This window comes from Thermoplasmata archaeon, from assembly GCA_038851035.1.
GTDB lineage: Archaea > Thermoplasmatota > DTKX01 > VGTL01 > VGTL01 > JAWCLH01.
Genome location: JAWCLH010000003.1, coordinates 1 through 57,671, shown reverse-complemented (window position 1 = coordinate 57,671; position 57,671 = coordinate 1). Strand labels below are relative to the sequence as shown.

Sequence of the window (57,671 nt, the reverse complement as noted above, 5' to 3'; positions counted from 1 at the left end):
AAAATCAATAATCGACACGATATTGTGACTTATGTAGAAGCCACATGTAGAACTTCACCTAAGTATGGTGTTATGACTTATGGAGACTTCGGTCATGTGATAGTATATAAAAAAAACGGACTCTCTGATACTCCAGTTATTCATCGCGCGATCGCATGGGTTGAGTACAATAGAACCGCTTCATGCATGACTACTCACGATATCAGAGGAGATATACCAGATATTAATGTGTATAATGTTAAATTTTATACTATAAAAAATCAAGGATATAGAAAAGAGGATTTGACGATATCGTTTAATGTTATTTTTTCGCAAAAACAAGACAGTGGTTTTCTTACAAAGGGAGACCATAATATTCAAAAAGTTGACCAAGAATCTTTAAGAGTGAACGGAGCTTTAGTAGCTCCTGTTAAACTCGAATGGATTGTGGGTAGAGCAGAAGGAGAACTGCCTTGGTTCGGTCTTTTCAAACTTTGGGTCACGGGTCATCGCTCTGAGACTTTTCCAGAAACTAGTGTTAGAGGATTAATTATAACAATTGTTATTCTTGTAGTTATTCCTATCAGTATTGATTTTATTATTTCAATTTTGAAAAAAAGAAAAACAAAAAGAAAAGATCTACGAGCAAAACTAAAAAAGAAATACTAAATAATTTTCTGTTGTGAAGAAGTGAAATCCATTATCTCTCGAATTATTTCGTCTTCATATAGTACTCTTTTTGTATCTGGAACATTCACACTCAAAGTTATCTCTCTTGTTCTTCCTCCCCTGCCGAAGGAACGAACTCGAGCGCTAATTAATCCAAGCATATCTAGCTCAGAAATGAGATCCGTAATTCTTCTTTGGCTGACAGGCTGAATATTTGCCCTATAACATAATTCTCTGTATATATCGTATACTTCTCCAGTTGTTTGAATTGTTATGCTCTCTTCAGATTTTAGGATTATTCCATAAAGGAGAAGCTTCGATTGAGTTGGAAGTGTTCTTATGAGTTCCATTTGTACATCAAGCTCGATTTTGTCTTTTGCCTTCCATACATGCCTTTCAGTAACTTTAGAACACCTCTCTCTTTCTGCAAGCTCTCCAGCTACTCTGAGAAAATCAAGTGCCCTTCTTGCATCTCCGTGTTCTTGAGCAGCGAGAGCTGCGCATAGAGAAATAACAGAATCATCGACTGCACCATCTTCAAATGCTAATTGTGCTCTCTGCTTTAGTATATCAAAAAGTTCATGGGCGTTATATGGAGGAAAGACAAGGCGTTCTTCACCTAATCTTGTTTGGACCCGAGGGTCTAAGAATTCTGTGAATTTAGATTCGTTAGATATTCCTATAATACTCATTTTTGAATTTTTTAAATCTTCATTTAAAGTAGTTAGATGATATAAAACATCATCTCCGCTCTTAAATATAAGTTTATCTATTTCATCCAATACTATTAATATAATGCCTCTGGCATTATCTATTTTTTCTCTTAGATGATTATAAACTTTCTCAGTTGGCCATCCTGTGAATGGAATTCTCTCATCCCAGTCCTTAATAAACATATTTCCTATATTAGCCAAAATGCCATATTCCGTATCAACTATCTGACAATTTATATAAGTACAATGAATTTGCTGGAGCTGTGAATAAGCTTTTTTTTCTATCTCTTTTTGAATAAATTTTATGACTGCAGTTTTTCCTGTGCCAGTTTTCCCATAAATAAGAACGTTCGATGGTCTGCCACCTTTAAGAGCTGTAACGAGAATTGAAGCGAGCTGATCAATTTCTCTATCTCTATGAGGAAGACGATTTGGTACGTACTCAGGTCTTAGAACGTATCTATCTTTTTTAAATATTGGGCGAATATTCTCATCAAGATAGAGATCAAAGACCGTAACGTGGTCATCCATTATGTTTTCCTTTCCAGTCTCTCCATCTCTCATTTGGGTTTCTCCTCCTAGCCTTCTTCCTCCCCTTTCTTTATTGTGGGATAAGCGGAATGGATACCATTTTCAAATACTTTTCTGTTTGTAACAAGAAATTGTTTTCATGTAGACGATAATAACAATTCTTTACAAAATCGTTAGAATCTCCTATCTTAAAACTAATCAATCAAGTTTCTTTAGATTTCCACAGGAAATGAAGGGGTCCCTCTGCCCTTCTCTTTTGAACCACCCAAAAGTTCATTTAAATACGACTCATTATTCAAATCATGAAATCCACCATCAATAGGCAAGAACGTATAGAGAAGCCTTCAATGGTAAAAAAAAGAAAAAAGAAATCCAAATGTGAAATACTTCACTGGTCATCCGCGATATCATTTAATGCTCAATCAACAGCTTCTGTCCTAAGAAAGCTTCTTAATGAAATGGGTCTTAGCTTTAGAAGAGAACGCTCAGAAAAACCCTACTCACAACTCTATGCTATTGTCCCCATTCCAAAATTTGCATATGTTTTCAGATTCATTATCACGGCTCAACCTCCGCTTGTTATAGACCTCTATGACATTCATCCTTCCACCTCTGGAGCTCTATCTTTCATTGAAATTCCAGAACTTAATGATGAAAACATCGACCTAGCTAGAAATATACTCAGACAGTTAGCAAAAAGTCTCCCAAGGTCTCCATGGGAATTCACGTGGTTACAGAGAATTCAGCACGGACTTTTGAATCCAGATATCCTCAAAGCAAGAAATAATTGGCGAGCGCTAGGAATTTCGCTATGATTTCTCAGGGCTGTTTGGCCTTTTATATATATAAATCAAATTCGTTGGTGTGCCAAAAATCGGATAGCCTGCGGTAACGACGGCCAGCTCACCAGGAGCCAGAAGCCCTCGCATTTTTGCCTCCTCTCCTGCCAACCTAAACACTTCACTAAGTTCGCCCGGCATTTTAACGCATATCGGTATAACACCCCAAATCAAAGCAAATCTCCTCGCGATGCGCCTATTTTCAGTCAGCATCAGAATGGGAACTCGAGGCCTCAAGCGCGAAACCCTCATTGGTGTCGTACCACGAGCGGATGGCGTGACAATGACCGAAGCCTCGGGGTGTGTGGCTGCATCCATAACGGCCCTTGCTATCGCGTTCTGAAGGTCTCTCCTTCCTTCAGAGAGCTCAGGCCTCATCTCCCAATCCTCGTCCATCGAGGCTTCAGTTTCAACAGCGATCAAAGCCATGGTTTTTACAGCCTCAACGGGATATCTGCCGACGGCTGTTTCTTCAGAGAGCATCACAGCGTCCGTGCCGTCCAGAATGGCGTTGGCGACGTCCGTGGTCTCGGCTCTAGTCGGTCTAGGGGATTCAACCATTGATTTCAGCATCTGTGTAGCGGTGATAACCGGTTTCCCCGCTCCCCTAGCTCTTTTCATAACCTCCTTCTGCACAATCGGTATCTTCTCAAAAGGTATCTCTACTCCCAGGTCCCCCCGGGCTATCATAACGCCATCGGAAGCGGTCAGTATGTTCTCAAGGTCGGAGAGGGCTTCGGCCTTCTCTATCTTCGCTATCAAGGGTATCTGGGTGGCATGGGTCTCCAGAACGGCTTTAGCCTCCTTGACATCCCTCACCGTTCGAACGAAAGAGATTGCGAGATAGTCCAGCTCCTCTTTAACAGAAAAAGCGATATCCTCTTTATCCTTCTCGGTTACTGCAGGCGTCTTCAACCGGCTTGAGGGAAGATTCACTCCCTTGCGTGATGTAATTACCCCGCCACTCACTACTTCGCAAATGACATCTGTTGAATTTCGGTCGACAACCCTCAGCTCTACCGCGCCATCGGCCAGCAGTATGGTCTCATCGACCTTGACTTCGACCGGAAGGCGAGGATAGTTTACGGAGACCTCTGTCTCGTCCCCGGGTACGTCGCGTGTCGTGAGTCTGAATCTCTTCCCGGTCACGAGTTCAGCCCTGCCGTTGGCGAATTCTCCAATCCGAATTTTCGGCCCCCCGAGGTCCCCGAGCACGGCCACAATTCTCCCTTCCTTTTCGGCGGCCTCCCTGACCGCCCGGATGCGGGTCCGATGCTCCTCGTGGCTTCCGTGGGAGAAGTTCACCCTCGCAACGTCCATGCCAGCAGATATCATTTCCCGAAGAACGCTAGTATCTTCGGTCGCGGGGCCCAGAGTGGCGACGATTTTTGTCTTTTTTATTCTGGCTTTCCCCACGCAATCACCCCGAGAGGATTTTGGCGAGTTTTAGGAGGGAGAGATCCGGCTCTTTTCTTGAGTTGCATACCTGCTCGAACGGCGTTAGAACCACCTCGTTGCTTATCAACCCCGCCATCATGTTCTTTTTTCCATCGAGCAGAGCATCAACCGCCGCCGCACCGAGGCGCGTTGCCAAGAGTCTGTCGAATGCGGTGGGGGTTCCTCCTCGCTGAATGTGGCCGAGGATCGTCACGCGGTAGTCGAGCCCTGTCAATGTCTTGACCATGTTGGCGATTGCGAACGCGCCACCGGATTCTTCGCCCTCGGCCACAACAACGATATTCGAGAGCTTTCCCCTCTTCCGGTTCTCCTTGAGCATGCTAGCGAGTTCCTGAAGATTTTCCTTTACCTCAGGGACAAGAATCGCCTCGGCACCGCCAACGAGGCCAGCATGGAGCGCTATGAAGCCGCTCGAGCGCCCCATCACCTCTACAAAAAAAACCCTGTCGTGCGATATTGCCGTGTCCCTTATTCTGTCTATCGCTTCGAGGGCGATGTTGACCGCCGTATCGAACCCAATCGTGTAGTCAGTCCCGATCTGGTCGTTGTCGATTGAGCCTGGAATTCCCAAGACTGGGAAGCTATGCTCGGTTGAAAACTTGTGGGCTCCTCTGAAAGACCCATCGCCTCCGATGACCACAAGGCCCTCAATCCCGGCAGCGCTCAGAGCCTCAGCAGCCTTCAGTCTGCCCGAGGGCTTCATGAAATCCTTGGATCTCGCGGTCTTGAGAATTGTCCCGCCGCGGTTTATGATGCCCGCAACAGCCCTTGAGTCAAGGGGTACAAAATCGCCCTCTATCATGCCCTGATAACCCCGCATGATGCCGACGACCTCAACGCCTCTTGACAAGGCAGTCCTAGTGGCGGCCCTGATGGCGGCGTTCATGCCTGGAGAATCCCCACCCGAGGTGAGAATACCAATTCTCTTCATTTAGAACCACCTTTTAATATGCCATATCGCCAGTTTGACTTAATAATTTTTCATGGCGTATGCCGGCTCCGCGTGAAATCAACAGCCTCCGGACCTTCTCCTCAAATGTAATTTCAGTGGTGGCTATGCCGTAAGCTTCGCCTCTTCTCGGACGCGGAAATCGAGCGAACGTACAAATATCTCAGGCCGCTCCCGCCGGAGTTCCGGACATTGTGTGGGATACCCTCGGGGATGAATAGGGCGCGGCCGGGACCCATCGCGATTCTCCTCACCCGCGACCTGCCAAGCTCAACCGTGGCGGTGCCTTCGAGGACGATCAGCACCTCCTCCCTACCCTCCGTCACATGGGTTGCGGTCTCCTCGCCCGGTCTCTTTGTCTCGACCCGGCCCCTAAGATACCTCGAGTCCGGCGAGGTGAGGAGTTGTCCGCTCCTTGCCCTATAAATGTCCGTCTGTTTCGTTCTCATCGCCCCTCCACTGGCACGAAGCCCTCAATATCCATTATCGAGCCGCGCCGCTCCACCTTCTCCTTCAACCTGAGTCGGACTCGTATACCAGAACGAATTCCGGAGGGCTCCGAGAGCAATCTGTGGAGTAACACCGTGGACGCTCCCTTGAGTCGGACAAGGCCATATACCTCCGGCCTATCCAGAACCTCCCCTTCCGGTCCTCTACGGGCGACTGTGAAGGCGATCAGCTCCCCTTCGCTGGGGAGAGTGGTCTCTTTGCTCACCCTAACAAAGCACCTTTCGCAGAACCAGACCGGCGGAACATAAACGGTTCCGCAGCGCTCGCATACCGCCCCAGTGAGCTCCCCGTTCTCCCTGAGGTTTTGAAAGAACCGTTCTAGATGGGGTGGCATCGTATAGATGTATTTAACCGGAAAGCTGCCCCTTACTATTTTCACCTTATCCGCTCTCTCCACTTTTTTCGCAACCCCCATCACTCATCCCTCCTCCGGAGCGGCTCCGTGATTGCCTTGCCTGGGCCCGAATCTGCGCCTTCCTCAAACGGTTTGAAGTAGAGAATGTCCGTTATGTCCCCCTTCCTCTCCTCAGGGGGCCTCCAGACCGCCCGGACCCTCATGCCCACCCTCACCGCCTCGGGCGCGACCTCACCGAGGAGGTGGAGGATGCCCATGCCAGGGGACGCGCCGTCAAGTTCTATCACAGCGGGTATCTGGGGAGTCTTTTGCCTGGACGCGTCCGTTCTTATATAGCATATTGCGAAAGTATTTACGGTGCCGTGGTCCCGGACTGATACAAACTCGGTGAGAGGTATGAAGCACTGCTCGCAGAACATGCGCGGGGGCACCATTATACGCCCGCACGAGCTGCATCGGACACCCAGAATTCTTCCCTCCTTGAGGCCATTTAGATAGGTCCCGATCGCAACACCCGCGCTCCACGAGTAGCTAAGGCCTGGGTCCGAGGTCTCCTCCACTAATACTCTCCTCTCTCTCAGGTCCTCCTCGCTCAATGCCGTTCCCGCTAGCTCCTTTCCGGGTCTGCCCTCTGGCCCCGCCGTCGCTCTCTGGAGAAGCCGCTCCGGTCCTTTGGCTCCAGGCGAGGGCTTCGAGCTGCTCTGGCGGCCTAGGCCACACGCCGGAGCACGTTGTTTAGTGCTGGTCTTCGCCATTGCCTCAATCCCCCCTTCTCATAACCACTACGGTGCCCACCTGCATCAGGTCCCCCCACGCCTGAGCAACGCCGGTTCTAGCCTCCTTTTTTATCTGTCTCTTCCCCGCCTCGCCTCTTAGCTGCCAGAAGAGCTCGCAGAGCTTCATTACGCCGGTCGCCGCGATCGGATTTCCGACGCCGAGCGCGCCCCCCGAAGGGCAGGTGGGGAGATCCCCGTCGCGCTGAGTCACCCCCTCTCTGGTTAATATTGGCGCCTCTCCCTTACCGCAGAGCATGAGGCCCTCCATGTGATGGAGTTCCTTATAATCGAAGGGATCGTAGGGTTCGGCGAAGTCGATCTCCCTCCTCGGATTATCTATACGAGCCATCTTGTATGCCATTCTCGCTGCCATTTCTACATAGAGCGGATAGTAAAGGTCCCTGTCGGTCCAGTATGCGGTGTCTAAGCACCACCCGACGCCGTCAATAAAAACCGGCGTGTCGGTGTACTTCCGGGCGATTTCCTCCGAGGCGAGCACGAGAGCCGCGGCGCCGTCGCTGGTTGGGCTGATATCCAGCCTCTGGACTGGGTAGGCAAGTACCTCCGAGTTAAGTACGTCCTCCACCGTAATTTTCATGCCGAGCTGGGCAGAGGGGTGGTCGAGAGCATTTCTGTGATTCTTCACCGACACGAGCGCAATGTCCTCCTTTTTGATGCGGTGCCGTGTCATGTATCTGTTCATCTCGAGCGCGAAAATCCAGATCAGGTTGGGTCCCAGTTGCCTTTCTGTAAAGCTGTCGAAGATGGTCAGGAACGCGCCTTGGGGGTGCGGGTGGCAGGACGACATCTTCTCTTCACCCACCACAAGGCAGGTATCGAACATGCCCGAGGCAATGTGCCACCAGCCGTGAATTCCGCAGAAGACCCCTGTCCCACCGCCGACGTAGGACCTTGTGTAGGGCCTGCCAACCCCTCCGCTCCCGTTGGAGAGGTACTCCCCCTTCATGTGCACGCCGTCAAACGCGTCTGGGGCGGTGCCCTCGGCGACTGCTTGAATGTCTTTGAACTCCATCCCACAGGAATCGAGAGCCATCCGCGCCGCCTCAAATGACAGCTCCTTTCCAGTTTCCTTCGCCCTCCGCACAAACCTGGTCATTCCAGCCCCAATAACAGCCACCCGTCTCATCTCACCACCTCCTCCGTGCTCTCGCTCTCGCATCCCCTGCGCCCTTACCCCGGTGGCCGCCACCGCTCTTTTCCACCCGCGCTACGGTCTTCCTACCACTTACTCTCATCCTCCTTTCCACCTCCCCTCTTCCCTCATCGTTGGACAGCAGAACCACGGCGCCCGAGGTCGTCGGGACGCCCCTCCAGGACTGGACCAGAGCCCTCCTTGCGTCCTTCACCTGCCGGCTACCCGCCGTGCCTCTTAGCTGTTCCACTGCCTCGGCGAGTTTAAAGAGGCCGGTGGCATCGAGCAGGTGCCCGCACCCTAGGCTCCCTCCTGATGGATTAATATCGATTCGCCCCCGGGAAATATAGTTGGTGTACCTCTCCGGCTCGCAGATACCCAGCGCCTCCGCGTGCTGGACCTCTTTGTAAGCATAGGTGTCGTCTATCTCGCAGAGGTCAATATCCGCGGAGGAGTAGCCAGCCATTCTGGAGGCTTGCTCTAGGGCCAGCCGGGCATACCCAGCCTTCCCCCACTCCCTAGACTCTAGTGAGGGAGTCTCGTTGGCCCAGCCGATGCCATCTATCCATATCGGCCTCTCGCTCAGCTTCCTCGCCCTCTCCTCTGAGGCAATGACCACCACGACCGCCCCGTCCGCTGGAGCGCTGAACTCGAGCTCCCGAAGGGGAGAGAACAGCTCTTCAGAATTAAGGACATCATCCGGGCTAAGCCGAGATGGGTAGGCGGCCCAGGGATTCGATATCGCGTTCCTCCTGTTTTTTGTAACCACTTCCGCGCAGGCGCGGCGTCGAGCGAGCGATTCACCAATGAAAGCGGCCATCTCCAAACCCGCTATTGCGTGCGGGTTAATGCCCAGGGGCCTAGTGAGGATCGGGTCGAGGGCCATGGTCATGACCCTAAAAGGCCTTTCGACCTCAGAGAACTTGCTGTGGCTCTCCACCGCCACCACATCAACAAGGCCCGTCATTATCTGCATCGCTGCTGTGGCGACGCCGTGCAGACCCTCGTTCCCAATTGTGCACACCGGCCTTAGGGCTCCCCCGAGCTGGTCGGGGATGTACTCATCGAATATGCTCGTTCCCTCCCAGAAGTCCTCTGAGACGCCTATGAAAGAGTCGACTTCTTTCCGTGGGTCAAGGCCAGCGTCCTCGTAGGCCCTAACAGCGGCCTCGTACATGAGCTCCTTGTAGGACACCTCTGGAGAGAAGGGTCTCGGAACTGTTCTGCCGATTCCCACGACCGCAACCTTCCTCACCCATGACCCCCCTGGGCCTGAATTAGGAATCAGATATTTAATATGCTCGCGGTAAATGCTTATATTGCCGGTGCGAATGGGGGCAGGGGTGATTCGATGCCAAAGACACTAGAGGCGATCTTCCGCCCCCAGTCAATTGCGGTGATTGGGGCATCGAGGGAGAGAGGGGGGGTGGGGAGGGAGATTCTCCACAACATAATCAGCTATGAGTTCAGGGGTGCTGTCTTCCCTGTGAACCCTAGGGCCCACACAATATACAGCATGAAGTGCTACCCCAGCGTCTCGGCGATACCGGATCCGGTAGACCTCGCAATCATTGTAGTTCCCGCGCGGGTTGTCCCTCAAGTTATGGAAGAATGTGGCAGAAAGGGAGTGAAGGGTGCGGTCATCATCTCGGCGGGCTTCAAAGAGGTCGGAGGAAAGGGCGCTGAGCTTGAGAACGAAGTCGCCCAGATTGCGAAGAAATATGGAATTCGAGTTGTGGGCCCCAACTGCATGGGCGTGATAAACACAGACCCCGATGTGAGAATGAATGCCACATTCGCCATCACGATGCCCTTGGAGGGATCGATAGGTCTCATGTCCCAGAGCGGGGCTCTCTGTGCCACCCTCCTCGACTACGCTAGGGAGGAGCATATCGGCTTCTCCAAGTTCGTCAGCATGGGGAACAAAATGGACGTGAGCGCCAACGACCTTCTCGAGGCCTGGGGCGAGGACCCAACGGTTAAAATGATTCTGATGTACATCGAGAGCTTCGGCAACCCGAGAAAGTTCACGAGGATAGCTAGGAGGGTGACACGCATGAAGCCCGTTATAGCGGTTAAATCAGGCCGGACGCTGGCGGGGGCGAGGGCAATATCTTCCCATACGGGGTCTCTTGCTGAGGGCGACATCACCACTGATGCTGTCTTTCATCAATGTGGAATTCTGAGGGTGACATCAATAGAGGACCTCCTCGACTACGCAAAGGCCTTCTCAACTCAGCCCCTGCCCGCCGGGCCGAGGGTGGCGGTCGTGACGAACGCGGGCGGGCCCGGAATAATGGCGACCGACGCGGCGATCAGCTTCGGCCTCGAGATGGCCTCACTAGAAGAGAGGACGAAGAAGAACCTGAGGGAACACCTCTCGCCTGCGGCATCGGTCGAGAACCCTGTGGACATGCTGGCCGAAGGCACACCGGCAATGTACGAGACAGTACTCGACCTCGTTCTCCAGGACAGGAATGTGGACTCGGCCATCGTTATATTCGTCCACCCTCTAATGACTGACGCGACAGGTGTCTCCGAGGCCATAGACCGAGCCTGCGCGAGGCACGACAAGCCAGTTCTTGGGGTGTTCATGAATATCGAGAAGCAGCGCGAGGCCAGCCCCGGGCTCTCCCGTTGTAGAATTCCACTTTATATGTTTCCAGAGTCGGCCGCCAAGGCCTTGGCAGCCATGTATCAATACAAAAAAATTCAGACAAGACCGGAGGGTAAGATAAGGCGCTTCGAGGTGGATGAGAGAAGGGCGCGGGCGGTGATCGAGAGAGCGCGGAACGAGGGGAGGAAGTGGTTGCTGAGTTCCGAAGTCGAAGAACTTCTCCACGCCTACGGCTTCAGTACCCCCAGGAGTGTAGTCTGCAAGAGCGAAGAAGAGCTCATTAGGGCCGCTTCGGAGATGGGCTATCCCCTGGTGATGAAGCTCCTCTCACCAGACGTTATCCACAAGTCAGACGTGGGTGGTGTTCGCCCAGACCTGCGGAGGGATAACGAGCTGCGAGAGGCCTACAGGATGATTCTGGCGTCTTTTGAGAAATTCAGAGAGAGCCACCCCCGCGCGAAAATGGAAGGCGTGATACTTCAAGAGATGGTGAAGGATGGGAAGGAGGTCTTTATGGGCGTATCCTCAGACCCCAATTTCGGCCCGCTCATCGCATTTGGGCTTGGTGGGGTCTATGTCGAGGTCCTCCGGGACATCACCCTTCGCGTGGCTCCCCTGACCGACCAGGACGCTATTGAGATGATAAAGGGGATAAAGGGCTTCCCGATACTCAATGGAGCGAGGGGTGAGAAGCCCGTGGACATTGACAAGCTCTCGGAATGCCTGATGCTCCTCTCCCAGATGGTTTCAGATATTCCAGAGATAGTCGAGATGGATATTAATCCTCTGATGGCCTTCGAGAAAGGAAGGGAGTTCAAGGTCGTGGATGCGCGAGTGGGGATTGCCTGACCCATTTGAACCTTTGCACAAATCCAGCGAGCGGGTAGGAGGCGAGCCCTTGAGCCCCCCTGGCTTTTTGATGACCCTCGCCACGACAGCCTCCGTGCGGTCGCCACCCCGGGTGCGGCCCTACTCAGGTTCAACATGAGTTTAACCCACACGCAGGTCAACAGCGATATGGAGCTCAGAGGGGGAATAGCCTCTGACCCACCTGTGTGATATTTCCCGAACAACCCTTCCATTTCGCTCGACTGCCTTCCTGACCCCATCGAGAGCGGCCTGAATTCTTTCCCTCTCGACTATTATGTACAGATGAATCGCCCCTCCCGGCCTCAGGAGGGCCAGCCCAGTCTCCAGAAAATCGAAGGCGCTGTGGGGCAGGTTCATTATTACCCTGTCCGCCGGCGGTACGAGACCCGGTACCCTGCGTGCGTCGAGGAGGAGAGGCCTGACAGTCGAGACCCTGTTGAGTCGTATGTTCTTCTTCAAATAGTCTATGGCGATAGGGTTGATATCGACCGCAAGGACCTCCGACGGCTTCGAGAGCCTAGCGATCTGGATCGAGAAGGGGCCCACCCCGGCGAAGAGATCGATGACGCTATCTCCCTCCGCCACCAGACCCGCAACGCGAGCCCTTTCTGTCGCCAGCCTCGGAGAGAAATAGACCCTGGAAGGGTCGACAAGAAACCTCGCGCCGTGCTCGATATGCACTGTCTCCAGATTGCTCTCGCCCGCAATGACTTCTAACCTCCTTACACGCTCCTCTCCCCCAACTCCTTTGTCGAGAGCCACGGAGACGCACCCGGGCCGCGCTGCGAGAAGAGCCCTCCCGATCTCCTTTTCGAAACCGGTGAGTTCACCAGGAATTTTTACAACAATGACCCGGCCAATAACGTCGAACGCCCTTGGCAAAAATCGTCTTAGATGGCCAGGCACATCAACCAGCTCCCGGTAATCGCTAGGTCTCCGCCGGGCGATTTCAAAATCAGCTTCAATGAGCTCCCAGTGGGGTGAGGCTTCTACTCCAACCCCTCCTCCCCCCTCCAAAATCGGGAGGAGAACATGATTCCCCTCCCTCTTTATCACCAGGTCCGTACGGAGCACGCCTGCAGAGGCTAGGCTCCGCCTTGCCGCTTCGGCCATATTCTTCGGAACCCGCAGGCACAAAGACCTCACGGGGGCCATCGGCGCAGTGTATGAGAGAGAGGCGATATATCCTTTCCGAAGAATATCGCCAGAATCGAAAGAATTGATAACCAGAGAGGGCATCCGAGGGAGGGGAGAGCATGGGACTGAGTTTCATCGGCCTCGGACTCTTCGACGAGAAAGACATAAGCTTGAAAGGTCTGGAGGCAGCGCGCGCATGCGAATATCTCTTCGCCGAATTTTACACTGCGACCCTTTCTGGGACCACGGTCGAATCTCTTGAAAGGCTTCTTGGAAAACCGATAAATGTTCTGGTGAGGGAAGAGGTGGAGAGAGGGGACAGAATTCTTGAGCTGGCAAGGAGGGCCGAAGTCGGTTTCCTTGTTGTAGGTGACCCCTTCACGGCTACCACCCACATAGAGCTGAGAATTCGGGCGCACAGGGCCGGAATACCGGTCAGTGTTGTCCACGGCTCCTCCGTCTACACTTCGGTCCCGGGTCTCCTCGGCCTCCAGCACTATAAATTCGGTAGAACCACATCGCTTCCATTCCCGGAGAAGGGCTTCTTTCCGAAAAGCCCATACGAAGTTATAAGAGAGAACACCGCCCGGGGTCTCCACACCCTTGTTCTCCTAGATATTCAGGCGGAAAAAGGGCGGCTGATGACGGCCAACGAGGCTCTCGAAATCATGTTGGCGCTCGAGGCCGGAGAGGGTGGAGGCGTTCTAAAGGGTGAGAGGCTGGTCTGCGTGGTGGCGAGGGCGGGGTCGATGACTCCTGTGGTCAGGGCAGGGTCCATCGAGCGGCTCAGGCACGAGGGCTTTGGTCCCCCGCATCACACCATTGTGGTGCCAGGAAGGCTGCATTTCATGGAGGCGGAGGCGCTGGTCGAGCTGGCCGGAGCACCCAAAGAAATTCTTGAGGACCGGGGGCCGGGGCCATAGACTCCCGAATAATGTATGAGCCTGTATGAGCCTCTGGGAATTCCCTCTTGCTTCAAACGAATTGGCGCCTTCAATAGCTTGCCGCTCTCGGCCATCGAAAGTACTATTTCTTCAGGGCCTTGGCGTTGTCATAGGCCTTCTGGGCGTATTGAAGGGCTTTGTCCAGTCTTTTACTCCTGAAGAAGGCGCGCGCGAGCTTGAGGTGAGAACTCGCCTGGTTCGCCTCTACATTGGCCGCCGCGAGTTCCTTTATCAGCGCTTCCGCAGAGGTTATCAGAGCTTTCACGGTCTCCTCATCGGAGCCCTTCGCGACAGCTTCGAGTGTGGGTGAGGGAGGCATCAGAACCACCTGGGCGGTTGGAGGAACTGGGGGCGTGGCGACCTGTGTGGGGAGTTCGGTGGTGGCTCCGGCGCTCATTGTGAGCGGGGCCTCTGGAGCTTCGCGTGCCGCCACTGGCTCTGCGGACACTGCTGATGCAGCACTGACGAGAGCGGTCTCCTTTTCCAGTCTCTCCCTCTCGAGCCGTTCTTTTTCTAGTCTCTCCCTTTCCAGCCGCTCCTTCTCCATCTCCTCTCGGCTACGTTTCTCAGCCTCCTCCCTCTCCCTTCTGATTCTCTCCTCCGTCTCGCGTAGCTTCTCGGCCTTCACCCTCTCCTCCAGCTCCGCCAGCGCCCTCTCGACTTCCTTACGCGCGGCTGGGCTTCTGAATTTGGCCCTTAGAACGGAAAGCTCTTCCGGGTGCCTTCCCTCGGCTTCGAGAGCCACTAGTCGCGGGAGGAGCTCTTTGAGTCGGGCAAGCTCAGCTTCGTACTCTGCGAAAGCGTTCGAGATTGTTTCGAGGTCTCCGCTCATCGCCTCCTCAAGTGGGGAGGTGTCATAACCTTCGGCCCGGAGTGTGTCGATTCTTATCCTGAAATCGGCCCTCCTGCGCTCCGTTTCCTCCTCAATGGCCTGAATTTTGGCCTCAATATCGGCAATACGGGCAGGGTTACGGAGGTTGTCCGTTATAGCAGTTATCTGGGGGGTGAAGAAGCGGTCCAGTTTAAAGGTTCTCTCGGCGAGAACCGCGAGTTTCTTCATATCCTCCTCGAACTGCATGAAGGCCTTTTCTATGGTCGCAATGTCCGAAGTCATCACAGCGTCTAAAGCATCCGTCACCCAGCCCTCCGCCTTGTATCCGGCCAGCTTGTTCACGAACTCCTGCTTCTTCATATTCATCTTCTGCTCCACTTGTAGAAGCTGGGCCTCGATGTCCGGTATCCTGTCCGGGTCGTTGAGCATCGAGCGAATATTATTGATCTCCTCTACGAACACAGGATCGATAGAGGCAAGCCTCTCGCCGAACATTCTGAGCACCTCAATGTCTTCCTCATAGTGCATAACTGCCTGCTCCAGCGCAGCGAGGCTCTGGTCAGTAATCGTCTGGAAGCGGGCCACAGAGAAGCCCTGCTCCGCCCATTTCTTGATTCTGGCGAGCAGCTCATCTCGCTTCGCCGCCGCCCGAGCCTCTAACTCCACAATCCCAGCCTCGATTTCAGGGATTGCATCGGGGTCATTGCAGCGGGCCTTGAGGGCCTCGGCCTCGGCTGCAAACACCTTGTCCAGCTGGTCGCATCTCTGTGCGAGCGTGGCCAGATGCGCCAAATCATTTTCGTAGCACTCGAAAGCCATCTGAATGTCGTCGAGGCTCTCACCAATAACGGCCTCGAGCCTGTCCACAGAAAGCCCCCGGGCCCTGTAGCCCTCGATTCTTGCCCTGTACTCCGCCCTCTTCTCCTCCTGGGCGACCAGCTGCCTGTATTTCTCTCTGGCGCTCTCGAGCCTCTTCTCTATTCTGGCGATGAGCTCGGATTGGAGCGCGGGGTCGTCGAAGTCTGGGGGGAACTCCTGGGTCTGAGGAGGAGGGACGGGGGGAGCAGCGGGCGCCTTGGCAACCTTTGCTTGCTCGAGTTCCTTGGCCCGGGCCTCCAATTTCGCCTCGCGCCCCGCTAGCTCCTGGAGCTTCAGGGCAAGTTCCGCCTCCTTCTTGCTCAACTCCTCCTCTTTCTGCTTTAGGGCGGTTTCCCTCTCGCGGACTACGTCCTCGCGTGCCCTGAGCTCATCCTTCAGCTTTTTCCTAATCGCCTCTTCTAGCTCGCCTTCCTCCGTAGTGGGCGCCGCCTCTTTCTTTCGCTTGAAAAGCCCACAGGCCACAGGAATGAAGTATGCGCCGCGCATGAGTTCCAGCCTCCATCAATGTCCTATGCCCTCTCTCCTCAATTGTTGAGCATTGTATTTAAGTTTTGGAAGTCTGGAGCGGAGGCATGGGCCCAGGCCGAGCAACGTCCATTCATACGACCAGGCTCGATGGGGAGGGGAGCCTGTATAAACAATATCTTTATTATCACAATCGAGGTTGTTGAAGAAAATGATACTGGTGTGCGGGGGTGGCCGAGCCAGGTAATGGCGCAGGACTTAAGATCCTGTTCCGTAGGGAGCCGCCGGTTCGAATCCGGCCCCCCGCAGAGCGCTTTTTCAAGAATGGCTCCAATGCTCGCTCCACTTGTAGGTTTACCACCATCCAGTCTCTCCACTACTTATTCGTGTGAATTCTCAGCCATCGCCCCCGTCCAGATCAGCCTTCTTTTGGTCAGGCTCGTCCCCGCTCGCCAGCCCCTTCAATATTTTTCTCTGGAGCAGGACAATTACCGTTAGAATGACGAGGAGCGGAATCAGCACCATCAGGACAAGGAGAGCCACCGGTCTCCACTCGTTGTCCCCTCTCCCGTGTTGTATGGCCGGCAGAACCGCGACCACCACAGTAGCCTCTGCCCTGTTTCCTTCATTGTCGGTGATTGTCAATCTCACCGTGTATGTGCCGGCCTCTGTGTAGACATGGGCGAGCACGGGTCCATGACCCACCGTTCCGTCCCCAAGCTCCCAAGTGTAGTTTACTATCTCACCATCGTCCCGGCTTTCTCCCGCGAATAGGACCAATTCCTGACCCACCCGCGGAACTCGGGGCCTGAGCTCAATAACGGGAATCGGTGGCTGGAGGGGCCCGGTCCCGACCTCGACCACCCACTCATGAAAATCCTCGAGAGCCCCATCAGAGACAAATACGGAGAGTGTATGAAAGGCTGGCTCAAGCCCATCGCCTGCGAGCCTTATGGAGTTGCCCTTTGCGCCAGTGACGGGTGCCCCGTCAAGCTGCCAGCTCACCTCAAGCAGATCCCCGTCTGGATCCACTGACGTTATAAAGAACAGCCTCGCCTCCCCCCTCTTAAGAGCGACCATGTCCCCAACCGGTATCCAGCTCGATATCCGTGGGGGGTGGTTCACGCGCAGGGTCCAGTTCCTGAAGACGATGTTCTGCCCATCGCTCACGATGGCGCAAATGAGTTGTGTGCTGGGGGACTCATTCGATGTCAAGACCCTGTGGGAGAATGAGCCCCATCCAGCAGCCTCACCATCGACGAGCCAAGAGACTGTCAGCGAATTCCCATCCGGGTCAATGGCGGATATCCAGAAGTCCACAGCCTCCCCTGCGTTCACTTTTGGCTCCCCACGGGGAAGAGAGTCCACGACCACGGGCGGTGCGTTCACATCAATCACGCTCACGCTCCAGCAGCGGGTGGTCGTGGCCTCACCATCAGAGACTGCGGCCCTCACCTCCTTCGTCCCGGCAGACCTATAATCCGGCCGCAACGTAAAATCATAAGTGTTCACGGCTACCAGAGCCCCGCAATAATACCACATCAAGCTCAGGGCATCTCCGTCCGGATCCAAGCACTGAATCGAAAAAGCGAGTTCCTCGCCTTCATATACCGAAACGCTCTCCCCCGCGGGCAGAGCAAGCACGATTACGGGGGGCCGGTTAAGGTTGCGAACTGAAATATTCCAGATGTATGAGCTTAGATGGCCATGGCCGTCACTGACTGTGCAACTGGCCTGATGTTCTCCGGCGGAGGAGAAGTCGGGAGTGTAGTGATATAAAGGAAGGCCATGTGGAATATCCTCGCCGTCCAGCCGCCACCTGAACTCCAGCGAATCGTTGTCCACGTCGAAAGCGTTGGCAACGAGAGTGACCGTCTCTCCCTCGGCCATATCGAAATCGCCAGCGGGCCACCAGTTAACGATGGGGGGCGCGTTCACATCCAGCACATTGACGCGCCAATTGTGGGAAGTTGAGCGGAATCCGTCCCAGATTCTTACCATGACCTCGTGGATGCCGGCGGATGTGTGTGTGGAGGTGTAGTTGTATCGGTTCCCACGGACTTCATCAATGAGAGCACTGTCGAGGTACCACTGGGAGCGGATTCCCAGCTCACTCACGGGGTTGAGAACCCTGAACGAGAACTCCTGGGTCTCGCCCTCCAGAATGATGGGGTCCCTTGCAGGGAGGAAGGTCACTTCAAGAGCCTCACCGACAGTTCTCTCGTCGGGATTGGAGAAGAGATAAGCCTTCCCCTTCCCGCCCTCGCCGGGGGCCCCCACGAGCACTTCAGCACAGCCATGACTATCGATATCTGCCGCGAAAAGGGAGGAGCCAAAAAGGCCTTCCGGTCCACCCGCTTCGAGCCTTGCGTCGGCTTGGTCTGCCCTAGCGTCGTTCAGCTCCGGCGTACCGTTGAAGAGGTACACGCACCGGGCGCCGGGTGCCCCGATGAGGAGATCCCTCACTCCATCGAGAGAGACCATTCCCGAGGCGAGCGCCTCCCCGAAACGGCTGTTGGAGGCGGTGCCTGATATTATTGCGCGGGCACGTGTATGGTTTAGGAACGATTTCAGGCCAGGCCCCCCGCCGAATACATAGACCGCCCCGCAGCCCTCGCTAGCGTTCGGAGCCCCCAACGCAATCTCCCCGTAACCATCGCTGTCAAGATCCCCGAGAGGGGCTGCGCTCGCTCCGATATTGCTGAGTGCGGGTCCTGATATCGTTACGCTGGGCGACGCTGAGAAAGCGAGCACCACATACACCACATCGAACTCCACCCAATCGTCCCTGCTACCTCCATCGTTGTTGGTGAACTCAACCTGAAGCGAGCTCAAGTCGCTGATTTCGACCACACCCGCTCCGGTGAGATCGAGCGGGCCCAGGAGGGACTCGGTTGGGGTGTACCAGGGCTGGAGACTGGTGTTTGTAAGTGGTCGAGTGGGAAGGGCGAGTCGGATGGGATTGGCGCCACTGTAGTACTCATACCATGTGCCGGTTCTCGTGCGGAACGAGCAGAAGAGGAAAGCGGCGTTCAGGACGCCTTCGAGGCCAGAGGTTCTGAACCCGTTGAGCCACATCACCCTGCCCTGACCAACTCTGTAGTACTGATTGTCGTCGCTCTGGAGGCTCTCTATTGGCTCTCCAGTTGTGTCTCCGGCAGCTTTTGCCGTTGGTGTGATGCTGGCCCACTTCAGTCCATACACCTCGCCAAGCATAGGGTTTCCGTAGTACACGAAGACCCTGTCGTCATCCCCTACGACAATGAGGTCGCACAGGCCATCGCCGTTGAAGTCGCCGCCTCCTGATACCAGATTTCCGAAGCCGGGGGAGCAAGGGCTGTACAAAACAGCGTCCGGTGTGTGGAGGGGCGTGATGAAGAGCGTGATGTTGTCGAAAAGGACATGCAGGTACTCCGCGGGATGTGACCAGTCGCCCAGCTTCGCGCCGAAGTCTAGATAGTAGTAACCGGGGGCCGAGAAATATTTTGTCACTTCAGAAAAGAAGTGGCCCGAAACCCTCCGGTCCATCCCGTCCCCCCAGTCGTAGAAGTAAATCTCTGGAGTACTGTCGGATACAGAGTCGGGCCTGTCGTCATCCTGAGGCTGGCTGTCTGCGTCGAGGCTCGAGCCAAGATGATATCTTCCAGTTGCGTTGGAGATGCAGGCTTTCAGCCAAGCAACCTCTCCGTCCCAGGCCTCCAACCCCGCCTCGTCTAATATCTCCCAATCGAAGGCGAGTAGGGCGGTGGAGCCGTTCCGAATCTGCGAGCACATCTCCGCAGTGATGAAAAACTCGATGCCAAAGCCCCCACTCACGGGAACATTGTTGTTCCCAGCTCCACCGCCTGAAGACACCCCTCCGAGGCGCAAATGCAGCGCGGCCTCGTTTGCGCCGTCTGGTAAGAGGAATAGAACATTCGGGTCGGCTCCCCCGTAGATGTTCCGCTCCCAGTCCCAGCCGTCGTCGTCACCGGAGAGCGTGAAGGTATTGCCGGTGGAGTTAAGCCCGGAGGTGAAGTCGAGCGGCTGGGGCCAGTCCTGGGGAAGTTCCCAGAGGTCTGGGTAGAGAGTCCTCCCCGAAAGCCTCCCTCCAAAGTAGACCCTCGCCTCGCCCGACCAAGATGCACCTGGCACTCCAAGGGCAAAATCATCAAGGCCGTCACCGTTCAAATCTCCGGGAATCGAGACCGACTTGCCCACTCCCTCGCCAGGCTGCGAGCCAAGAATGGTCACATTGGCGAACTCAGCGGAACAATTGCTGAGAGACCCGCCAAAGAAAACGAACGCCGCTCCCCTCTCTCCCATGTGTCCCGGAGCGCCGATCACTATGTCGTCCACCGAGTCGCCGTTTATGTCCCCGCCTCCCGAGATAGAGCTCCCGAAGAGAGCGCCGGAAATGGTCCCGGTCAACACAACATCCGCCAAGCCCGCTGAGAGAGCGCTGGGCGAGGCCGACACAGGCCCATAGAAAATATAAACGGCGCCCGCGTCGTTTCCGCTGAGGTCGCTCCCCGGCGCCCCGACGCATATGTCCTCGGCGCCATCACCGTTGACGTCTGCGGCAGCCAAGGCGGCCCCGAAGTTATCACCGGCTCGGGCCCCGGAGCCCTGGGATAGCTCTACGAGTTCCACTGCTGCAAGTGGGGCACTCGATGTGGAGATGATGAGGAGAAGAGCAAAGGCCCCGGCCTTCAGGCGCATTCAATCATCCGGCCGCTGATGCGACGACATTAAAGAAGAGGCCCAGCATAAATATATTATGGTCGTGTTTATATTTTATTTCCGGCGAAAGGAGGATGAGGCGAGTATTATTATTCGGAAAAGGAAAGAAAGCGGCTGGGGGCCCACTCTACATTACCATCGCCTCCGTCGTGGCCCTGACTCTTCTCGAAGCGATTCCTGCAGGTGGCAGTGGCGGACCGGGTAGCGGGGTCGTTACCACATTCTCAACCGGGTCCGCTGAGGCCACGATCTATTTTCCTCAGTACCAAGAGGAGGCCCTCGCCTGCATCACTCTACCCAGAAGTGTCCATATCCTCTCAGCCTCCCTCTGGATTCGCGGCCTCCCTGGGAGGGGTGGGGAGTATCCCTCGCGCCCCACCCTCGACCTTGGGGCGGACGGGAACGTGGAGTGGGCCTACAGTGAGGAAGGAATTGGCGGTGAGATGGGGAGGCAGGTGGAGTTTATCGATGGAAAGGCCGAGGCTGTTTGTGCTTTTCCGTCCGAGACCGGCACGACCGGCCGCGTTTCCATCCTCCTTCCGAGAGGTGCGCGCATAACCTCTGCGTCCATGGAGCTTCTGGGGGAGGAGCGGTGGGTAAGGTCGTGGGAATACGATTTCGAGGTCCCTACGCCAAGGCTTCTTGGGTGGAGCCCGCGCCGGGGTGGTTTCATCGTTCTGACCGGCGATACGCCAGAGATGGCGATTTCGCTCGTTGAGCCGTCTACAGGCTCCGTGTCGCCTGTTGGGAAGGTTAGATTTAACGACTCCGGCCCCATCGAGGCACATTATGATTCACTCAGCGACATGGTCGCCTTCTTCCGACCGAAAGGGGGTGTTCTGCTATACAATCTTACCACCGGTGCCTCACGGGAAGTCTTCACCGGCCAGAGGGCGCTCGAGCTCACCATAATTTCCCTGAGGGGCGGCTGGTTGGTTGGAGCCGGCCCGGGATGGGTTGCGGCGGCGAACACGCTCACCGGAGAAATTGTGGAGCCCACGGGCCTTTCCCAGAGCATGCCGGGCTTTCCTGCGGCACTTGACTATGACCCCTCCACACGGACCGCTTTCGTGGCCTCCACTCTCCAAAGGGGATGGTGGGCCGTCTCGCTCGTCCAGCTGGACAGAGGAGATGTTCGCTCCCATAGCTACCAGTCTTCTAACTCAGACCAGCCGCTCTCGATGGTTCTCCTTCCCGAGACTAATAGGCTTTTGGTTGCCATGAGCTCGTCATATTCCGGCCGAACCCAGCCGGCCGCGCCAGTCCTCGAGATTGATTCCCTGAGCTGGGCCCAGTCGGAATTCAGCCCATTCCGCGACACCGGGGCCTCCCTAGGCCTCGTCTTGGAAGGAGGAAGAGTTGCCGGGCTTAGCCCCTCCAGCTCAGGTATTGCAGTGACTGAGTGCGACCTCGCCGAGGAGAGCTGGATACGCCACCTTATAGCGCTCCCCGAAGGGGATAAGCCCACCTCTTGGGCCATGGATGGAGGGGGCGGCAAGATGCTCATCTATGGCGAAAGCACCGGCCTGTGGCTCTTTGAGCTGAGGGCTGGGAAAGCCAGCCGCGTTTTTCTTAATGAAAGTTGGGCAGGAGCCGCAAGGCGATTGGAGTGCTTGGTTCCCTTGAACGACAGCCTTATCCTCGGGACCCCTCAGGGTTTGGTTGCCATCAATAGGACCACTGGGGAGCCGAAATGGCTCCTAGATTGCGGCTCAGTAAAGGTCATGCAGCTTGTCTCCGGCCGCCTTGCTGTGGGCTCTATGGACGGCTGGAAATTCGATAAGGATTACGGCCACTGGAGGTTCTTTAAACTCAGGGTAACGTTGCTCGAACTTGGTGCAGCCGGAGCTCCCCTGAGCAGTAGGAGTTACTTCATGGAACTCCTGCCCGAGTATTGGGACTGCCGGCCCACGGCAGTGGCGCTGGACCCCTTTAAAGAGAGAGTATTCATCGGTGTGGCCGGCGAGCACACAGCCTCCGGCCTCTTCGAGTTAGAGCTGGTGAAAGGCGAGTTCACAGGCATCGAGACCCCCACCCCTTTTCTGAGTTCCCTCCTCCTCAACCCCTCCTCGGGAACCCTTTTCGCAGGCTGCCGCAGGGAGGGAGGGGGTCTCTATGCAATCAACCTGTCCTCCGGGCGTACCCACCTCTACTCACCTGCCTCCGTCCCGGCCCTATTGAATACGGAAGTAACCTCAATGTGCCTCGACGAGCGGGGCAGGCTCATCATCGGCCATGGCGCTTACTCTCCGGGCTCCGGAGAGTGCATCGGAGGCCTGACCGTATTCTCACCCGGCATGGGCAGCGCAACCTATGTTCATGCGGGAGAGGGCTTCCCCCTCTCCAATCTGGACGTCGTTGCCGTTGTGCGCGATTGTTCTGCAGGAAGGACTTTTCTGGCGCTTGGTTACAGCAGCCAAATAATCGCCCTTGATGCGGCATTCAGACCGGAGCCCTTCAGCGAGCCCGCCTACTTCGGTAGCTCTTACATAACAGGCGGCCGGAACCTCATTTGGGAAGAAACCACCCGAACCCTTTTTGGCGCAGCGAAAGGGGTAGGCATCGCTTATCGATGGACGGGAGACTACCCGGAGGGCGTGACGGTCGACGTTGGGGGGGATGGAGAGCCCGAGTGGAGCTCTGCGGGTCCGCTGGGGCGTGTGATTCTTACGGGGCTCGAGAATGCTTTCCAAACCCGGCTTGACAGTGTCGGTGGGGGCGACGAGGCTGTCGAGGTGGAACTAGTGCTCCACTCCTCTCCCGGTATCGTCAGGCTCCGTGAGCTGTCCATCACATATGAGTTTGCAGTGAGGGTGGAGCTGACGGAGGCCCTCCGGTCTCTCTTGGCCACGCAACCCCTCCGGGGCGATTTCTGTGCGCCGGTTCGATTGGGTGCGAAGGGGGGAGGATTACTCCTTTTCAATCTTTCGATCCACTATCAGACAAACAATGCACCAGAATTCAGGAGACACCCAGAGCTGAAGGTCGACGCCGCTTCCCCCAGCCCCACCTTTTTAAACCTGACCCCTCTGTTTAAGGACGACCACACACCGGCTTCCAACCTGACCTACGAGCTCCTTACGCCCTCACCGGCCACCGGGGTGAGTGTCTCGGTCGTTTTTTCAAATTATCTGATGATAGAGGCGCACAACACCCCCTTCCGGGGAAGGATGAAGGTCGTAGTGGAGGCCCGGGATTCATCGGGGCTCTTGACCACCGGTGAGCTATGGGTTGTGGTTGTGAGGTCTGGGGAGTATATTCCCCCGCCCCCTGCATATGGTGTATTTGTTTGGGCTGCGGCGGCAGTTCTTTTAGTGATTGGGGTGTGGGCCATCCTGCTTTTCTGGAAAATCCAGAGGCGCAGGGATTAGGCCACCCCGGGGGTGGTCTCAGGAGGCCTCAGGGGGTTCCAAACCTGCCGGAGGGGCGTGGGACCGGGAACGACGACCGGCAACGAATTCTTTAAAAACCGTCCAGATGATAGGGTTTCGGGGGCGGGGCCGGTTTGTATGTCTACAGCTCCAAGGTGACATGGACCGAGGGACGAAAGGGGAAGGTCGCGTGTGGCAATGGCTTCAAAGGAGTTTTCTCTGCGTCTCCCGAGTTTCAGGGCGAGACCGGTGCGCTCACACCCGAGGACTCGTTTGTGGCCTCAGTCAACATGAGCTTCACGCTCGCCTTTCTCCGTTTCGCCGAGAAGGAGCAGGTCGGGCTCAGGGCCTTCGAATGCAATTGCAATGGAATCATGGACAGAACGCTGCCCCGGATTGCCTTTAAAAGGGTGGTGATTCACCCTCGCGTCGTGGTAGCCTCCGATGAGGACATCGCTAAAGCGGAGCGCTGCCTTGAGCTCGCGCAAAAGCACAGCGCGGTGGTTAACTCCGTTAAACCAAAGGTGGTTATGGAGTACAAAGTCGAGCTCGAGAAAGAGACAGAGAAGCGGGAGTAGAGGGGCCGAAACAGTGGGGGGCGCTGTGCAGTGCAGTCAAGTTTCTCTCGACCCCGCACCGCCTAGATGATTCCAATCTCGCTGAGCTTTTCGGGGAGGTAGTTGTCGGTGACGAAATTCAGGCCGTACTTGGCGAGTGCCTGCTGCTCGGACTTCTTGTTGAGCTCGAGCTGGAGCTTTATCTCGTCCTCCCACATGACCTCCCGGCCGTCCGCCTTGCGCGCAAGTACCTGCCCCTTGAACCGTGGGTCGGTCAGCTCGGCCTTGAGGGCCCTGATGTCCTGGTCGTTGAGCTTATCTGATGGGAGTTCGTAGTTCACGATGTCCGATGGGGTTACGCCGACGAATTGGGCCTCTGGGGTCGCCAGAAACTCGGAGATGTGTGCTGTTTTGATGGCGCCGTAGGCGACCGAGGCGAATATGCGGAAGGACCAGGGGTCGCCGTCTGTGAAGACCACAACAGGCAGACCGCACTCCTCGTTCAGCCTCTTGATCAGCCTCCGTGTGCAGCGCGCCGGCTGCCCTTTGAGGTGGACGAGGATGGCGCTCTCCTTCTCGTCGAAACCGTTTTCCGCGAGTCTGTCGAACATGCCGCCGCACTCTATCGCTATCACGAACTTTGCGTCCCAATCGAGAAACTTAAGCTTCTCCTTCTCGACATTGTATGGAATTCCATACCCTCCATCCCCGACGTCGTCCCGGCAATTGATTTTCTTTCTCTCGCCCTTGCGGTTGACCTCCTCTATTGTTATGTTCCCTATAATGGAGGCCCCGTTCTCCTCGGGCCTCAGCCTCATCGCCTCCCTCATCTGTCCCGTTTTTATTTCGAGGTCCTCAACAAGCCTGTCGCTCTCGTCCTGGTCGTGGAACTTCGCCAGCCCCCAGCCTTCGCTTATGTAGTACATCTCCCTAAGCGTCGAGGACTTGCCCTCACTGAGCATCCTCTTGATGAAGTCGACGGAGTACATTGTTCTCGCCAGCATATAGGCCCCGTCTAGTGTTTTAGCACTTCTCGTGGTCAAAAGGCTCCCGTACTTCCAGACCTGCTCCTTCTCTGAGAACCTTATATTTCCCTTGGTTCTGGTCGGCAAGGATATCGCTGGAATCTGGGCCGCTGCGAGTCTCTCATAGACCTCCCTCGCGAGCTCCTCCAGCGACGCTACGACGTCGGTCCCCTTTGCCATAAACCCGTCAATGCTATGCGCCCTCTTCGTCCTAGGCCTCATGGACGCTCACCCCAGCTTTTAATCCTCGTCACCCATCTCGTCGCTCTCCTGCTCAGCCCCGTTATCCTCCTGGGGCTCATCCTCGTTCCTAATCCCTTCCTCTCCCTCCTCCGCCTCCTCCTCCGTGAGCTCCTTCAGCTTTCTCTCGTAAGCCTCCGGGTCCCAGGGCTCGGCGCCATTGACGAGCTCAGGGTCGATGTCCTTGACATAGAGTTCGCACTCCTCGAAGTCCTCTTTGTCGAGACCCATTAAGTCAAAGCGAAGCTCCAGCTTCTCCATCGTGCCAAGGCCTCTCAGCTCCCAGGTGATGACATGATTGTTCACAGACTCCGGCTTCGGGCTGAAGTTCTGAACCAGGGCATCCGAGGGAACCACGCTAAGGAGCCTGAACCTCTTCCTTGATGGCGTGAAGTTAACGACCTCAATCCTCACGTGGTGAAGCTTCTTTGGCGCCTCGTACTGAATGTCCTCCCTCACCAGCACGCTGTTCATGATTTTTGCCACAACCGGCTCTATCGGAGGGACCGGCTTCCCCAGCAGATGGGCGGACTTCTCCGCGATTATCGGTAGGAGCTTTCTTATGATTTCTTCCTTCTCCTTGAGCTTAGCGAGCCTCGCCCTTTTTTTAGTGAAAACCTGCATCTTTCGGGCGCACTCCCGCACGGCCAGCTCCACCTCTGTCAATATCTCGGGGACGTCCGCAATCGCCTCTTTGGACTCCGATGTGAACGGAATCTTGGTGCAGGCGACATGGACCAGAATTAGCACTGGTCCGATAGGAATTCCCTTACCGCCCTTCTGCTCTAGCCCATATCTCCTCCAGTCTATGTTCTCAATGGCGTGGGTGATGGCGCAGCCGCCTTGCTGGAAAAGGAGGGGGACGCGGTTGGCGAACCTAAGAATCGTGGCCGGCTCATCCTTATTTAGCGAGCCGCCATACATCAGCCCAGCCTCCACTTGGAAGGGGTTTCCGGAGTAGACCGAGGGCGGGCGGGTGTGGGTTACAACGAAGTCTGCGTTTACGTCCTTCTTCATCCCTTTTTTTATAAGGGTCTCACCTATCGGGGAGAGGCAGTCGGTCGGCGGAGCCATCAATTTGACAGCTCTGAAGGCCTCCAGCACCCTTTTTGCGCTTCCGAGGTCGAGCTCCCTAGGCTTGAGGTTTTCGGCGACCCCGGCTTTCTCACATATCTGCCGGGCCTTGTCCAGACTCACCCTTGAGAAGTCGTTGACGAGGAAGGAAGTCATCTTGTGGGCCTCGGTCTCCTTTGCCATCTTGAGAAGGGTACCGAGCTCTATGCCCTCTGGATGCGGCTTTATCTCGACGCTTGGCGGGGGCATTTTCTCGGTGGCCCTGTCAAAAATGGTTCTAGTTCCATCGGGCTCTATCAGGATGATTCTGGCGTGGGGGTTGACGATGGCGGAGCTCCTCAAATAGTCGTAGACCGACTGCTTCCCTCTGATATATCTGGCCTTGATTGTGAACTCGACCCTAGTGCCGTGCTCGATCTCACGGGGCGGACCCGCCTCCACCCCCCCGCTTGTGTCCTTCCAGAGAATCACCTCTTGTTTGAGCACTTCGGGGGCGTTTTTCTTAGTGTCGAGAATCAGCTCCATGTACTGTGCTGGGTGGTCAGGCCCGATTTTAGAAATCACCTTAGTCGGCTTCCCCGTGGTCAGCTGGGCATACATAACGACCGCGGAGATACCGATGCCCTGCTGGCCCCTGGACTGCCGGATGGCGTGGAACCTCGAGCCGTAGAGAAGCTTTCCGAAGACTGAGGGAATCTGGGCCTTCACGATTCCGGGGCCGTTATCCTGCACGGCCACCGTGTACTCCCCCTTCCCGGTCTCGTGTATCTCGACTAGAATTTCCGGAAGAATACCGGCCTCCTCGCAGGCGTCCAGAGAGTTGTCCACGGCCTCCTTGACCGATGTAAGCATCGCTCGCGTCGGGCTGTCGAAGCCGAGCAGTTGTTTATTCCGTTCGAAGAACTCAGCTACCGATATCTCCCTCTGCTTCTTCGCCAATTCCTCGGCGATCGGTGTTCCTGCCATCTGCGCTCTTCCTCTGACCCAAGATATAGCAATCCTCTCTCATATCTATTATGTTTCTCTTTAAAGTCGAATCTTTTAAAATCCCAGAGAACCTGAGAATTTATTCCGCACAGGGTTGCGGGACCCTAAGTCAACTGTACCCAGCCCTCCAGGGCCAATTCCTGCCCCGCGCGGGTTCTATGGGGCGACCGGAGCTCAGGAGGGGTCAGCCGCCCGTATCAGACCGTTTCCACTCCAATATTATTAAATACAGTTTGAGCGTTATTTCTCTTCGTAACGAGAGGGATTGTGATGGGCACAAAGTCATGGGTGGTAATCTCCATGCTCATGGCCGGAACGGTCCTTTTCCCGCTCTTGGAGGCGGAGGGGCCGAGAACCCCGGATAGCGACAACGACTTCGACTTCGCCACCCCGGTCACCGATGGTGTCCCGGTGAGCGGAAACGTGAACTCGGCCGATGATGTTTACGACTATTTTAAAATCGATAACGTCGCATCAGGGCAGACGCTCAAGGCCGTGCTGAGCTGGAGCAACCCATCCGCCTCCCTTAACCTCAGCATTTATAACCCCCTCAGGCTGAGGCTGAGCCTCATATCCTCAGGCACACGGGCCAACACCATTCTAGCAACCATGAACGGGACATATTACTTCCAAATAAAGGCCCACTCCGGCACCACGGACTACACCCTGAACGTCACGCTCGCGACCCCGCCCATTATCACTCCTGGAACCCCCGTCACAGGCACAGCGGTCGCGGGCTCACAGGACAGGAACTTCTTCTATCGCTTCTGGATGGAGGGAAACGTCAGCGGCCGGAGCCAGGCCGCGTGGGTCAACCTGACGCAGAGCAATACCGGCGCCAGGCTGGGCCTCTATATTACTGACCTGCTGGTATGCTTTTCTAATCAGACCTACAACGAGAGCTGGAACACCCAGAACCGGAGAAGGGTGGCAGCAGCGGCCTCATACACGGGGTGGTATTATGTAGGCGTATCACCAGTCCAGGGAACAACCGACTACACCCTCGAGCTCAGCCTATTCGATGTCTCCTCGGACGGAAACAACGACCCCTCAAGCGCCACCCTGGTGGCCCGGAACGCCCACATTCAGGGCAGTGTGAACAAAGCCTGGGACCACTACGACTGGTACGCCTATCCGATGCGGGCCAACGACAACCTGAACATCAATGTGACAAGATACGGGAGCGACCTGTTCAATGTATCGGTCTACTCGTCGAACCTGACTTTCCTCGGTTCAAGAATCAACGAGGACTACTATTGGGGTTACCCCTATACCACCAGCTACGTGAACTTCACAACTCCAAGCGCCCTTATAGACGAGGTGTTCTATATCTTCGTCGCCTGCACGCGCAACTTCCAAAGCGGGCCCGGCGGAGGCTACACCGACAATGAGGGGAGCCTGAGCTACTGGATAAACTTCACAGGCCCCAATCATCCCCCGGTCATAAAAGCCCCGTTCGACAGCATAGTTTTAAAAGAGGACGAGAGCTACCTCCTTTACCCCCTGAACCACTTCGAAGAAATCGATGGCGAGCCCCTGAATTTTACAGTGACAAGCACGGGAGGGAACATATTGGGCAGCTACGACTGGACCACAGGCGTTCTGAGCGTGCGGGGAGCCCCGAACTGGTACGGGAGGGAGAACGCCTACGTGAACGCCATAGACAGTGGCGGTCTGAAGACAAGCCAGCTCATTGACGTGACCGTGCTATCCGTCGAGGACCCACCAATTGTGAAAGAGCCAATAAAGGACATTACGATGCCCCAGGGCGGCACGGACACCAGCATTGACCTGGGGAAGGTCTTTCTCGACAACGACACGAGGTGGGGCGATGTCCTGACCTATACCGTCGAGAACAATGGCTCAATCTGGGTGGACATCAAGACCTCGGGGAGGGTCACTCTGACCTCACCGGCCAGCTTTTATGGCAGGATTACAATGACGTTCGTCGCCACCGACAAGACGGGCTATTCTGCGAGGGCCTTATGTAATGTTACCGTGATTCATGTGAACCAGCCCCCGCAAATCAGAACCCAACCCCCGCCTGTGACAGTCAACGAAGATGATACTGCCGAGCTCGACATGTCCATGGTCTTTATCGACCCGGACGGAGATAAGCTGAGCCTGAGCTTCTCAGGCAACAACCGCGTCCGCGCGGACGCGAAGGCCGGCGATTTAAACGTAACTTTCGCGCCTCTCCCAGACCTCTCCGGCTTCACCGAGGACATAACCGTCACCGCCTCCGACCCGGCCGGGGGCTCCGCGTCTGTGATAGTCTCCATCACGGTCCTCCCCGTCAACGACCCACCCAGAATCACCAACTTCAGCCCGCCGGGTAATGTGACCATCTCGGAGGGAGAGAGCCAGGAGTACTGCGTCACCGCCCACGACCCCGAGAAGGGTTTAGTAATAGGTTACAGCTGGTACCTTGACGAGCAGCTAATGCAAATGGGTAATAATATATTCATTTACAAAACAAATTTCAGCTCTGCGGGAAGCCATGTGGTCACTGTGGCGGTGGATGACGGCGAGTTGGTCACCAGACTGAGCTGGAATGTCACGGTCAAGAATATTAACCGCGAGCCGACCGATGTGAGAATAATCAATCCCAAGCCTGGGCAGGTAATCAAGCAGGGCGAGCCAGTTGTCTTCCAAGGCGCCGCCACCGACCCTGACGGAGACCAGCTGACCTTCATATGGATGGAGGGAATGAAGGAGCTGGGAACCGGCCAGAACTTCACCACCACAGGGCTAAGCTTGGGCGCGCATACGATCTATCTCCAGGTGACGGATGACATTGCGGTCGTGAAATCGCCTCCGGTCTCCATAACCATTCGGGCCAACACTGTTCCCCGGATAATCTCCTTCAAGCCCATGGACGGCCAAAAGTTTGTGAAGGATAAGAGGGTGGAGTTCTCGGTTGAGGCGGTGGATGACGAGGGGGACAGTCTTACCTATGCATGGTACGATGGTGCGGAGTTCCTCTCCAACGCTTCGTTCTTCATCAAGTCGGACCTGAAGGTTGGGAGGCACACAATACGCCTGCTCGTGTCGGATGGGTTAATGACAGCCGAGCTCACCATGGAGATTGAGATTGTCGAGCCCGCTCCCGAGGGGGTGAACATGATGTACCTGACGGTGGGCGTCGCGCTTGCTGTCATGATAGGAGTGGTGGTTGGCTTCTGGGCGTGGAGGGTTTTGAAGCGGGAGGAGGACTGAGCCCTCCTGATTGTCTTGTAAGAAGGGACGTGAAGGGCCGTTCACTAGATAGATTAAAATGTTTTCTTCCATCCCATAAATTTCAAATACGACGGGGAGGATGAACTCGGGGGATGCGGATGCGCGCGCTTGGAGCCTTAATCCTACTATCCTTGTTGCTACTGAGCAGCGCCCCGTATCAGGCTTCGGTGGGCCCGGAAAAAGGGCCGCTGAGGACGCCCGACAACGACAACGACTTCGCCAACGCCACTCCGGCCCAGAGCGGGCAGTCGTACGATGGCGACCTAGACAGCTCAAATGACCCCCAGGACATTTATAAGCTCTCCGGGAGTGCGGGGCAGGTGCTCAACGTCTCCGTTTTCCTTCCGGGCTACCCGGGCATCAAAGTCCGCCTCATCGCCCACGACCCCAAGGGTGCATTTGTGGAGGAGTCTAATCTTGGTCGGGAGTGGGAATCGGTTTCAATTCTGGTTGCCATATCCAACGCACCCTACTATTTCACAGTCGCGCTCGCCGAAGGTCTCACGGGGAACTATGTCCTGAGCTGCAGTGTTGAGAACCCCACACAGATCAACTCTCTGGGATATTTTGAGGCCTCGCTGAGCCGGGTGAGCAACAACTCAGCCGACTGGTATGTTTTCACGATGAGCGGCGGAACCAACAGCGGGCTGAACAATGACCTAGCTCAGTTCACGATTTATAAGGACGACAATCTGACGCTCGATGTTATCCTTTACGGGCTTTGGCTGGAGCTCTGGAGCTACACCTTCAACATCTCCCTGGACCACCCCTCTGGCGGAATGATTCAGGCAGCCGCTACCTACTCCGGGAGCTATTTCCTGAAGGTCTGGGCGAGGAGCGGGAGCGGAAGATACAATGTGACGATGGGGGTTCTCCAATCCACACCGAACGACAACGACCAGGATGGCGAGCACGCCACCAAAATCAACAACACCCCCATATCCTCCTGGATAGACCAAGCACTTGACCACTACGACTTCTACAAGCTCTATCTCGTCGAGGACGACAGACTCGAGGTCACGATGACCCTCAACAGCTATGTCCCAGGGAAATATATGCTCTGGCTCCTACACAAAGTCAGCGGCCTCTACACCCCCGTGGCCAACGCCTCTAACTTCCTCCCGGGCATCGGGTGGACGAACAGCGTCCGCCTGGTCCACACCGTCACGGTCAACAACCGTTATTATATAGTACCGATAGCCGAGCACGGCCTAGACGCTCAGGGCAGGATATCTGGCGAGAACGCCAATGCCAGCTATACTCTTCAGGTCACCTCTCCCCCATCGACCAACCATGCGCCGATCCTCGCTTCCCACCCGGGCTATATCTCAATGGCCGAGGATTCCACTTTCTCTCCCTTCAACCTCCACAATGTTTTCGAAGAGCCTGATGGCGACAGAATCGGTTTCGAGGTGAGCGGCAGCGAGCACATCAATGTGGCCCTGTCTCTCGATGGCACGGTGACCCTCAAGCCAGAGAGTGACTGGTCGGGCAACGAGAACATCAACCTGACCGCGCGGGACGAGTTCAACGCCTCCACGAGCATATTTGTTAATGTCTACGTCTATCCCACCGACGACAGACCGGTTGTTGCGAAGCGCCTTGAGAACCTGACGATGTGGGAGGACCACACCGCTGAAATCAACCTCAGCGGCGCGTTCTGGGACCCCGACATTCCATACGGGGACAGGCTCAGGTACACATGGTCGGGCAACGTCAGCCTTCCGATGTCTCTAGACTACGACACCCTCATAGTGACCGTAGGGCCCGTTTACAACTTCTTCGGGACGCGGCAGGTGACCTTCCGGGCCTTCGACCAGAAGAACCAGTTAGCGCTCCAGCAGATGACGATTACCGTCCTCCACACCAACCACCCCCCCGCCACAAAGGTTGACAGGGTTGACATAGAGATGATGGAGGACGGGGTGAACACCGCTCTCATCGCTAAGGACTATTTCATCGACAGGGACACCACCTATGCAACGGATGTCCTGAGCTACACTGGCGTCGGGAGCGAGAACATCAGCTGCAGCGTCCTTCCTGACGGAAGGGCTGAAGTCAGGCCGCATCGCGACTGGACCGGTGTTGATTCAGTATTTATCGTCGCCACGGACACAGGAAACCTCTCTGCAACCCTTCAGGTGGCCGTCACGGTGCTCCCCGTCAACGACCCTCCATTCGTCGCCTCCTTCAGCCCAAACTCATCCGAGGTGACCGTCAACGAGACGGAGGAACTGCGGCTGGTGGTGGTGGCCGGAGACGTCGATACCCCACTCGAGGAGCTTACCTATGCCTGGTTCGTCGATGGTGTGAAGCAGAACTCCACCTCCCCCGAATTTACCTTCATCACGGACCTGAGAACATCAAGGAAGCAGCCCTACAACATTACCGTTACAATAAGCGACGGAGAGTTCACCACAAGCCACAGCTGGAGCGTGCCCGTTTTCAATACCAACCAGAGGCCACGGATTACAATAATCTCGCCAGCGGAGGGCAGCATCTACCCCGAGGGCGGGCCGCTGGTGCTGCTCAGGGCGGAGGCCATTGACCCAGACATCGACCCAAACGACCCCGCAGCGCCCGCGCTCGTCTATACCTGGAAAGAGGGCAACGCCACTCTCGGCATCTCGAAGAGCCTGAGGTACAAGTTTCCGCCGGGCTGGCACACGGTCGAGGTCCATGTGTGGGATGGGTTCGAGGAGACTGTCGCAAGCGTTAGGTTCTTTGTGGACTCAATTCCAACAGTCAACATACTGAGCCCGGGGGAGTTCCACAAGTGCCGTGAAGGCTCTGCCGTTAGATTCAGCGCGGAGGTGTTCGACAGGGACGGAGACACCCCCACCATCCAATGGAGGGAGGGGACGAAAGTGCTCTCGACGAGCGCCAACTTCACCAAAAAGTTCAGTGCAGGCGTCCACTACATTGACCTCAACGTCACAGACGGCCGGAACTATGTGGAGAAGAGGCTGACGCTGAAGGTAGAGGCGGAGCCTAAGGGGGGTCTCCTGCCCGGCGCGACGGCCCCGGCGACGGCGGCAGCTCTACTGACGCTACTCGTGTGCTCCCTCCCCCTCCGGAAGAGACGCCGCGTTTAGAAAGGATTTAGCCCTAAAGCCTTTGCTCGTCTCCTGCTCAACAAACTATTAATATATTATAGATTATGGACAGGCAGGTGCGAAGTTATGATAAGAAAAGGCCTCGCGCTATGGGCTGGGCTTCTGATGACCCTTTCCGCAGGAGCGGTCCTCCTCCCGGCCCCCGCCGGTGCGGACCAAAGGACCCCCGACAGCGACAACGACATGGCTTCAGCCACTCCCGTCTCGAGCGGTGTTCCTGTAACGGGCGAGGTCAACTCCACGGACGACCCTCAAGACTATTTCAAGATATCGGCGACCGCCGGGAAGGTCCTCAGCGCGAAGCTGAGCTGGAGCGACCAGAATACCACGATGGGGCTATATCTGCTCGACCCAGAGGGCGACTATATAGCCTACCATTCCACCAGCGAATCGCCTGCATCCGCCAACACTCTGATAAGCGTCAACGGCACCTACTACATACTCGTCAACGCCCTGTTGGGGACGTCGGAGTACGTGCTCAACGTGACACTGGACGACCCCATCACGATGACACCTGGGAACACTTACACGGGCACGCTAGACTCTGAACGGCCCGGCCTGAACAAATGGTACAGAATCTGGCTGAACGGCAACGTCAGCGGCCAGAGCGAGGTTGCGTGGGTGAACATGACGGCGGACCGGACCAACGATTTCGACCTCGCCGTCTACGATATTCTAAATTTCAATGGCTCTCAGATTTATAATTTATCATGGTACGGAGATCCGACCGAGAGGGTGAGCTGGGCGGCTTCCTACACCGGCTGGTACTATGTCCAGGCATCGGCTTACGACGGGGCCGGGGACTACACATTACAAGTTAGCAAGATGCTTGTCCCATCAGATGGAAACAACGACTGCAACAACGCCACGAGGGTCAAGCACAACGCCGCGCCGAGCGACCGGGTGGACCAAGGCTGGGACCACTACGATTGGTACAGGTACAGAGTGCTGGCCGGCGACACCCTCCAAGTCCGGGTAGATAGGAATAGCGGAACGGATGTTTTCAATGTCTCCATATTCGACCAAAACATGCACTATCTTATCGGAGGGGTCAATATTCAGGGCAGCGGCACGACCGGCTCAGTCACCTTGAACCTCCCCGCAGCCCCGGCCGAGACCTATTATTTTATATCTGTCTCGATGCTCTTCGCGGTTCGGAACAACCAGATAACCGATGACACCGCGATGATGAACTACAAAATCACCTTCTCCTCACCCAACCACAACCCTGTCGCTCAGGGCACAATACCAGACGTCTTTATCAACGAGGACGAGTCAACATCCGTTCCCGTTTTATCACTCTTCTCCGACCCGGACGAGGATGACCTGTCCTTTGAGCTCGCCGGTGCGAGCCAGCTCACTACATTATATAATACAACATCCGGCGCCATAGACATTCTTCCTAAGCCCAACTGGTACGGGCAGGAGTCGGTCGACATCACAGTGAGGGACGGCTTTGGGGGTGTTGTTCAGCAGACGATGAAAGTCACGGTGGCTTCTGTTAACGACCCTCCATATATAAAGAAGCGCATCGCCGACGTGCAGATGCTGCAGGGAGGCACGGACACGTCCATTGACCTCAGCCAGATATTCTCTGATGTGGACATACCCTATGGGGACAAGCTGACCTACTCGGTCTCGGACAACGGCTCGGTCTGGGTTGAGATATCGCCAGCTGGCAAGGTAACGCTAATCGACCCGGTCACTTTCTACGGCCATGTCAGAATGACTTTCACCGCCACGGACAACGCCTCAGCCTCCGTGTCCGCAACCTGCAACGTCACCGTCCAGCACGTGAACCAACCTCCCAAAGTAGTGAATCCGCCCCCGGCCCAAGTCGAGATAAACGAGGACGAGAGCCTTACGCTTGACATGTCTCGGGTCTTCGAGGACCCGGAGAATGACCCAGTCACCATCATTCCCTCCGGACAGAGCCGGGTTGCGGTTATTGTTGAGTACATCACCCAGAAGGTCACTCTGAAGCCGGGCCCCAACCTCTCAGGCTTCACGGAGGAGATAAAATTCACTGGCCAGGACGACAAGGGGATAGGCGAAGCCTTCGTGACCGTTAGGGTCACGGTTATCCCGGTCAACGACCCGCCGAAGATAACCAACTATAGCCCCTCGGGCGAGGTGACGATGACGGAAATGGAGAGCATGGAGTTCAGCGTGACAGCCACGGATATAGAGTCGCCGAACCTCCTGAACTTCACTTGGTTCATTGACGGGAAGAACATGGGGCCTTCGGACAACAGCTTCCTATATCAGACGAACTACTTCTCCGCCGGTGAGCATGTTATCAAAGTAGTTGTGGACGACGGCGAGCTGGAAGTGGAGAGGGAGTGGAGGGTAACCGTGAAAAACAAAAACCGAGAGCCGGTCGAAGTCAAAATACTCTCTCCGAAAAACGGGGAGTCCTTCATGGAAGGCACAGAAATATCCTTCGAAGGGACGGCAAAGGACCCGGACGGCGACGCCCTTACTTATAGCTGGATGGACAAGAAGATAGAGCTGAGCGACGAGCTGAGCTTCACCACATCCTCGCTCGCCCCGGGCGTGCACACGATATACCTGGAGGTCTCCGACGGAGAGGCGACAGTCAAGTCCAAGAGCATCACCATAGAGATTCTAAAAAACAACCCGCCCAAGGTGATCTCCTACTCGCCCCAGCTCGGTCAGGAGTTCGAGAAGGGAAAGGCGATCACGTTCTCGGTCACTGTCTCCGACCCAGAGAACGACCCCCTGAGCTACACATGGACTGAGGGTGGCAGAATTCTCAGCACCCTGCCCTCCTTTACTACAAAGGAGCTCAGCGTCGGGACCCATGCCATAACCCTGACGGTCTCAGACGGTCGCTCCGAGACCACTATAACTTTGACGGTGGTTGTGAAGGAACCGGAGACAAAGCCCCTGATTGATTCCCGGACCCTGATGGTTCTGGGCGGAATAGTGGCGCTCGTGGCGCTCGTGGGCATCGGCGCCTTTTTCGTGATGAGGCGCAGGAGGATGCCTCCTGCCGAGGCCTCGCTCGAAGCGGAGCCTGCCGAGGCCGTCCCAGAGGGGAGCATGTATCAACAGTCCCAGGAGCTTGGCGGTGACGGCTACCCACCCTACCCCCAGTACGATGAGCACGGTTACCCACTTCAGTACGACCAACAGGAATACCCGCAGGTACAGTACGGCCAGCAGGGCTACGAGGGCCAACAGGGGGAGCAGCAGTACACCCAGGAGCAGTATCCGCAGCAACCAGACCAGCCAACCACCCCTGCGGGACCTGGGCAGGAAATAAGAGGGCCACCCTCCCCGGAACAGGAGGGAGGGTCTGGATAGCCAACACCGGCGAAATCGACCCCTCCCGAAGGCCTATTAGAACGTGGGCTCGCGCCGAGCCCACCAATAATGCCTCCCCCTCTAGCCACCAGATGTACCATTCGGCCCATTAAGCATACCTTCTCGAAATGCCCGCGAGGAACCGCAAAAGGGGATAGTGGGGGGAGTCTGGAACCGGACCACAGAGTTAATTAATTACAAGGGGATAATACCGATTCATGCCTCCTCTTGGAGGGGCTCCCCAGGGAAATGGCATCGACACCTCCTCTGAAGCCGAGAGGGAGAGGTTCAGAAAAAAGCTCGCCCAGTGGAAGGAGATGGGATTCGATGTCAGCGAGCTTGAGGTTCTTCTGGAGACGGACATCGAGAGATTCCGGGAGAGGCGGCTAGAGCTCCTGAAGCAGCAGCTTCACCCCCCGGCCCGTCCTCCCGTTGAGAAGCCGCCTCAGGCACAGCCGCCCCCCAGCCCGTCCCCGCCGGAGCCCGGCGTTCGTATAGAATGGCCTGCACCGACACAGCCTCCTCCTCAGCCCATAAGACTCGCAAGACCACGCGCATCGGGCATAGCGCTCGGGGAAACCCACACTGCGCTCCCGCACGCCGAGATTCGCTACCCCACCCCGCGCCGCAGGCGCCCCGGACCGATGTCGCCGGCACGTGGAGTCCCAGAACTGACGAAACTGGGAGAAAGGAAGGGAATTATTCGTCTCGAAGAAAAAGACAGGGGCGGGGAGGGTGGACCCGGCCCCGTATCGTCAGAGGAGCGAGTGGCGCAGGAGCGGCGTTACGCGAGAGAGGCGGAGAGGACCGAAAGGGCCACACCCGGAAGCTCCCCCGAAGCACTCGTTGTACGGAAGGTAAGAAAGGTAAGGAAAGTGCGGAGGGTCGCACCGCACTCCCACCAAAAGGTGAGGAGGGGCGCAATCTTAGCGGCGCTGGCGATTGTCCTTATTTTACTATTTGCCGCCCTGCTCAATACTTTTGCACACCCGGCGGAGGTCATAAAAGCCCGCATCATCCACCCTCCCAGCGCCTCGGCTGGGGAGGTGGTGGTTTTCGATGGAAGCTTCTCCTCGTCCAGCACCGGAAAGCTGGTGTGGTACAAATGGAGCTTCGGGGACGGCACCACGGAGGCCGGAAAGAAGAAAACGGTCAGCCATTTCTATTCTCAGCCCGGAAGCTATGTCGTGGAGCTTGTGGTCAGGAACGAGGGTGGTAGGGAATCGCAGCCTGCGCGATCGAGAATCAACGTGAGGCCGCTGAGCGTGGTGGTGCCGGAGAAAAGGGTGGACGACAGGGCCTACTACGACGTGTCCGGAGCGGCCTCACTTAGCAACAACGACACATATCTCTACACGATTCAGCTCCCATCCGGCTCCGTGCACGTCAACGCCGTCTCATTCGAATTCAGCGGCACGCTCGACCAGTGGGTTTGGGAGGTCACGACGAGAGAGGACGGTTTCAAGGTCCAGCACAGAGCCCTCCATGTATACAGCAAGGAGACTTTGAGGCTCGACGGCAACGCCTCCACCACCACCGCCGGCACCTACAGGCTGGGTGGCAATCTTAGCTATGACGAGAACACCTTCTCCGACCCCGCCTCCGGCGGTGTGTTCTTGGTCGAGGCCCGGGCCCGGACGACCATCTCCCTTCTACTTATCAGCTTCCCCGGCTCCACTCTTGACTCGACCGACACCCTGAGAGCCTACTTAAGGGTCGGGGACATTCTGGACCAGTTCCAGCTGGAGAAGATATACCGCGGGAAAAGCTTCTCGCAGGAAACCCCCTCCTCCCTAAACGGGAGCCTGTCCACGGGCGGCGGGGTTTACTACTGGAGCCCCATCGACGCGCGCGACGTTCGTGGCCGGCCTAGCCTCGGCCTCCATATCACCATGGACGCCGACTCAATGCGTCGTTTTGGGCTGAATGAGTTCTTTATAGATATGTGGCTCTGCAGCAACGCCTCTCTTCCGACCCGCATTCACACGCATCTCTCCGGAAGGAGCGGGGAGACATTCTACTCTTCCGACCATATTTCCGAGATGAGAGGCTTCTCAGCCGGCACCTTCGATATCGACACCACTCCGCAGAGCTTCAACCCCTCCCCCCTCCCCCAGGAATTCTTTGCCTCCTTCAACGACGTTCCCCAGATGGGCTCAGGTGCCTCCAGCCTCCGCTTCTCGCCCTCTGAGGCCGTTCAGGAGGCGAAGTCGAGGAGTCAGGACTTCAGCCAGTTCCTGTCCAGCCACCCCCAGGCCTACGCCGTGTGCGGCACCTACACTGAGGGGAGCCTTGGCCCCCAGTCCGCGAGCTGGAACCTCACTTTCGCCTGGCCGGGCGCGGCCGTTGGGTACTTCATCAACGTCACTCGCACCTTAGCCGGTGAATACATACTGAAATCTGACTGGATCTCGCCCCCAACTGCCCTGAGTACGGCCGAGGCCTCCATTCCGAGGACCCTCACGATGGCCTCTGCGGAGGCGCTGATGAGGAGTGACAATGAGACTGCCTGGAGGTTCTTTAAAGAAGGAGGAATCCATTTCCCATCCGTCTCCCTATCGCTCAGGGCGGACCACCTCCACCCCAGCCTGAGCCTGGTCTCGATGTACGCCGCCGCCGAGAAGACCGGCTACGCCGTCCTTCTGGAGTCGGAGGGCTGTGTCTCCGCTTTCTCAATGGAAACGGGCCAGATGCTCTACTTCTACACCCACTCCAGCGGTAAATGAAAGACCAGGCCCTTCATTTATCCACTCCCCCGCCACCGCGTAAAATTCTTAGGGCAGATTGCTTACTGAGGCTACTCCAGGTGGCGCCGTGAACCAAGCCGCAGCGCGACCGAAATTGCGGCAGCAGCAAACGCCACCACAAGGAGAGGTGTTGTGAACGCCGGAGTGGGGCCCGAAGCCTTTTTAACGGTTAGGTTGAGGGTGAGGGTCGAGGTTATGCTGCCGTCCTGCGAGGTCGCCTGTATCATCAATAAGTAGTCTTGGGCGGCGGCGTCATTCGGAACCTGAATTCTGAGCGAGGCTGTCTTGATCCCGCCCTTTGTAAGGAGGGTCTCGCGGGGGCTGAAGCTCGCCCACTTTCCAGCGGCGCCGGTGGCGCTCAGGACGACCTTGTCATCGCCGTTGCCCGTATTGGTTATCGTTATTCTCAGAGTGGCGCTCCTGCCCGCCTCGATAGAGAGCTGGCTCCGCTCGGAAGATAGGCTCGTGCCGAAGACCTGCTTAACGGTTACAGTCAGCTGCGCCTCAGCCTCGACGCTTGAGTCGAGGGCGGAAGCGGCCTTAATCCTCAACTTGGCCTGGGCGCCGGCGGCAGCATCCATGGGCACGGTGACTGTCACACCGACCACCGCAGAGGCGCCCGCCCCTAGCGAGACCTCAATCTTCTGGAGGCTGACCCATCTGTAATTGTCCCCGGATACGCTCAGACCGAAGGTGTCCTCGCCATTGCCCGTGTTCAGAATCGTGAGCCTGAACTCCGAGCTCTCGCCGGGGGAGAGGCTCTTGCCCCTCGAGTCGATCGCGAGGGAGACGCCGGCCGTCTGAACAACCGTAACGATGGCGGTGTCCCTTGCGCTCTTGCCCATCTCGTCCGTGACTGTGAGGGTGACCGTGTAATCCCCACCTCTTGTGTAGACATGCTCGACCATCGGTCCAGAGGCGTCGGCCTGAATTCCGTCCCGGTCGTCAAAGTCCCAGGAGAAGCTGAGCTTCTGCCCCTCGGGGTCCCTAGAGCCGCTGCCGTCGAACTGGGCGGGCTCCCCGCAGTTGACGGTCTGGTCCCCGCCGGCGTCGGCGATAGGCGGTTGGTTGAGCACCACCGTGACAACAGAGACGTCATCCGCGCTGTCACCCCGGTCGTCCGTCACCCTGAAGAGGGCCTCGAATGTACCGGGGGCGGGGTAGGCGTGGCTCGCAGTGCCGGATGAGGGGCTCTCGAAGTCCCAGACGCCGTCGCTCTCGAAGTCCCACTGGTAGAGCACAACCTGCCCGTCCTCGTCCGAGCCAGTGCCGTGAAAGACCACGGTCTGGCCGACGAAGGCGCTCACGTCCCCTCCCGCGCTCGCCACTGGCGGTATGTTCGGCTTCGGCGTGACGGTGACGTTGGTCGTGTCCTCGGCGGTCAGGGAGTGGTCGTCGGTGACCCTGAGCCTCGCGACATAACTTCCCACGACCCTATAGGTGTGGCGGGCGCGGCCGGTCGTGGTGGAGTTCCAGTCCCACACCCCGTCGCTTTCGAAGTCCCACTCGTAGAGCCTAATCGAGCCCCCCGGATTGCGAGCGAGCCCAGAGCCTGAGAGCGTGACCTCCTTGCTAACCTCCACAGTCTGGTCCGGGCCGGCTTCCGCGAGCGGGGGAAGGAGGGGAACCTCGGTCACATTGACCCAGCAGGTGTCCACCGCGAAAAAGTGAGCCATAGTGTCGCTCTCGATGACCCAGTGCGTCACGGTGTAATTGCCTGCCCGCTCGTAGGATGTGGTGCAGACCTTACCCTCTCCGTCAGGATTGAGGAAGTCCACACCGTCCGAGCGGTCCCAGTCCCAGTAGTAGTTGAGGTTGTCGCTCTGGGGGTCGCTGGAGAGCGAGGTGAAATAGACCGTCTCGTTGACCACGACCGACTGGTTGGGTCCAGCGTCTGCTTTAGGAGGGGTGTTGATCTCGCCCGGGCTTGGCGCGGGGAGGATGTTAATCCAGACATAGTCGCGGTTTTCGGAGCTGGTGTCGTTGACGGTCAGGTTGGCGATGCGCAGGCCCGGCTCTGTGTAGGTGTGATAGACAACCTTTCCCCTATCCGACGTGCCATCGCCGAAGCCCCAGGTGAACCTGAGTAGGGCGGACGGGGTGTCCGGGTCGCTTGAGTTGGACCCATCGAATCTAACTCTTTCCCCGACAACGAATATGTCCCCGTTCTCAGGGCTACTTATGACCGCCGTGGGAGGGGCGTTAGTCCCCGCCGTTGTGACTGTGACCTGGCACTCGTCCGTGTCCAACAGCTGGCCGTCGCTGACAGTCAGCGTGACCCAGTAGGTCCCGGGCTGGCTGTAAGCGTGGCTGACTCTAACGCCAGTGGCGTCCTGCTGGATGCCGTTGCTCCTATCGAAGTCCCAAGAGTAGCTCAGGGGGTCCCCATCTGGGTCGGAGGAGTTCGAGCCGTCAAAGTAGACTGTCTGATTGACCAGAGCGCTCTGGTCAGGGCCGGCGTCGGCGTTCGGGGCGGCTCTCGGGGAGGAGCCGGCCTCACCTCCGGCCCCCGCGGCCCTCGCGCTCCCGGAGCCGCCAGCCCCGCCCCATCCCCCTCCTCCGGCCACCTGAAGCGGGACGGAGCCTGCGACCAGTACGGCGGCGAGAATCAGGCACGCGCCCCTCATCATCATATCTCTGCCTCTCCTGTCTCTGACCGTTATTAACGACATAGTCCGTGGGATTTATTTAAAGATTTTGTTAAGAATTTCGCGAATTCTGCCCGCGCTCGACGCCCGTCTTACCAAAACCGTCTTCAACAGCCCCCACTCACGACGCAGGATGATTCGGTCACGTCGCAAGGCTGAAATCCCCGGGACGGCCTAAGGTCACCATGCAACACATGGAGGGAAAGACAGGAACTCCCGGAGCCACCAAAGAGGGGCCCTACGAAGTTGGAGGTGCGCGGGTCGTTGGACGGGGACTCCCGTGCGTTGACGAGCTCGGCCTCCCACCGGAAGTTGTCGCGATTCTCAAGCAGCAAGGCCTCACCACTCTTTATCCCCCTCAGGCAGAGACCATCGCCCCGGCACTAGCCGGCAAGAGTCTCGTCCTTGCCCTGCCGACCGCTTCAGGGAAGTCGCTTGTGGCGTACCTGGCCCTTGTGAAAAGAGTCCTAGAGGGCGGCCGGGCGCTGTACATAGTTCCCCTCAGGGCGCTGGCGAGCGAGAAGCTCGAGGACCTCAGGGCCTTCGAGCCGCTCGGCATCAGGGTCGGGGTCTCGACCGGCGACTATGACACGGCGGACGAGTATCTCGAGAGATACGACGTGGTTGTTGCGACCTCGGAGAAGGCCGACTCCCTCCTCCGCCACCGGGCGCGCTGGCTCTCGAGCCTCTCGGTTATTGTGGCAGACGAGGTCCACCTAATAGGTGACCCGGACAGGGGACCGACGCTGGAGGTTCTGCTGACGCGCTTCAGGCGGCTCAACCCCCGGGCCCAGCTCCTCGCTCTCTCCGCCACAATCCCCAACTCCGCGGAGCTGGCGCGCTGGCTCGGCGCGGAGCACTACACGAGCGACTGGAGGCCCGTCAGGCTGAGGGAGGGCGTGCTCTTCGAGGGCGAGGTCAGGTTCACGGACAATACAAAAGTCGAGGTGGGGCTCCACTCGGAGCCGGCCCTCCCGCTGGCCCGGAGGGTGATTCTCGGGGGCGGGCAGTGCCTCGTCTTCGTCAACTCGCGCCGGTCCGCGGAGGCGATGGCGCTGAAGGCGAGGCCGCTGGTGGCGAAGCTGCTGGCCGGGGGCGAGAGGGAGGCGCTGGAGGCCGAGGGGGTGGAGCTGGAGGCGGCGGAGGTAGAGAGGACAACGATGGCGGAGCGCCTGGCGGGTTGCGTCAGGTGCGGCGTCGCCTTCCACCACGCCGGCCTGACGCCGGAGCAGAGGCGGAGGGTCGAGGGGGCTTTTAGGTCGGGCAGGGTCAAACTGCTCTTCGCCACGCCCACCCTGGCCGCGGGCATCAACATGCCGGCAAGGTGCGTCGTTATACGCGACATCAGGAGGTTCGAGCCTGGAGTGGGTCAGGTGTTCATTCCGGTTCACGAGATAAAGCAGATGGCCGGAAGGGCCGGAAGGCCGAGGTACGACACGGAGGGAGAGGCTGTAATAGTCGCTAGGACCGAGACCGACCTGCGAATCGCCCTGGACGAGTACCTTCTCGGCGAGCCCGAGCCGATAGAGTCGAAGCTTGGCGTGGAGGGCGTCCTTCGCGTCCACGTCCTATCCTCGATAGCCTCGGGCTTCGCATCAACCATGCCCGAGCTACTCAGCTTCTTCGGAGCAACCCTCTTCGCCCGGCAGAGTGCGGAGGGGGCGGTGGACATCGTCGTCGAGAGGTCGCTGGAGTTTTTGGTCGAGGAAGGGTTGGTCAAAAGGATTGGGGAGGAGTTGGAGGCGACCCCCTACGGCCGAAGGGTATCCGAGCTCTATATAGACCCTCTGTCGGCCAGGACGATTCGGGAGGCGTTGGAGCGGGCCCGAGACAAGGGCGGATGGAAGCTGTCGCAAAAGGCCGCCGCCGGCTCAGAAAGCGCCAACAACAATAGCGGGGGGGCTGCAGGGAGAGGGGCCGAGGGCAGGGAGGGAACGGCGAGTTCGATTCCCCCTCCCACCACTCTTGGCCTCCTGCACGTTGCAGCCTCCACGCCGGACATGCGCAGGGTCGGGATGTACCTGAGGAGGGGAGACATCGAGTGGCTCGATCAGACTGCCGCGCTCGCGCGTGGCGGGCTGCTCATTCCACCCCCGGACGATCCGGGGGAATATGAGTGGTATCTGGCTGACCTGAAGCTCGCCTGCCTACTGCAGGACTGGATAGACGAAAAGGGCGAGGAGGTGATGACGGAGAGGTACGACGTCGGCCCCGGGGACATTAGGGCGAAGGTAGAGACCGCGAGATGGATTCTCTATTCAATGCGAGAGCTTGCCCGCCTTCTCCACCTCCCGTTTGTGCAAGAGCTGGAGTTGTTGCAGAGGCGGGTGGAGAGCGGGGTCAGGGAAGAGCTGCTCGAGCTGGTCAGGCTGAGGGGCATAGGGCGGGTCAGGGCGAGGGCGCTGTATAACGCAGGCCTCAGGAGTCTTGAGGAGCTGGCCGCGGCCGAGCGGGAGAAACTGGCGGGAATTCCGGGAATCGGGCCGAAGGTTGCGGAGGCGATAATTAACCAACTGGCAGAGATGCAGGTCCCAGCAGGAAGAGAGAAGAGTGGTGTTTCCGGCGCTGCAGACGAAGGTGGTAGGAGAGATGGTTAGAAGAGAAGAGGGCAGAAAAGGAAAAGGGGGCGAATCATCCCGGCGCCGGGCTGAGACGACAGGGGGCGGTAGAGGCAGTGACATCTGGAATAGAAGGGCAACTACGCGGCCCGTACCCCTCTCCGAGGGCCAGGTGGTCGAGATCTGCTGGGGCGAGCTGCAGAGGCGTAGGGAGCCCGGCGAGCTTATCGCGGCGGCATCAGCGTTCGCATCAGCCCGCGGCCTGACGGCTCAGCTTTTCGACGCTAGCGCGCTCGCGGGCGAGGAGCACCTGCGCTCCGCGGCCATTCATGCGCTCCGGGCGATGGAGAGGGGAATGGGCCGAACATCCTCACTCGCCATGGAAATCCTCCTCTACGCCTCTGGCCGGAGGCAGATTCGCGACGCGCTGAAGCTGGTCGGGGTGAGCGGCAGGACCCGTCGAATCGCCGCCGTGCTGATTGGACGGGGAGCGCGCGGGAGAGGAAAGGAGCTCCTCAAGGCTCTCGGGGCCGCTCCCTGCGGCCCGGAGGCGGCGGGTGGGAGAAGGGCTCTGGCCCGGCTGGGGCTCCGGGGCCGGGAAATCGACGAGGCACTGGAGATGGTCGCCCTCCTCGACATCGAACGGCAGTGATTTCTAGAGGCCCGCAGACAACCTTTTTACCCCGCAGAGCGATTAGCGTCACATGCCCCAAGTACTGGTCGACCCTGCTCTCCTTTCGGAGGTCTGTAAAAAGCACAGGTTGAGCGAGGAGACGCTTCTCAAGATAGTCGAGATAGAGAAGAACGTACCCGTCAGGACCCACAGGCTGAGGGAGTTCCGGAAGCTGCTCGGGGGGGATTGAGCTGCTCATCAAAGCGCTCGAGCTGGAGAACTTCAAGGTCTTCCACGGGGTCAACCGGGTCGAGATAACGGATGGCCCGGGAAACGTCGTTGTGGTCCAGGGCGACAACGGTCGGGGCAAGTCCACCCTGATGGAGTCCGTTTTCTGGGCGCTGTATGGAAAGGAGAAAAGGCACGACAGGCTCGTCCCGGCCAACTACCCCGGTTTAATAAACAATACAGCGAAGCGGGAGGGGAGATACCATGCTAGGGTCCGGGTTACCTTCGAGCACGATGGGAAGCTGTTCGAGGTCGAGAGGAGCGTGAGGGCGAGGGATGGGGTGGCTGAGCCGTCGAGGCGCTCAGACTTCGAGGAGACCCTGAGCTTCAGGGTGGACGGAAAGGACCTGGGCTCCGACAATTCCCTCCTCTACGACGTCTTCCCCGAGGACGTGGCCAGCTTCTTCTTCTTCGACGGCGAGACGATATCTAGGTACGCCGAGGCGCAGGCCAACAACAGGGAGACTGTGGAGAAGGCGCTCGGCCTCCCGTTCCTCAGACAAGCCCGGGAGGACATCGAGCGCGTGAGAAAGGAGTTCGAGAAGGAGCTCAGGGACGTCCAATCCTCTCCGGAGATGGAGAAAACCGAGGCGGAGTTGAAGGAGCTAAGGGCGAGGGCGGCGCAGCAGGTGGCGCAGCTCAACGAGGAGGAGGAGAGGCTCGAGGCCCTCAACAGGGACATCCGCGGCCTCCAGCACAACCTGGAGGAGTTCGATGACCTAAGGGGTATACAGTCGAGAATTCAGGAGCTCGAGGAGTTCTCGGCCGAGCTGGACAAGGAGGAGGCGGGGATACTGAGCGCGGAGGCGGCGTTCAAGGCCGAGCTGCCCTGGCTTATACTTGGTAAATCGGTCAGGGGCGCCGTCGACCTCGTCGGGAAGATAAAGGAGCAGGCGGTGGAGGAGAGAATCGAGCAGGGGAGGCTAATGGACCAGCTGGAGTTCATGAAGGACCTGAAGGCCAGCGGCATCTGCATATGTGGCGGGAGGCTGGAGGTCGATGCGCTCGCGCATATAGACGATATGATAGGAAAAATCAACCAGGCCCTTGGAACAATCAAAGTAATAGAGACCGACAGGTTCTCCTGGACGCAGGGCGACCTGACCACAGCGCTCTCGAAGGCGAGGGCGGTCGAGGAGGAGGGGGAGAACGTCCACAGATTGGAGGCGAAGAGGAGGTACCTCGACGATAACCGCCAGAGGGTGGCGAGGGCGCTGGAGAGGGAGAGGGAGGCCCTCAGGACTCATTCGGCCCAGAACCTCAGGGAGAAGGAGGTTTTCGACAGGCTGACCCAGCTGACCAAGGAGAAGGCGGTATGCCAGGCGAGGATTGAAGAGACTCGCACAGCCCTCAACCTGACCCGCAGGCAGGTCCAGGAGCTCGAGCGCCAGCTCGAGATAAGCCTCTCGAAGAAGAGCGCCGCGAGCAGGTCGCTGCTCGAGGCGATATCCCGGTCGGGCAGGGTTCTCAAGGCTCTGGAGGAGATAATCGACAGGAGCGCCGAGCAGAGGCGCGCTGAGATAGAGCGCCGGGCCTCCTCGATTTATACCTCGATAACGAACAAGCCCCTCGAATTCATCGGGCTGTCAATAGACCCGGAGACCTTCGAGGTCAGGGTCAGGGAGCAGGGGGGCGGGCTGATTGAGTCAAAGAAGCTCTCAGACGGCGAGAGGCATGTTCTAGCGCTCTCGTTCCTCGGCGGCCTGAAGGACTCGACGCACGAGGGGACGCTGATAATGGACAGCCCGTTCGGCCGGCTGGACCAGACCCACAAGACCCGCCTGATTCAGAAGATTCCAGAGCTGGCGAAAAACGTTGTTCTCCTTGTCACCGACGAGGACCTGAGGCCGGAGGACTGGAAGTCGCTCTCGAGCGTGCAGCGCAGGTTCACGCTGGAGCACGACCAGCTACAGAAGTTCTCGACCATACAGGAGGTGAGGTGATGGTCACGTTCCACATAGACGAGGAGAGCGCAAGGAGGCTCGACGAGGCCTACAGGAGCCACGCAATCGACTCAAAGGACAACGTCGTCGCGCTGGCGGCGGCCATAGGCATCGTCACTGGAAAGAAGAAGGAGCTGAAGAACCCTGTTGTGTTCAGACAGTCCTTCTCTGAGTTCGACCGATACAGGATGCTCTCCCTGAACGCGATAGCGCGCAATCTCGAGCTGGTCAGCGAGGAGGAGGTGGCAGCGGAGGTCGAGCGCTACGCCGAGGGCGGCCTTGAGGTCATATTCAACGAAGAGATGAAGGACGGGAAGCTGGACTACTTCGCGGTCTACAGGAAGTACTGCGGGTGAGGGCTGCTCTGGTGCGGTTCCGAAGCAAAATGGTCAGGGCACCGGTCAGAGGGGGCGTGATGGGTCTCAATTTCCAAATAAGGCAGGACCCAACAGATATTAAGTCCCGTTAATCAGGACGGTTAAGTCCCATCAGCCGGGACGTTTAAGTCGCTTAAATAAGGACAATGTCTTTCATCCCGCGTAAATCTATATTGATCCGACACCTCAAACAAATCGCGGGTGGGGCAAATGAAGCGCGGGATATGGTTTGGGGTTGCGGTATGGATAGGTGCGTTGTTGGCTCTGCTGCCGTAGATCGGCGTGACGGCGCAGGGACCCGGGGATGTAAATGGTGTAGTGGCGAACGATCCGCAGTGGCATGCGACTCCCGGGTGGTCCGCCATCTATGAACATTCCGATAAGAACCAAGACCCTTGGGGCACAGGCATTTCTTTCTGGGATCTATACTATTCCGCAGGCGGAAATGATCCATACGATTATTACGTGCACGAAATGACGATACCTTGGATAGGAATCAAGATGAGCCAGGGAGAGATGATGTATTATGGTCACTCCGAGGGCACCTCAGACAATCATCTTAAATACGTTAGCCACACATTTACTGAACGTCCAAACCAGCAAACCACAACGTTGACTGTGGATTATGACCTAGATTTTGATAGCGATTCCATCGTCGAATGCAGTTTCACAGAAAAAATAGACTTATGTCTCCCTGGAGGACAATACCCCGGCGGATATCTTACGATTGAATTTACAATAACTCAATTCCCTACGCTGCAAAATGGAAAGTGGGGGCATAATGGAGACACAGTCGAAACCATTGAGATTCCATTCTTGTTTGACGCGTATGTTTACAGCGATCCCAACAACAATTTCTATTTCTGGAATGGCAACCAATGGGTTCTGGTATCCTTCGAAACCTTTTTCCGCGGTGTTGGGTGGGGGCAGCGAGATCTCGCTAAAATCGAGAATCCAAACCCTCCAATGCCCCCACCGGTTGAAGAGCGGTCTATCATACTGAGAGCGATTCCGCAACAACACGGATTTCCTACTTTTCAAGACATCTATTTCGTCCATTGCCAATATACCGAATACTCACAGCATCCCAGCGAATATTTAAATGACGAGAGCATCTAACTCAACAATGGGGCGCTCTGGTATATTGAAACATACGACGTGCAGAACAACCCTCCACCGAACGGTGGCCAGTGGACAGGAGTGGCGTGCTACAAATTCGAAGCGTAGCGAGAGATTAACATATTCTTTTCAGACCACCCAGTTATCATTCCCTCTTTTTCGAAGTGAAAAATGGCTAAATTTCTCTCCCCTCCAGCAGCTCTGGCTTATCGGCTTCTGGTCTTTTAAAGTCTCCATCGTAGAAAGATCGCCAACGCCCCAACAACAATTAAGACCAGCCCCGTTCCGAAGTATATATTAATTCCAGCTCCCCCTGTTCCGGGATTGTCAACTACTATGATTCTTTTCGTCGATGTAGAGAAATCATAGCCGTCGAATGCCCTTGCCTCAAGGACATGCTCTCCGTCCGCGAGCTTCGTCGTGTCGAGGATGTATCTCCACGATGAGTTACCTTCGGCGTCGGCCCACGCGCCCGCGTCCACCCTCACCTGGACCCCCACCACATCGAGCGAGCCACCGAGCGCCCTGCCCTCGACTGTTATTTTTCCCCTGACCCTTTGCCCCTCGGCAGGTCTCACGAACTCCACTATGTGCGGGACCTTCTCCCTGACATGAATCATGAACTCCTGAAGAGCTTCTCCGCCGCGTCCGTCCGAGGCCAGGAGGCTCACGAAAAAATTCCCGGTCTCGTCCGGGAGCCATTCCACTCTCCCCGTGGCACCGTCCAGGGTCATGTTCCGGGGCCCCGAAATGAGGGTTAGGCTCACGGGGTCTCTGTCGGGGTCCTCCACGCGGACATCATAGCGATAGGGGACATGGCGGACGCCCTCCGTAACGGGTCTGGATTTGAACAGGGGAGCCCTGTTCCCGCGGACGACGATGATGGTGAAATTGTGCGTGATGTTCGCCTCGCCGTCGGAGACATTGACCGTGACCGGGAACTCTCCGATTTCCCCCGGCCTATAGCTCAGGACACCTGTGGAGGAGTTCAGGGACATGTTCTCGATGTGGGGGAGGAGGAAAAAGCTCAGCGCATCACCGTCGTCGTCAACTGCGGGAATGGCGTATGTGTAGTCCTCTCCCAGCAAAGCCGGAGGCGGCTCACCATCGATAATTCTGGGAGGGCTGTTGGGAACAGAGATATTGTAGCCCTGGGCGTCCGAGAACTTCCCGTCGCTCACCTGCACTGAGACATCATAGATTCCCTTCCGCGGCGGAACCCAGGTTATACTCCCCGAGGACGAGCCAATGCTCATGTTCACCGGCGCTCTGACAAGGCTGAACTCGAGCGCGTCGCCGTCGCCGTCGGCGGCGGTCACATTATAGCAGTACAGGACGCCCGCTTTGCCGGTTCTCACGGGCTCGCTGGTTATCACGGGCGGGTCCTCGACGTTCCTGACGGTTATCGTGAACGGCCGCGAATTCGTTCTCTGGCCCCAGCCGTCCATGCAGGCGACGACCGCCTCAACGCTCCCGGTCCAGTTGGCGCTGTTCCTGCCCGTCATTGCGTCCGCGGAGAGATACCTGTTTCCGGATATCCAGAGCCGCACGGAGCTGGCATTTGTGGCGGAAACGACAGAGAAGCTCAATTTGTCATCCGGGTCGAGGTCGTCCTCGAAGTGGTCGTGAAGGTCCACGAATGTGACGACCGTGGTCTCTTCATCCAGGATGAGGCCTTCAAGCTCCCTGACCTGTGCGGGCGGGAGGTCGCGGGTCATTTCGAGCCCGGAGAACCTGATTCTCCCGGCAGTCGCGCTGGCTACCCTGATGGGCACTGTTATATTTCCGTCGGGGCTTGCGTCTCCCTGATGGTCTCTGAGGTAAAGGTTGAGAGGAAGGGCGAAATTGGGTGTTCTGAAGTCGCACTGGTAAATTATGCTCAGATTAGTTATTTTCAGGACGCCCTCGCTCTTTGCGAACGCGAGCATGGGAATATCGACAAACTCGTTTCCGAACTCATCCATGCCTGATGGTTCAGCGGCTTGCAGGAGTTCGTTGACGGTAGAGGCGAAGTTATCAACTGCAATCATGGTTCCAAAGGAAAAAACCCCAGGATGGCTTAAAACTGTTTTTGAACCCAAAGTGATAACAGGATCAAGAATGCCTCCAAGCGACAAATTGACAAGCGTATAGATGTACGCCCGGCCGGCGTCTCGGCTGCCAGAATCATTATGAGGTGCTGAAATGATTATCTCATTATAACCATCACCATTGACGTCGCCTGCTCCTGATACCGAATAGCCAAAATGGTCGCCCGCTGCAGCCCCGAGGAGCGTCCAATCGGCGGAGGTGTCCGGGCTCAAGCCACCATAATAAATAAATGCCGCCCCCGCCTCGTTGGCTGCGATGTTGTCAAGATATGAACCCACAATCACATCATCAATTCCGTCACCGTTTATATCCTCGGCGCATCCCACCGCTTTGGGATGGTCATTTCCCATAGTCCAAATTCCCATGTATGTTCTATCGGGGACGTTATCCATGTTACTACCGCCAAATAGGACATACGCTGCTCCAGGCATGGAGCCATTGTTACTGACTGATGCCGCGATCACATCCGCGTATCCATCGCCGTTGAGGTCTCCACCACCACAAACCGAGAAGCCTAGAAAGTCCCTTTCGCAGGCTCCCCTAAATATAACATCCGCCTCCTTATCCAAGTTCTTTCCACCTTAAAAAATATATAACTCGCCAAATAGGTCTTTTAAAGATGCACCAATTACGACATCATCGTATCCATCCTTATTTATATCTCCTGCTCCAGACACCGACGCGCCAAAATTGTCATTTTTACTTTTTCCAACAAGAGCTGTCCCAGAAAGGAAATCCGCCCCGCCGAAAAGAATGCTTACTTCGCCATAATTATCTCTTTCAGAACTGTTGAAAGGTTGACCAATTATGATGTCGCCGTACCCATCCCCATTCACGTCTCCGGCACAGGCAACAGAATAGCCAAAGCAGCCCCTTCTTGCAAAACCGAAGAGAATCAGATCCGAAGTGGCGTCCATGCTCGAGCTGCCGAAATACACACATATTTTTCCAATATAACCAAACATGGAATTATATGGCGCCCCCACGACCACATCGTCGTATCCATCGCTGTTCACGTCGCCCGCGCCCGATACTGACCATCCAAATTTTTCTTTTAATGTTTCTTCACCCATGAGAACCACATCGGGGGTGCTGTTCATTGTCGCTCCCCCAAAATAAATATAAGCCTTGTTGGCAAGGGGAACTCCAACAATCACGTCATCGTAGCCATCACCGTTAACATCACCGGCGCCGGATACACTGTGGCCCAGGTTATCGTTCTCAGAGGAGCCGGTGAAGTTAATGAGCTCCCTCATGGCCAGCCTCGGGCCGCTCCATATCTCCATAACCGCTTTCTCGACCACCGCCCCTTTCGGTAATCGAATATGGGTTCCACTCGACCCGCCCTTCTCATCGACTGTGAAATCTGCGCTCTTTATGCCGTTGAGGAATTTCTCCTGCTTTCCAAGGGCGCCGAGGCTATCGCCACGGAAACCCCAAATGGTTGTTCCATTGATGCTCAGGGCAACATTCTCGGGATAGATCGGTGGGTCGTTGATCGCGGGCAAACCTCTAACTAGAACCGTGGCATTTGCTGCTTAGAAGCCCGCCGGAACGGAGATGCTGGTGTTGGCCTCGAAGGAGGGAGGGTCGATGGCGAGCGTCACCTCACCTGACCCGCCCTCAAAGCTGAGAGGCTCGCTCCCCGGAAGCGAGAGTGGAGCGGAGAGCAGTAAGGCGAACAGCAGGGGTGGGATTTTTCTCATGGGGGGGACCTTTGGTAAATCTATTGGATGCGCATATTTATTAATCTTTTCAGGGCGGAGGAGGGCATAAATAATGGCGTTATTTAAGCCGCTTTCGAATTTTCGCAGGTCTAGCACCACTGCTTTGCTCATTCCGTTCACCTCACCTCCTCGTCCCGTGCCAATTCTTTATCCTGGACCTTTCCCGGCATTTTCCTCATCTCAGCCAACATCCCCCAGAAAGCCTCGACCTCCGGTCTGTTGAATTTCAGAGCACTGACGAGATATCTCGTTCCGGCGTGGTAGTTCCGGAGGAAAGCGCCGATCAGCCCCCTGATGGTGTCCCTGTGCCGCCCGATGAGCCGCTCGATCTGCCGAATTCCTTTCCCTTCGGCGATGAGCCTACAAATCCTGGCCGCCTCCATGGTCGAGAGCCGCCTCCGGAAGAGGGGCGTCCCTCTGGTCTCCACGAACCTCGCGCCGCAGTGCCTGCACTGGAACCTCTGGTGCCCCGCGCTGTTCCGGCCGCGCCTGATGATGTCCTTTCCCTCGCTCTGGAGGTAGTATCTGCAGTGCGGGTTCTGGCAGACGAGTTTTAATCGTGTTCGTAAATTATTTTAATAACCCATTATTATTCACAGCCTTTAATAAAATTGGCCCAAAAAGCTCTCCGGCGGCTACAGGACACAATTTACCGGAATTCCTGCGGCTGAGCCACCCGTCCCTTCACTCCCCAGGAGCATCATAGGTGAACAGAGCGAGCCAGGAGCCCGTGCCCTTCTCACAGCCGGTGGCCCCCGGCTATGTCATCAGCGGCTCCTGGTCACGCTCCCCAGAATTCGCCGCATGCCCCTGGCGTTCTCGAGCATGTCGTGGTCGTTGTTGAAGAATATGTAGGCCTTCCTTGGCCCCGCCGCCCGAATCAAGGCGGCCTTCTCCCCCAGCTCTTCATCGCTGTAGTCGTGCCTGTACCACCCGGTCCTTCCGTGCATCCTGAGATAGACGAAGTCCGACGTCCTAAAGACCTCGCGGCTCAGGACAGGGGCGTCTATGGAGACCCATGTCAGGCCCAGTCCTCCGGCCCACTCCAGCCATCGCGGCTCGAACCACTCCTCATTCCTGACCTCCAGCGCCGCCCTCGGGCCAAGGTTTATCTTATTAAAGAACCTCTTCATCGCGGAGGCGGAGGATGGCCTGGCGCCCGGCGGGAGCTGGAATAGATAGAAGTCGATTCGATTGTCCAGGGGCTCGAAGAGCTCCCTGAACCTCCTCCAGCTGGCGTGCGCCTTTCCCTTGAATCTGTAGACATGCGTCACGAACCTGTGCACCTTGACTGCCCAGCGCAGCTTCTTCCCCTTTCTTGCCCAGCCAAGCACCTGGTTCGGGTAGGGGAACCTGTAGAACGAGGCGTTCAGCTCGACGGCGTTCAGGCCCGCGTTCTTCACGTACCAGTCGAGCGACGACTCGGGGTTCCACGATGGATACGCCCAGCCGCTCGTCCCCACGTAAACCCTCATCTCCATGCCTCCGGTGCAGCCCCGCCCCTCGCGCGCGATGCATTCGCGGTCACGCGCCCGTGCCCCCGCGCTCCCATGCGCGCGACCGCTCCCGCCCGGGCCTCACTTATTCGGCTCGCTCTCCTCAGCCTCGGCCTCACCCTCGGCATAGCGGTGGAGCAGGAGCTGGCTCCTCCGGGCGATTCTGTCCTTCTCGGTCAGGTCGAGGTGCCTGATGCTCTGCTGGATGATTCCCTTGTTCTTCAGCCTGCGGTTCAGCTCGTGGCCGAATTCCGCCAGCAAGCCGGTGATTGCGGCCAGGTCCGACGAGCCGACGAAGAACTCGAGTGTGTTCGTTTCTCTTGAAACGCTGATTCTCATCACGACCTGGTCCTTCTTGAACTGCGTCCTGCCGTAATACCAAGCCTCGGCTCGATAGGTGGGCTTCTGCTCCACGAACTCTCGGATGAGCCTCACATTATGGGCCTCGATGACCGACATCCCTATGCGGAACGCGTCCTCGGCCCAGAGGCCCTCGGGGATGTTGTAGACCTTGCTGTCGTGCTGCTGGAACTCGGATATCATCTTCCTGAGCATCGCCACATTGATGTCCTGGTCGGTGACGAAGGTGGGGCAGACCACCTCCACCCTCCTCCGTGGCATCACTATGGAGTAGAGGTCGGCCTTGGCGTCCTTGAACGTCAGGGTTGCGTCAACGAAAGAGCTTGTGCAGACCAGCGGGTCCAGATAAACGTCGGCCTGGACCTTCTCCCCTGGCTGGACGTTGCCAATTATCATGCTGTCGCCCTCGAGCCTGTACTGGGGAGGCTCGATGTGGCTGATTCTCATCGCGTCACTCTTCACGATGATCTTCACTGAGGCGTCGGTTATGACGGCGTCGAGGTCGTTCGTAATGACGAGCTTGAGCCTGATGTAGCCCCTGTAGAACTCGACGCCGCCGAGTATGCTCACGTACTCCTCCGGGCTCTTGACCCGGGGCTTACTTGCTGGGGCCGCAGTCAGATAGAGCTCAGAGATGGGCCTGAGCAGGAGCTCAAGGTCTTTCTTCAGCGGCGCCGCCTCGCCGTCCCACTTCTCCAGCGCGCGGGCGCAGACGAGCTCGATGTCGGCGATGGCTGTTCGCATCGTCTGTCTCGTGTCGGGGTGCTCCTCGCCGGAGAGCACGACCGCGAGGTTGATCATCTTCCCCTTCTCCATAAGTATGTTGTAGTCCTCGAATTTGATCGCGTCGACCTTCTGGGCGCCCATCGAGTCCTTCATGAAGTCCTGGACCGAGCTGAACATCGAGGCGAATATCTCGTGGTCCATGGGCGTGAGACGGTTGGTCAGGTGGTGAATCAGCCTTCCGTCGCGATATATCACGAATATGTCTTGGACGCGGGTCGCGCCGGGCAGGGGAGCGGCCGCGGCGAGCGGGGGCGGGGGTGCCCTCGCGGGCGCGGCCGCAGCCTCCGCGGGAGCCGCGGCTCCGGCCTCCTCCTTCTCCGGAAGCTTTGGAGCCTCAGGTGGCGCCGGAGGTTTCCCGGGCGGGGCCTTCTCCTGCGGAGCACCCGGCCCAGCCGGCGGTCCGCCGGGCTTCTCCTCCGAGACCACCTCGGGCCTCCGGGGCATCTCGGGCCACTTGCCCTTGAGCTTCATCTCCCTCTTTCTCGCCCTTGAGTACCAGAGGGCCCCAGCCGCGCAGGCTACGAGCACGAGCGCAACAATTCCCAGAAGCAGGGGGTCGATGCCTGCGACTGCGCTCTCGACGACCTCGATGTCGAAGCTCTGGGTTGTGCTGTCCACGCCGTCGCTGACCTGCACGACGAAGTGCTGGTTGCCGGTCTGGTTCTTTTGCGGTGTCCAGGTCATGACCCCGGAAGATGAGATTTTCACTCCCCACGGGGCCCTCACGAGCTCGAAGCTCAGGGCCTGGCCATCGGCGTCGGAGGCCTCGACACGGTATCTGAGCTCCTGCCCGACGACGGCCCTGCTCGGTGGGGAGCTTTTGATTCTGGGAATGGTGTTCTTGATGACCTTCAGATTAAAGGTGTAGCTCGAGGAAACGATGCCATCGGTGGCGTTGACGATTATGGTGTGGTTGCCCTCCACCGGCGAGGGCCAGGAAATCAGGCCCGTGGACGAGTTGATGGTCATTCCCGCTGGTGCTCTGAACAGCGAGAATTCAAGTACATCGCCGTCCTCGTCGCTCGCCTCGATCTGGCAAGAGTAGGGCTTTCCGGCGTATGCGGTGGCGCTGACGAAGGGCCTTATGACGGGCGGGTGGTTGGTGGAGAAGACGGTGATATTGAATTTCTGGAGGTCGAAGAGGGTGCCGTCGGAGACGCGCACTGTGATGTTGAATGTCTTGCCCACGTCGTCCATGGATGAGGGTTTCCAGGTGACTAGGCCTGCGGAGCTGACCAGCATCCCCGTGGGCTTTTCGTCGAGCGAGAAGAAGAGGGTGTCGTTCTCGTCGTCCACGACTGTGAGCTGGTAGGTGTAGTTGCGGCCGAGCTCTGCGGTAATGTTGGGGATGGAGGTGATGAGGGGTGCGTCGTTGACCTCTGCGACGAGAACTGCGAACTGATTTGAGGTCGTGGACTGGCCGCGCGCGTCGGTGGCCCTGACGGCGAGCTCTGCGGAGCCGGACCAGTTCGTCTCGAGGGCCCTTGCTGCGAGGAAGGAGCCGTTGATGGTGAGCTCGACGAGCGAGGCATTGGAGGGGTTGAGGATTGAGAATGTGAGCTCGGTGTCGAAGTCGTCCG

General features: G+C 57.1%; 37 protein-coding genes and 1 tRNA gene (1 of these 38 running past the window's edge). 18 read left to right on the top strand and 20 right to left on the bottom strand.

The window, feature by feature from the left end; all coding sequences use genetic code 11:
• A protein-coding gene (locus QW379_01530) for a S26 family signal peptidase (protein ID MEM2869091.1) crosses the window boundary here: on the top strand, positions 1-648 show its 3' portion. The gene continues 345 nt to the left of window position 1, outside the view; the window shows 648 of its 993 coding nt (coding positions 346-993); its start codon lies beyond the left edge, outside the window; the stop codon is at positions 646-648.
• Here the strand turns inward: QW379_01530 and QW379_01525 are convergent.
• A complete protein-coding gene (locus tag QW379_01525) occupies positions 645-1,892 on the bottom strand; it encodes an ORC1-type DNA replication protein (GenBank protein ID MEM2869090.1) in 1,248 nt (415 codons plus the stop codon). The two genes, QW379_01530 and QW379_01525, sit on opposite strands and share 4 nt — an antisense overlap.
• A gap of 302 nt (positions 1,893-2,194) precedes the next feature.
• Here QW379_01525 and QW379_01520 point away from each other — a divergent pair, with 302 nt between their 5' ends.
• Positions 2,195-2,707, top strand: a complete 513-nt coding sequence (locus tag QW379_01520; protein ID MEM2869089.1) for a hypothetical protein — start codon at positions 2,195-2,197, stop codon at positions 2,705-2,707.
• Here QW379_01520 and pyk read toward each other — a convergent pair.
• The 7 genes from pyk to QW379_01485 form a co-directional block, all read right to left on the bottom strand.
• Positions 2,702-4,147: a pyruvate kinase gene (gene pyk / locus QW379_01515; GenBank protein ID MEM2869088.1), complete on the bottom strand. Its 1,446-nt coding sequence runs from the start codon at positions 4,145-4,147 to the stop codon at positions 2,702-2,704. The two genes, QW379_01520 and pyk, sit on opposite strands and share 6 nt — an antisense overlap.
• Positions 4,148-4,151: 4 nt before the next feature.
• A complete protein-coding gene (pfkA, locus tag QW379_01510; protein MEM2869087.1) occupies positions 4,152-5,120 on the bottom strand; it encodes a 6-phosphofructokinase in 969 nt (322 codons plus the stop codon).
• 113 nt (positions 5,121-5,233) lie between these two features.
• Positions 5,234-5,587, bottom strand: coding sequence for a cupin domain-containing protein (locus QW379_01505; GenBank protein ID MEM2869086.1), 354 nt, complete (start codon positions 5,585-5,587; stop codon positions 5,234-5,236).
• The gene (locus tag QW379_01500; protein MEM2869085.1) at positions 5,584-6,063 is read right to left on the bottom strand and encodes a Zn-ribbon domain-containing OB-fold protein; all 480 of its coding nucleotides are present in this window, start codon (positions 6,061-6,063) and stop codon (positions 5,584-5,586) included. The genes QW379_01505 and QW379_01500 overlap by 4 nt, the downstream gene beginning before the upstream one ends.
• Complete coding sequence (locus QW379_01495) at positions 6,063-6,758, bottom strand: Zn-ribbon domain-containing OB-fold protein (protein ID MEM2869084.1); 696 nt, start codon at positions 6,756-6,758, stop codon at positions 6,063-6,065. Before QW379_01495 ends, QW379_01500 begins: the two co-directional genes overlap by 1 nt.
• 4 nt (positions 6,759-6,762) lie before the next feature.
• On the bottom strand, positions 6,763-7,926 hold the full coding sequence (locus QW379_01490) for a thiolase domain-containing protein (GenBank protein MEM2869083.1): 1,164 nt from the start codon (positions 7,924-7,926) through the stop codon (positions 6,763-6,765).
• A 1-nt stretch (position 7,927) separates the two neighbouring features.
• Positions 7,928-9,187, bottom strand: a complete 1,260-nt coding sequence (locus QW379_01485) for an acetyl-CoA acetyltransferase (protein MEM2869082.1) — start codon at positions 9,185-9,187, stop codon at positions 7,928-7,930.
• A 96-nt stretch (positions 9,188-9,283) separates the two neighbouring features.
• On the opposite strand from QW379_01485, the gene QW379_01480 reads away from it, so the two are divergent.
• Positions 9,284-11,398, top strand: coding sequence for an acetate--CoA ligase family protein (locus QW379_01480; protein ID MEM2869081.1), 2,115 nt, complete (start codon positions 9,284-9,286; stop codon positions 11,396-11,398).
• Positions 11,399-11,539: 141 nt separating this feature from the next.
• Here QW379_01480 and QW379_01475 read toward each other — a convergent pair whose 3' ends face one another.
• Positions 11,540-12,574: a class I SAM-dependent methyltransferase family protein gene (locus QW379_01475; GenBank protein MEM2869080.1), complete on the bottom strand. Its 1,035-nt coding sequence runs from the start codon at positions 12,572-12,574 to the stop codon at positions 11,540-11,542.
• Between the two features lie 101 nt (positions 12,575-12,675).
• Between QW379_01475 and dph5 the strand changes: the two genes are divergently transcribed.
• Positions 12,676-13,479 (top strand): diphthine synthase, encoded by an 804-nt coding sequence (gene dph5, locus QW379_01470; protein ID MEM2869079.1) that lies wholly within the window; start codon positions 12,676-12,678, stop codon positions 13,477-13,479.
• 103 nt (positions 13,480-13,582) lie between these two features.
• On the opposite strand, the gene QW379_01465 is transcribed toward dph5, so the two are convergent.
• Positions 13,583-15,697: a hypothetical protein gene (locus QW379_01465; GenBank protein MEM2869078.1), complete on the bottom strand. Its 2,115-nt coding sequence runs from the start codon at positions 15,695-15,697 to the stop codon at positions 13,583-13,585.
• Between the two features lie 203 nt (positions 15,698-15,900).
• Here QW379_01465 and QW379_01460 point away from each other — a divergent pair.
• A tRNA-Leu gene (locus tag QW379_01460) sits at positions 15,901-15,984 on the top strand.
• A gap of 88 nt (positions 15,985-16,072) precedes the next feature.
• Here the strand turns inward: QW379_01460 and QW379_01455 are convergent.
• Positions 16,073-20,377 carry a PKD domain-containing protein gene (locus tag QW379_01455; protein ID MEM2869077.1) on the bottom strand — a complete coding sequence of 1,435 codons (4,305 nt, stop codon included), beginning with the start codon at positions 20,375-20,377 and terminating at the stop codon, positions 16,073-16,075.
• Between the two features lie 95 nt (positions 20,378-20,472).
• On the opposite strand from QW379_01455, the gene QW379_01450 reads away from it, so the two are divergent.
• Entirely contained in the window at positions 20,473-23,769 is a 3,297-nt protein-coding gene (locus QW379_01450) for a hypothetical protein (protein ID MEM2869076.1), read from the top strand.
• 134 nt (positions 23,770-23,903) lie between these two features.
• On the top strand, positions 23,904-24,347 hold the full coding sequence (locus QW379_01445) for an OsmC family protein (protein ID MEM2869075.1): 444 nt from the start codon (positions 23,904-23,906) through the stop codon (positions 24,345-24,347).
• A gap of 62 nt (positions 24,348-24,409) precedes the next feature.
• On the opposite strand, the gene QW379_01440 is transcribed toward QW379_01445, so the two are convergent.
• Both QW379_01440 and QW379_01435 read right to left on the bottom strand, forming a co-directional pair.
• Positions 24,410-25,531 carry a DNA topoisomerase IV subunit A gene (locus QW379_01440; GenBank protein ID MEM2869074.1) on the bottom strand — a complete coding sequence of 374 codons (1,122 nt, stop codon included), beginning with the start codon at positions 25,529-25,531 and terminating at the stop codon, positions 24,410-24,412.
• A gap of 60 nt (positions 25,532-25,591) precedes the next feature.
• Positions 25,592-27,631, bottom strand: coding sequence for a DNA topoisomerase VI subunit B (locus tag QW379_01435; GenBank protein MEM2869073.1), 2,040 nt, complete (start codon positions 27,629-27,631; stop codon positions 25,592-25,594).
• Positions 27,632-27,922: 291 nt separating this feature from the next.
• Between QW379_01435 and QW379_01430 the strand changes: the two genes are divergently transcribed.
• From QW379_01430 to QW379_01415, 4 genes are all read left to right on the top strand, one after another.
• Positions 27,923-30,871, top strand: a complete 2,949-nt coding sequence (locus QW379_01430; GenBank protein ID MEM2869072.1) for a tandem-95 repeat protein — start codon at positions 27,923-27,925, stop codon at positions 30,869-30,871.
• A 113-nt stretch (positions 30,872-30,984) separates the two neighbouring features.
• A complete protein-coding gene (locus QW379_01425) occupies positions 30,985-33,987 on the top strand; it encodes an Ig-like domain-containing protein (protein MEM2869071.1) in 3,003 nt (1,000 codons plus the stop codon).
• Positions 33,988-34,074: 87 nt separating this feature from the next.
• Entirely contained in the window at positions 34,075-37,338 is a 3,264-nt protein-coding gene (locus QW379_01420; protein ID MEM2869070.1) for a tandem-95 repeat protein, read from the top strand.
• Positions 37,339-37,556: 218 nt separating this feature from the next.
• Positions 37,557-40,064 (top strand): PKD domain-containing protein, encoded by a 2,508-nt coding sequence (locus tag QW379_01415; protein MEM2869069.1) that lies wholly within the window; start codon positions 37,557-37,559, stop codon positions 40,062-40,064.
• 71 nt (positions 40,065-40,135) lie between these two features.
• Here QW379_01415 and QW379_01410 read toward each other — a convergent pair whose 3' ends face one another.
• The gene (locus QW379_01410; GenBank protein ID MEM2869068.1) at positions 40,136-42,718 is read right to left on the bottom strand and encodes a PKD domain-containing protein; all 2,583 of its coding nucleotides are present in this window, start codon (positions 42,716-42,718) and stop codon (positions 40,136-40,138) included.
• 200 nt (positions 42,719-42,918) lie between these two features.
• On the opposite strand from QW379_01410, the gene QW379_01405 reads away from it, so the two are divergent.
• The 6 genes from QW379_01405 to QW379_01380 all read left to right on the top strand — a co-directional run bounded on the left by QW379_01405 (position 42,919) and on the right by QW379_01380 (position 49,631).
• Positions 42,919-45,330, top strand: coding sequence for a DEAD/DEAH box helicase (locus QW379_01405; protein ID MEM2869067.1), 2,412 nt, complete (start codon positions 42,919-42,921; stop codon positions 45,328-45,330).
• A gap of 133 nt (positions 45,331-45,463) precedes the next feature.
• Entirely contained in the window at positions 45,464-45,943 is a 480-nt protein-coding gene (gene cgi121 / locus QW379_01400; protein ID MEM2869066.1) for a KEOPS complex subunit Cgi121, read from the top strand.
• A 52-nt stretch (positions 45,944-45,995) separates the two neighbouring features.
• The gene (locus QW379_01395) at positions 45,996-46,154 is read left to right on the top strand and encodes a hypothetical protein (protein ID MEM2869065.1); all 159 of its coding nucleotides are present in this window, start codon (positions 45,996-45,998) and stop codon (positions 46,152-46,154) included.
• The gene (locus tag QW379_01390) at positions 46,150-48,135 is read left to right on the top strand and encodes an AAA family ATPase (protein MEM2869064.1); all 1,986 of its coding nucleotides are present in this window, start codon (positions 46,150-46,152) and stop codon (positions 48,133-48,135) included. Before QW379_01395 ends, QW379_01390 begins: the two co-directional genes overlap by 5 nt.
• Entirely contained in the window at positions 48,135-48,491 is a 357-nt protein-coding gene (locus tag QW379_01385; protein ID MEM2869063.1) for a hypothetical protein, read from the top strand. Before QW379_01390 ends, QW379_01385 begins: the two co-directional genes overlap by 1 nt.
• Positions 48,492-48,794: 303 nt before the next feature.
• Positions 48,795-49,631 carry a hypothetical protein gene (locus QW379_01380; GenBank protein MEM2869062.1) on the top strand — a complete coding sequence of 279 codons (837 nt, stop codon included), beginning with the start codon at positions 48,795-48,797 and terminating at the stop codon, positions 49,629-49,631.
• A gap of 224 nt (positions 49,632-49,855) precedes the next feature.
• Here the strand turns inward: QW379_01380 and QW379_01375 are convergent, their stop codons facing one another.
• The 4 genes from QW379_01375 to QW379_01360 form a co-directional block, all read right to left on the bottom strand.
• Positions 49,856-51,661 carry an Ig-like domain-containing protein gene (locus QW379_01375; GenBank protein ID MEM2869061.1) on the bottom strand — a complete coding sequence of 602 codons (1,806 nt, stop codon included), beginning with the start codon at positions 51,659-51,661 and terminating at the stop codon, positions 49,856-49,858.
• A gap of 642 nt (positions 51,662-52,303) precedes the next feature.
• Positions 52,304-53,230 carry an integrin alpha gene (locus QW379_01370; GenBank protein ID MEM2869060.1) on the bottom strand — a complete coding sequence of 309 codons (927 nt, stop codon included), beginning with the start codon at positions 53,228-53,230 and terminating at the stop codon, positions 52,304-52,306.
• 30 nt (positions 53,231-53,260) lie between these two features.
• The gene (locus QW379_01365) at positions 53,261-53,428 is read right to left on the bottom strand and encodes a hypothetical protein (protein MEM2869059.1); all 168 of its coding nucleotides are present in this window, start codon (positions 53,426-53,428) and stop codon (positions 53,261-53,263) included.
• 137 nt (positions 53,429-53,565) lie between these two features.
• On the bottom strand, positions 53,566-53,832 hold the full coding sequence (locus tag QW379_01360) for a hypothetical protein (GenBank protein ID MEM2869058.1): 267 nt from the start codon (positions 53,830-53,832) through the stop codon (positions 53,566-53,568).
• Here QW379_01360 and QW379_01355 point away from each other — a divergent pair.
• On the top strand, positions 53,831-53,971 hold the full coding sequence (locus tag QW379_01355; GenBank protein MEM2869057.1) for a hypothetical protein: 141 nt from the start codon (positions 53,831-53,833) through the stop codon (positions 53,969-53,971). The two genes, QW379_01360 and QW379_01355, sit on opposite strands and share 2 nt — an antisense overlap.
• 245 nt (positions 53,972-54,216) lie before the next feature.
• Here QW379_01355 and QW379_01350 read toward each other — a convergent pair whose 3' ends face one another.
• Together QW379_01350 and QW379_01345 are read right to left on the bottom strand one after the other, a co-directional pair.
• On the bottom strand, positions 54,217-54,924 hold the full coding sequence (locus QW379_01350; GenBank protein ID MEM2869056.1) for a DUF72 domain-containing protein: 708 nt from the start codon (positions 54,922-54,924) through the stop codon (positions 54,217-54,219).
• Between the two features lie 102 nt (positions 54,925-55,026).
• Positions 55,027-57,671 (bottom strand): putative Ig domain-containing protein (locus QW379_01345; protein MEM2869055.1); only part of this gene is annotated, 2,645 nt, incomplete at its 5' end.

Bases quoted from the DNA above. Each gene is read 5' to 3' on its own strand.
- QW379_01475 (MEM2869080.1), bottom strand. From the start codon at position 12,574: ATGGCCCCCGTGAGGTCTTTGTGCCTGCGGGTTCCGAAGAATATGGCC.
- QW379_01495 (MEM2869084.1), bottom strand. From the start codon at position 6,758: ATGGCGAAGACCAGCACTAAACAACGTGCTCCGGCGTGTGGCCTAGGC.
- QW379_01505 (MEM2869086.1), bottom strand. From the start codon at position 5,587: ATGAGAACGAAACAGACGGACATTTATAGGGCAAGGAGCGGACAACTC.
- QW379_01430 (MEM2869072.1), top strand. From the start codon at position 27,923: ATGGGCACAAAGTCATGGGTGGTAATCTCCATGCTCATGGCCGGAACG.
- QW379_01415 (MEM2869069.1), top strand. From the start codon at position 37,557: ATGCCTCCTCTTGGAGGGGCTCCCCAGGGAAATGGCATCGACACCTCC.
- QW379_01455 (MEM2869077.1), bottom strand. From the start codon at position 20,377: ATGCGCCTGAAGGCCGGGGCCTTTGCTCTTCTCCTCATCATCTCCACA.
- QW379_01360 (MEM2869058.1), bottom strand. From the start codon at position 53,832: ATGGAGGCGGCCAGGATTTGTAGGCTCATCGCCGAAGGGAAAGGAATT.
- QW379_01450 (MEM2869076.1), top strand. From the start codon at position 20,473: ATGAGGCGAGTATTATTATTCGGAAAAGGAAAGAAAGCGGCTGGGGGC.
- QW379_01410 (MEM2869068.1), bottom strand. From the start codon at position 42,718: ATGATGATGAGGGGCGCGTGCCTGATTCTCGCCGCCGTACTGGTCGCA.
- QW379_01425 (MEM2869071.1), top strand. From the start codon at position 30,985: ATGCGGATGCGCGCGCTTGGAGCCTTAATCCTACTATCCTTGTTGCTA.
- QW379_01525 (MEM2869090.1), bottom strand. From the start codon at position 1,892: ATGGATGACCACGTTACGGTCTTTGATCTCTATCTTGATGAGAATATT.
- QW379_01520 (MEM2869089.1), top strand. From the start codon at position 2,195: ATGAAATCCACCATCAATAGGCAAGAACGTATAGAGAAGCCTTCAATG.
- QW379_01365 (MEM2869059.1), bottom strand. From the start codon at position 53,428: ATGAGAAAAATCCCACCCCTGCTGTTCGCCTTACTGCTCTCCGCTCCA.
- QW379_01405 (MEM2869067.1), top strand. From the start codon at position 42,919: ATGCAACACATGGAGGGAAAGACAGGAACTCCCGGAGCCACCAAAGAG.
- dph5 (MEM2869079.1), top strand. From the start codon at position 12,676: ATGGGACTGAGTTTCATCGGCCTCGGACTCTTCGACGAGAAAGACATA.
- QW379_01355 (MEM2869057.1), top strand. From the start codon at position 53,831: ATGGTCGAGAGCCGCCTCCGGAAGAGGGGCGTCCCTCTGGTCTCCACG.
- pfkA (MEM2869087.1), bottom strand. From the start codon at position 5,120: ATGAAGAGAATTGGTATTCTCACCTCGGGTGGGGATTCTCCAGGCATG.
- QW379_01465 (MEM2869078.1), bottom strand. From the start codon at position 15,697: ATGCGCGGCGCATACTTCATTCCTGTGGCCTGTGGGCTTTTCAAGCGA.
- QW379_01440 (MEM2869074.1), bottom strand. From the start codon at position 25,531: ATGGCAAAGGGGACCGACGTCGTAGCGTCGCTGGAGGAGCTCGCGAGG.
- QW379_01375 (MEM2869061.1), bottom strand. From the start codon at position 51,661: ATGATTGCAGTTGATAACTTCGCCTCTACCGTCAACGAACTCCTGCAA.
- QW379_01420 (MEM2869070.1), top strand. From the start codon at position 34,075: ATGATAAGAAAAGGCCTCGCGCTATGGGCTGGGCTTCTGATGACCCTT.
- QW379_01350 (MEM2869056.1), bottom strand. From the start codon at position 54,924: ATGAGGGTTTACGTGGGGACGAGCGGCTGGGCGTATCCATCGTGGAAC.
- QW379_01435 (MEM2869073.1), bottom strand. From the start codon at position 27,631: ATGGCAGGAACACCGATCGCCGAGGAATTGGCGAAGAAGCAGAGGGAG.
- QW379_01490 (MEM2869083.1), bottom strand. From the start codon at position 7,926: ATGAGACGGGTGGCTGTTATTGGGGCTGGAATGACCAGGTTTGTGCGG.
- QW379_01500 (MEM2869085.1), bottom strand. From the start codon at position 6,063: ATGGGGGTTGCGAAAAAAGTGGAGAGAGCGGATAAGGTGAAAATAGTA.
- QW379_01480 (MEM2869081.1), top strand. From the start codon at position 9,284: ATGCCAAAGACACTAGAGGCGATCTTCCGCCCCCAGTCAATTGCGGTG.
- QW379_01385 (MEM2869063.1), top strand. From the start codon at position 48,135: ATGGTCACGTTCCACATAGACGAGGAGAGCGCAAGGAGGCTCGACGAG.
- QW379_01395 (MEM2869065.1), top strand. From the start codon at position 45,996: ATGCCCCAAGTACTGGTCGACCCTGCTCTCCTTTCGGAGGTCTGTAAA.